The organism is Pseudomonas sp. WC1, from assembly GCF_050586565.1.
Lineage (GTDB): Bacteria > Pseudomonadota > Gammaproteobacteria > Pseudomonadales > Pseudomonadaceae > Aquipseudomonas.
Map to the genome: position 1 here is coordinate 1 of NZ_JBOBDQ010000038.1, position 54,127 is coordinate 54,127.

At 61.7% G+C, this 54,127-nt stretch carries 59 protein-coding genes and 1 tRNA gene; 25 read left to right on the forward strand and 35 right to left on the reverse strand.

What is annotated here, in order from left to right; all coding sequences use genetic code 11:
* Positions 1–183: 183 nt before the first annotated feature.
* From ACQ4OD_RS17210 to ACQ4OD_RS17230, 5 genes are all read right to left on the reverse strand, one after another.
* On the reverse strand, positions 184–957 hold the full coding sequence (locus ACQ4OD_RS17210) for a TSUP family transporter (protein ID WP_102685482.1): 774 nt from the start codon (positions 955–957) through the stop codon (positions 184–186).
* Positions 958–1,128: 171 nt separating this feature from the next.
* On the reverse strand, positions 1,129–2,481 hold the full coding sequence (locus ACQ4OD_RS17215; protein WP_430944645.1) for a glutamine synthetase family protein: 1,353 nt from the start codon (positions 2,479–2,481) through the stop codon (positions 1,129–1,131).
* A gap of 10 nt (positions 2,482–2,491) precedes the next feature.
* The gene (locus ACQ4OD_RS17220) at positions 2,492–3,043 is read right to left on the reverse strand and encodes a helix-turn-helix domain-containing protein (RefSeq protein ID WP_277503436.1); all 552 of its coding nucleotides are present in this window, start codon (positions 3,041–3,043) and stop codon (positions 2,492–2,494) included.
* Positions 3,036–4,325: an NAD(P)/FAD-dependent oxidoreductase gene (locus ACQ4OD_RS17225; RefSeq protein WP_139671883.1), complete on the reverse strand. Its 1,290-nt coding sequence runs from the start codon at positions 4,323–4,325 to the stop codon at positions 3,036–3,038. The genes ACQ4OD_RS17220 and ACQ4OD_RS17225 overlap by 8 nt, the downstream gene beginning before the upstream one ends.
* A gap of 91 nt (positions 4,326–4,416) precedes the next feature.
* Complete coding sequence (locus tag ACQ4OD_RS17230; RefSeq protein ID WP_139671880.1) at positions 4,417–6,363, reverse strand: DNA topoisomerase III; 1,947 nt, start codon at positions 6,361–6,363, stop codon at positions 4,417–4,419.
* A gap of 237 nt (positions 6,364–6,600) precedes the next feature.
* Here ACQ4OD_RS17230 and ACQ4OD_RS17235 point away from each other — a divergent pair, with 237 nt between their 5' ends.
* A complete protein-coding gene (locus tag ACQ4OD_RS17235) occupies positions 6,601–8,451 on the forward strand; it encodes a polyurethane esterase (protein WP_430944646.1) in 1,851 nt (616 codons plus the stop codon).
* A gap of 201 nt (positions 8,452–8,652) precedes the next feature.
* On the opposite strand, the gene ACQ4OD_RS17240 is transcribed toward ACQ4OD_RS17235, so the two are convergent.
* The 7 genes from ACQ4OD_RS17240 to ACQ4OD_RS17270 all read right to left on the reverse strand — a co-directional run bounded on the left by ACQ4OD_RS17240 (position 8,653) and on the right by ACQ4OD_RS17270 (position 16,476).
* Positions 8,653–9,087 (reverse strand): GNAT family N-acetyltransferase, encoded by a 435-nt coding sequence (locus ACQ4OD_RS17240; RefSeq protein WP_102682656.1) that lies wholly within the window; start codon positions 9,085–9,087, stop codon positions 8,653–8,655.
* Positions 9,080–10,246, reverse strand: coding sequence for a cupin domain-containing protein (locus ACQ4OD_RS17245; protein WP_102682655.1), 1,167 nt, complete (start codon positions 10,244–10,246; stop codon positions 9,080–9,082). Before ACQ4OD_RS17245 ends, ACQ4OD_RS17240 begins: the two co-directional genes overlap by 8 nt.
* 81 nt (positions 10,247–10,327) lie before the next feature.
* Entirely contained in the window at positions 10,328–11,698 is a 1,371-nt protein-coding gene (gene purB, locus ACQ4OD_RS17250; RefSeq protein WP_046856178.1) for an adenylosuccinate lyase, read from the reverse strand.
* A 152-nt stretch (positions 11,699–11,850) separates the two neighbouring features.
* The gene (hflD, locus tag ACQ4OD_RS17255) at positions 11,851–12,477 is read right to left on the reverse strand and encodes a high frequency lysogenization protein HflD (protein WP_102682654.1); all 627 of its coding nucleotides are present in this window, start codon (positions 12,475–12,477) and stop codon (positions 11,851–11,853) included.
* The gene (gene mnmA / locus ACQ4OD_RS17260) at positions 12,474–13,598 is read right to left on the reverse strand and encodes a tRNA 2-thiouridine(34) synthase MnmA (protein WP_102682653.1); all 1,125 of its coding nucleotides are present in this window, start codon (positions 13,596–13,598) and stop codon (positions 12,474–12,476) included. The genes hflD and mnmA overlap by 4 nt, the downstream gene beginning before the upstream one ends.
* A gap of 51 nt (positions 13,599–13,649) precedes the next feature.
* Entirely contained in the window at positions 13,650–14,090 is a 441-nt protein-coding gene (locus ACQ4OD_RS17265) for an NUDIX hydrolase (RefSeq protein WP_102682652.1), read from the reverse strand.
* Positions 14,091–14,250: 160 nt separating this feature from the next.
* The gene (locus ACQ4OD_RS17270) at positions 14,251–16,476 is read right to left on the reverse strand and encodes an NADP-dependent isocitrate dehydrogenase (RefSeq protein ID WP_046856175.1); all 2,226 of its coding nucleotides are present in this window, start codon (positions 16,474–16,476) and stop codon (positions 14,251–14,253) included.
* A gap of 450 nt (positions 16,477–16,926) precedes the next feature.
* Here ACQ4OD_RS17270 and icd point away from each other — a divergent pair, with 450 nt between their 5' ends.
* On the forward strand, positions 16,927–18,183 hold the full coding sequence (gene icd / locus ACQ4OD_RS17275) for an NADP-dependent isocitrate dehydrogenase (RefSeq protein WP_102682649.1): 1,257 nt from the start codon (positions 16,927–16,929) through the stop codon (positions 18,181–18,183).
* A gap of 77 nt (positions 18,184–18,260) precedes the next feature.
* On the opposite strand, the gene cspD is transcribed toward icd, so the two are convergent.
* Positions 18,261–18,515, reverse strand: coding sequence for a cold shock domain-containing protein CspD (cspD, locus tag ACQ4OD_RS17280; RefSeq protein WP_102682648.1), 255 nt, complete (start codon positions 18,513–18,515; stop codon positions 18,261–18,263).
* A 231-nt stretch (positions 18,516–18,746) separates the two neighbouring features.
* On the opposite strand from cspD, the gene clpS reads away from it, so the two are divergent.
* Positions 18,747–19,121, forward strand: coding sequence for an ATP-dependent Clp protease adapter ClpS (clpS, locus tag ACQ4OD_RS17285; protein WP_023630410.1), 375 nt, complete (start codon positions 18,747–18,749; stop codon positions 19,119–19,121).
* Positions 19,122–19,151: 30 nt separating this feature from the next.
* The gene (clpA, locus tag ACQ4OD_RS17290; protein WP_038705843.1) at positions 19,152–21,422 is read left to right on the forward strand and encodes an ATP-dependent Clp protease ATP-binding subunit ClpA; all 2,271 of its coding nucleotides are present in this window, start codon (positions 19,152–19,154) and stop codon (positions 21,420–21,422) included.
* Between the two features lie 144 nt (positions 21,423–21,566).
* Here the strand turns inward: clpA and infA are convergent, their stop codons facing one another.
* The 3 genes from infA to aat all read right to left on the reverse strand — a co-directional run bounded on the left by infA (position 21,567) and on the right by aat (position 23,334).
* Positions 21,567–21,785: a translation initiation factor IF-1 gene (gene infA, locus ACQ4OD_RS17295; protein ID WP_002553999.1), complete on the reverse strand. Its 219-nt coding sequence runs from the start codon at positions 21,783–21,785 to the stop codon at positions 21,567–21,569.
* 103 nt (positions 21,786–21,888) lie between these two features.
* Positions 21,889–22,596, reverse strand: a complete 708-nt coding sequence (locus ACQ4OD_RS17300) for an arginyltransferase (RefSeq protein ID WP_102682647.1) — start codon at positions 22,594–22,596, stop codon at positions 21,889–21,891.
* Between the two features lie 57 nt (positions 22,597–22,653).
* Positions 22,654–23,334 carry a leucyl/phenylalanyl-tRNA--protein transferase gene (aat, locus tag ACQ4OD_RS17305; protein WP_110698418.1) on the reverse strand — a complete coding sequence of 227 codons (681 nt, stop codon included), beginning with the start codon at positions 23,332–23,334 and terminating at the stop codon, positions 22,654–22,656.
* A gap of 379 nt (positions 23,335–23,713) precedes the next feature.
* On the opposite strand from aat, the gene ACQ4OD_RS17310 reads away from it, so the two are divergent.
* From ACQ4OD_RS17310 to cysG, 6 genes are all read left to right on the forward strand, one after another.
* The gene (locus tag ACQ4OD_RS17310) at positions 23,714–26,191 is read left to right on the forward strand and encodes a DNA translocase FtsK (protein WP_139671871.1); all 2,478 of its coding nucleotides are present in this window, start codon (positions 23,714–23,716) and stop codon (positions 26,189–26,191) included.
* A gap of 62 nt (positions 26,192–26,253) precedes the next feature.
* Positions 26,254–26,877 carry an outer membrane lipoprotein chaperone LolA gene (gene lolA / locus ACQ4OD_RS17315; RefSeq protein ID WP_102682644.1) on the forward strand — a complete coding sequence of 208 codons (624 nt, stop codon included), beginning with the start codon at positions 26,254–26,256 and terminating at the stop codon, positions 26,875–26,877.
* 12 nt (positions 26,878–26,889) lie between these two features.
* Positions 26,890–28,215 carry a replication-associated recombination protein A gene (locus ACQ4OD_RS17320; protein WP_430944647.1) on the forward strand — a complete coding sequence of 442 codons (1,326 nt, stop codon included), beginning with the start codon at positions 26,890–26,892 and terminating at the stop codon, positions 28,213–28,215.
* Entirely contained in the window at positions 28,212–28,586 is a 375-nt protein-coding gene (gene crcB / locus ACQ4OD_RS17325) for a fluoride efflux transporter CrcB (protein WP_102682642.1), read from the forward strand. The genes ACQ4OD_RS17320 and crcB overlap by 4 nt, the downstream gene beginning before the upstream one ends.
* Positions 28,587–28,616: 30 nt before the next feature.
* Positions 28,617–29,897: a serine--tRNA ligase gene (gene serS / locus ACQ4OD_RS17330; protein ID WP_102682641.1), complete on the forward strand. Its 1,281-nt coding sequence runs from the start codon at positions 28,617–28,619 to the stop codon at positions 29,895–29,897.
* Complete coding sequence (gene cysG / locus ACQ4OD_RS17335; protein WP_430944648.1) at positions 29,898–31,289, forward strand: siroheme synthase CysG; 1,392 nt, start codon at positions 29,898–29,900, stop codon at positions 31,287–31,289.
* A gap of 131 nt (positions 31,290–31,420) precedes the next feature.
* Here cysG and ACQ4OD_RS17340 read toward each other — a convergent pair whose 3' ends face one another.
* The 8 genes from ACQ4OD_RS17340 to ACQ4OD_RS17375 all read right to left on the reverse strand — a co-directional run bounded on the left by ACQ4OD_RS17340 (position 31,421) and on the right by ACQ4OD_RS17375 (position 37,221).
* Positions 31,421–32,380 carry a glutathione S-transferase family protein gene (locus ACQ4OD_RS17340; RefSeq protein WP_139671863.1) on the reverse strand — a complete coding sequence of 320 codons (960 nt, stop codon included), beginning with the start codon at positions 32,378–32,380 and terminating at the stop codon, positions 31,421–31,423.
* A 97-nt stretch (positions 32,381–32,477) separates the two neighbouring features.
* Entirely contained in the window at positions 32,478–33,494 is a 1,017-nt protein-coding gene (locus ACQ4OD_RS17345; RefSeq protein ID WP_430944649.1) for a glycosyl transferase family protein, read from the reverse strand.
* Entirely contained in the window at positions 33,491–33,826 is a 336-nt protein-coding gene (locus tag ACQ4OD_RS17350) for a TusE/DsrC/DsvC family sulfur relay protein (RefSeq protein WP_139671853.1), read from the reverse strand. Before ACQ4OD_RS17350 ends, ACQ4OD_RS17345 begins: the two co-directional genes overlap by 4 nt.
* Positions 33,823–34,119 carry a sulfurtransferase complex subunit TusB gene (tusB, locus tag ACQ4OD_RS17355; protein WP_139671850.1) on the reverse strand — a complete coding sequence of 99 codons (297 nt, stop codon included), beginning with the start codon at positions 34,117–34,119 and terminating at the stop codon, positions 33,823–33,825. Before tusB ends, ACQ4OD_RS17350 begins: the two co-directional genes overlap by 4 nt.
* Positions 34,119–34,478, reverse strand: coding sequence for a sulfurtransferase complex subunit TusC (tusC, locus tag ACQ4OD_RS17360; protein ID WP_430944650.1), 360 nt, complete (start codon positions 34,476–34,478; stop codon positions 34,119–34,121). The genes tusB and tusC overlap by 1 nt, the downstream gene beginning before the upstream one ends.
* A 1-nt stretch (position 34,479) precedes the next feature.
* Positions 34,480–34,872, reverse strand: coding sequence for a sulfurtransferase complex subunit TusD (gene tusD / locus ACQ4OD_RS17365; protein ID WP_023632843.1), 393 nt, complete (start codon positions 34,870–34,872; stop codon positions 34,480–34,482).
* Positions 34,873–34,957: 85 nt separating this feature from the next.
* A complete protein-coding gene (locus tag ACQ4OD_RS17370) occupies positions 34,958–36,337 on the reverse strand; it encodes a nucleobase:cation symporter-2 family protein (RefSeq protein WP_430944651.1) in 1,380 nt (459 codons plus the stop codon).
* A gap of 212 nt (positions 36,338–36,549) precedes the next feature.
* Positions 36,550–37,221: a Bax inhibitor-1/YccA family protein gene (locus tag ACQ4OD_RS17375; protein WP_028692373.1), complete on the reverse strand. Its 672-nt coding sequence runs from the start codon at positions 37,219–37,221 to the stop codon at positions 36,550–36,552.
* A gap of 146 nt (positions 37,222–37,367) precedes the next feature.
* Between ACQ4OD_RS17375 and ACQ4OD_RS17380 the strand changes: the two genes are divergently transcribed.
* Both ACQ4OD_RS17380 and ACQ4OD_RS17385 read left to right on the forward strand, forming a co-directional pair.
* Positions 37,368–37,455: transfer RNA gene (locus ACQ4OD_RS17380), tRNA-Ser, on the forward strand.
* Positions 37,456–37,720: 265 nt separating this feature from the next.
* Positions 37,721–39,931 (forward strand): hypothetical protein, encoded by a 2,211-nt coding sequence (locus ACQ4OD_RS17385; protein WP_430944652.1) that lies wholly within the window; start codon positions 37,721–37,723, stop codon positions 39,929–39,931.
* Positions 39,932–40,125: 194 nt separating this feature from the next.
* Here the strand turns inward: ACQ4OD_RS17385 and ACQ4OD_RS17390 are convergent, their stop codons facing one another.
* The 3 genes from ACQ4OD_RS17390 to ACQ4OD_RS17400 are packed head-to-tail and all read right to left on the reverse strand — an operon-like array spanning position 40,126 to position 41,846.
* Positions 40,126–41,187 carry a tyrosine-type recombinase/integrase gene (locus ACQ4OD_RS17390; RefSeq protein WP_430944653.1) on the reverse strand — a complete coding sequence of 354 codons (1,062 nt, stop codon included), beginning with the start codon at positions 41,185–41,187 and terminating at the stop codon, positions 40,126–40,128.
* A 1-nt stretch (position 41,188) separates the two neighbouring features.
* Positions 41,189–41,431 (reverse strand): DUF4224 domain-containing protein, encoded by a 243-nt coding sequence (locus ACQ4OD_RS17395; protein ID WP_088852954.1) that lies wholly within the window; start codon positions 41,429–41,431, stop codon positions 41,189–41,191.
* 37 nt (positions 41,432–41,468) lie between these two features.
* Positions 41,469–41,846: a hypothetical protein gene (locus ACQ4OD_RS17400; RefSeq protein ID WP_430944654.1), complete on the reverse strand. Its 378-nt coding sequence runs from the start codon at positions 41,844–41,846 to the stop codon at positions 41,469–41,471.
* 149 nt (positions 41,847–41,995) lie between these two features.
* Here ACQ4OD_RS17400 and ACQ4OD_RS17405 point away from each other — a divergent pair, with 149 nt between their 5' ends.
* Positions 41,996–42,241 carry a hypothetical protein gene (locus tag ACQ4OD_RS17405; protein WP_430944655.1) on the forward strand — a complete coding sequence of 82 codons (246 nt, stop codon included), beginning with the start codon at positions 41,996–41,998 and terminating at the stop codon, positions 42,239–42,241.
* An 846-nt stretch (positions 42,242–43,087) separates the two neighbouring features.
* On the opposite strand, the gene ACQ4OD_RS17410 is transcribed toward ACQ4OD_RS17405, so the two are convergent.
* Positions 43,088–43,645 carry a DUF1003 domain-containing protein gene (locus ACQ4OD_RS17410; RefSeq protein WP_139671839.1) on the reverse strand — a complete coding sequence of 186 codons (558 nt, stop codon included), beginning with the start codon at positions 43,643–43,645 and terminating at the stop codon, positions 43,088–43,090.
* A 158-nt stretch (positions 43,646–43,803) separates the two neighbouring features.
* On the opposite strand from ACQ4OD_RS17410, the gene ACQ4OD_RS17415 reads away from it, so the two are divergent.
* Positions 43,804–44,100 carry a hypothetical protein gene (locus ACQ4OD_RS17415; protein ID WP_139671836.1) on the forward strand — a complete coding sequence of 99 codons (297 nt, stop codon included), beginning with the start codon at positions 43,804–43,806 and terminating at the stop codon, positions 44,098–44,100.
* Positions 44,101–44,124: 24 nt separating this feature from the next.
* On the opposite strand, the gene ACQ4OD_RS17420 is transcribed toward ACQ4OD_RS17415, so the two are convergent.
* Complete coding sequence (locus ACQ4OD_RS17420; RefSeq protein WP_430944656.1) at positions 44,125–44,835, reverse strand: hypothetical protein; 711 nt, start codon at positions 44,833–44,835, stop codon at positions 44,125–44,127.
* A gap of 370 nt (positions 44,836–45,205) precedes the next feature.
* Here ACQ4OD_RS17420 and ACQ4OD_RS17425 point away from each other — a divergent pair, with 370 nt between their 5' ends.
* Positions 45,206–45,406, forward strand: a complete 201-nt coding sequence (locus ACQ4OD_RS17425) for a hypothetical protein (protein WP_430944657.1) — start codon at positions 45,206–45,208, stop codon at positions 45,404–45,406.
* Here ACQ4OD_RS17425 and ACQ4OD_RS17430 read toward each other — a convergent pair whose 3' ends face one another.
* The 6 genes from ACQ4OD_RS17430 to ACQ4OD_RS17455 all read right to left on the reverse strand — a co-directional run bounded on the left by ACQ4OD_RS17430 (position 45,407) and on the right by ACQ4OD_RS17455 (position 48,279).
* A complete protein-coding gene (locus ACQ4OD_RS17430; RefSeq protein WP_430944658.1) occupies positions 45,407–45,712 on the reverse strand; it encodes a hypothetical protein in 306 nt (101 codons plus the stop codon).
* 18 nt (positions 45,713–45,730) lie between these two features.
* The gene (locus ACQ4OD_RS17435) at positions 45,731–46,003 is read right to left on the reverse strand and encodes a hypothetical protein (RefSeq protein ID WP_430944659.1); all 273 of its coding nucleotides are present in this window, start codon (positions 46,001–46,003) and stop codon (positions 45,731–45,733) included.
* 21 nt (positions 46,004–46,024) lie between these two features.
* Positions 46,025–46,408, reverse strand: a complete 384-nt coding sequence (locus ACQ4OD_RS17440; protein ID WP_288522442.1) for a helix-turn-helix domain-containing protein — start codon at positions 46,406–46,408, stop codon at positions 46,025–46,027.
* A 385-nt stretch (positions 46,409–46,793) separates the two neighbouring features.
* On the reverse strand, positions 46,794–47,075 hold the full coding sequence (locus ACQ4OD_RS17445; RefSeq protein WP_430944660.1) for a hypothetical protein: 282 nt from the start codon (positions 47,073–47,075) through the stop codon (positions 46,794–46,796).
* Between the two features lie 22 nt (positions 47,076–47,097).
* Positions 47,098–47,262, reverse strand: a complete 165-nt coding sequence (locus ACQ4OD_RS17450; RefSeq protein WP_430944661.1) for a hypothetical protein — start codon at positions 47,260–47,262, stop codon at positions 47,098–47,100.
* A gap of 318 nt (positions 47,263–47,580) precedes the next feature.
* Positions 47,581–48,279, reverse strand: coding sequence for a S24 family peptidase (locus ACQ4OD_RS17455; protein WP_104445283.1), 699 nt, complete (start codon positions 48,277–48,279; stop codon positions 47,581–47,583).
* Positions 48,280–48,873: 594 nt separating this feature from the next.
* Between ACQ4OD_RS17455 and ACQ4OD_RS17460 the strand changes: the two genes are divergently transcribed.
* From ACQ4OD_RS17460 to ACQ4OD_RS17505, 10 genes are all read left to right on the forward strand, one after another.
* Entirely contained in the window at positions 48,874–49,602 is a 729-nt protein-coding gene (locus ACQ4OD_RS17460) for a helix-turn-helix domain-containing protein (protein ID WP_430944669.1), read from the forward strand.
* Positions 49,599–50,282, forward strand: coding sequence for a replication protein P (locus ACQ4OD_RS17465; protein WP_430944662.1), 684 nt, complete (start codon positions 49,599–49,601; stop codon positions 50,280–50,282). Before ACQ4OD_RS17460 ends, ACQ4OD_RS17465 begins: the two co-directional genes overlap by 4 nt.
* On the forward strand, positions 50,279–50,491 hold the full coding sequence (locus ACQ4OD_RS17470) for a hypothetical protein (RefSeq protein WP_430944663.1): 213 nt from the start codon (positions 50,279–50,281) through the stop codon (positions 50,489–50,491). The genes ACQ4OD_RS17465 and ACQ4OD_RS17470 overlap by 4 nt, the downstream gene beginning before the upstream one ends.
* A complete protein-coding gene (locus tag ACQ4OD_RS17475) occupies positions 50,473–50,769 on the forward strand; it encodes a DUF1364 domain-containing protein (RefSeq protein WP_430944664.1) in 297 nt (98 codons plus the stop codon). Before ACQ4OD_RS17470 ends, ACQ4OD_RS17475 begins: the two co-directional genes overlap by 19 nt.
* Positions 50,766–52,067: a tyrosine-type recombinase/integrase gene (locus ACQ4OD_RS17480; protein ID WP_430944665.1), complete on the forward strand. Its 1,302-nt coding sequence runs from the start codon at positions 50,766–50,768 to the stop codon at positions 52,065–52,067. Before ACQ4OD_RS17475 ends, ACQ4OD_RS17480 begins: the two co-directional genes overlap by 4 nt.
* Complete coding sequence (locus ACQ4OD_RS17485; protein ID WP_430944666.1) at positions 52,064–52,381, forward strand: hypothetical protein; 318 nt, start codon at positions 52,064–52,066, stop codon at positions 52,379–52,381. Before ACQ4OD_RS17480 ends, ACQ4OD_RS17485 begins: the two co-directional genes overlap by 4 nt.
* Before the next feature lie 3 nt (positions 52,382–52,384).
* Entirely contained in the window at positions 52,385–52,768 is a 384-nt protein-coding gene (locus ACQ4OD_RS17490; RefSeq protein WP_280092689.1) for an antiterminator Q family protein, read from the forward strand.
* A 181-nt stretch (positions 52,769–52,949) separates the two neighbouring features.
* Positions 52,950–53,315 carry a hypothetical protein gene (locus tag ACQ4OD_RS17495; RefSeq protein WP_430944667.1) on the forward strand — a complete coding sequence of 122 codons (366 nt, stop codon included), beginning with the start codon at positions 52,950–52,952 and terminating at the stop codon, positions 53,313–53,315.
* Between the two features lie 135 nt (positions 53,316–53,450).
* Positions 53,451–53,774 carry a phage holin, lambda family gene (locus tag ACQ4OD_RS17500; protein ID WP_217847495.1) on the forward strand — a complete coding sequence of 108 codons (324 nt, stop codon included), beginning with the start codon at positions 53,451–53,453 and terminating at the stop codon, positions 53,772–53,774.
* A 39-nt stretch (positions 53,775–53,813) separates the two neighbouring features.
* On the forward strand, positions 53,814–54,127 hold a 314-nt coding region (locus ACQ4OD_RS17505; RefSeq protein ID WP_430944668.1), incomplete at its 3' end, for an HNH endonuclease.

Consider the following 54,127-nt stretch of genomic DNA (forward strand, 5'->3'; position numbering starts at 1 on the left):
GAGCGCAGCGCAGGGGCCGTATGAATGGAGCCAGCGGTTTTTGCCTACTTTTGCCCAAGAGCAAAAGTAGGTCGCCGTAAAGGCGAAAAGGTGACTAGATGTCGACATATTTCAAGAATATGTATGCAAAATCAAAACAATCGAGCCAGAGCCAGAGCCAAATCCAGAGCCAAATCCAGATCCCTACCCAAACCAATGCTGCCAAGCCAACCGAACAGTCAACGCCAGCACCACAGTAATAAACACCGGCCGAATGAACTTGCTGCCCCCGCTGATCGCCGTACGCGCCCCGAAAAACGCCCCGACCATCACCGACACCCCCATGCACAACCCAACGATGTAATCCACCTGCCCGGAAATGACAAACACCGTCAGCGCCGCAATGTTGCTGACAAAGTTCATGCTGCGCGCCACACCACTGGCCCGAACCAGGTCGATGGGATAGAGCAGCAACGTGCTCACGGTCCAGAAGGCACCGGTACCCGGCCCGGCAACGCCGTCGTAGAAGCCCAGGGTGAAGCCCTGCGGAAACTGCCACTTCCTTTTGATCGGCGCATCGGCGTCCACCGGCGCCTTCGGTGTACCGCCGAACAGCAGGTAGACGCCACAAGCGAACACGATCACCGGGAGCATCTTGTTCAACCACTCGGCCGGCATGTAGTGAGCCACCACCGCACCGATCAACGCGCCCACCAGGGTGCCGAGAATCGCCAGGCGCCACTGCGCCGGATGGAACAGCTTGCGCCGGTAGTAGGTGATACTGGCCGTGGCCGCGCCGAAGGTCGAGCTGAGCTTGTTGGTGCCCAGCACCAGGTGCGGTGGCATGCCGGCGGTGAGCAGCGCCGGGGTGGTCAGCAGGCCGCCGCCGCCGGCGATGGCATCGATGAAGCCTGCGACGAAGGCGACCAGGGCGAGAATCAGCAGCGTGAGCGGTTCTACGGTGAGTTCGAAAGGCATGAGGGCACGGGCAGGCTGGACGGGAGGGTGCGGCAAAAGGCCGCGCTAGAGGTGGTGCATGGTAATGCCCTGTGGTCGGTGTTACCAGTTTTGGCCTCATCGCCGGCAAGCCGGCTCCCACAGGGATCGCGGTCCATCTGTGGGGCTTGGCAATGATGAGTCCGGTGAAGCTTACAGGAACCAGCGATATTCCCGCGCACTGACCTCATTGAGAAACGCCAGATGGTCCTGGCGCTTGTTCTCGCAATAGACCATCACGAACTCCGCGCCCAATCCCTCGTTGACCGCCGGATGCCCACGCATCGCTGCCACCGCGCCGAGCATGTCCTTGGGAAAATCGATCCCGCTGCCACGGTCCTCGTTCAGCGGCGCAATGGGTTCCTGCGCGGCATCCAGCCCGTGCTCCATGCCGCACAGGATCGCCGCCAGCACCAGGTACGGATTGGCATCCGCCCCGGCCAGCCGGTGCTCGATCCGCAGGTTGCGCGCATCCGACTCGGGGATACGGATACAGGCATCGCGATCCTCGAAGCCCCAGCTGGCGCGGCTGGCGGCGTTGACCATGGCCCCGTAGCGGCGAAACGCATTGTGGTTGGCGGCGAAGATCGGCATGCAATGCGGCAGCAGCGCCAGGCAACCGGCCACGGCGTGGCGCAGCGGCCGCTGGTTATCGGCGGACAACAGGTTGTTGCCCGCCGGGTCGTACAGGCTGACATGCACATGCATGCCGCTGCCCGGCGCGTGCAGATAGGGTTTGCTCATGAATGAGGCGCGCAGCCCGTGCTTGCGCGCCACGCCCTGGGTGCTGCGGCAGAACAGTGCCGCCCAGTCGGCGGCGCGCAGGCCATCGTCGCAATGGCCGAAGTTGATCTCGAACTGGCCGGGACCCAGTTCGGCGGTAATGACGTTGGCGTCCACCCCCTGGATGTTGGCAGTCTCGACCATTTCGCGCAGCACATCGGCAAAGCGCGACAGGCGCTCGATATGCATGTTCGGCTGGTCGTCGGCATCGCCACTGACCGGGTCGCGGGGGAACTGCGGCAAGCCCTCTTTCAACGCTTGGTCGAACAGGTAGAACTCCAGTTCGAACGCCACCACCGGGCGGATGCCTCGACGTTCGAGGCGTTGCAGGACGCGGGCCAGCACCTCGCGGGGTTCGAACTCGATGGGCGCCGCAGTGCCGTCCGAGGTGATCAGCATCTGCCCCAGCGGCTCTCGCTCCCAGGTCACCGGCTTGAGCGTACCGGGGACCAGGCGGCGCGGGGCGTCCGGGTCGCCGTCGTTGAAGCAGTAGTCGCCGATCGGGAACAGCCCGCCCTGCACGCCGAGCAGTACGCAGTTCTGCGGCAGCTTGAGCGGGCTGCCGGCGGCGACTTTTTCCAGCATGTCGATGGGATAGCGCTTGCCGTAGAAATGCCCGGGGATGTCCAGGCTGATCAGGTCGACGTAGCGCACGTCGGGGTGTCGGGTGCGCAAGGCGCGTACTTCGCTGAGCAGATCGGGGAAGCCTGTTGTACTTGTCATTGGCATGCTCTCAACGGAAGACCCAGAGAACCCGGGTCGTTCGGGCGGTCAGGTTGGCGTAGCGGAACTGGCTGTGGGGTGGCAGCTGGAAGCTGTCGTTGGGGATCAGGGTGACGGCGCCGTCCTGGCCTTCGAGCCACAAGGTCAGCTCGCCCTCAAGGACGAAACCCCCTTGTTCCGAGCTGTCGTCCAGATGCCCCTCGCCACTGCTGGCGCCGGGCGCCAGGTGGCTTTCGAGCATGGCGAAGCGGCCACTTAGCGTCGGCGAGACCAGCACGTCGGTGATCCCGGCGGCGTAGTACAGGGTGCGCCGCTCGCCGGGGCGGGTCACCCAGTCGATCTCGCGGGGCGGCACGGCCTGGTAGAAATAGGTGGTAGGCACGTGCAGCGCTTCGCTGATGGCAGTCAGGTCAGCCACCGTGGGCCGCGACAGGCCGCGTTCGACCTGGGAGAGGAAGCCCAGCGAGCGGTTGACCCGAGTTGCCAGCTCGTCAAGGGTCAGGCCGCGGTGCTTGCGCAGGTCGCGCACCTGACGGGCGAGGGCGTGGGTATCGTCAGACATGATCGCGCATCCTGTACCAGGCCTTCGCAGCCGCTTCCAGCGGCGCGGCCAGCAGGTCGCCGCCTGGGAAACGGCCATTGTCGATGGCCTGGTACAGCTTCAGCAGCTCGTCGTCACCGAGGATTGCGTCGCTGACCGCGCGTGCACCAGCCAGGGTCGGCAGTACGCCGTGGCCGGAAAAACCCTGCAGCCAGTAACGTTGGCCTTGGCGACCGATATCCGGCGTGCGCTGGATGCTGCAATCGATGTGGCCGCCCCAGGCATGCTCGATGGCTACCCCTCGCAATTGTGGGAACACCCGCTCCAGGTACGGCCGGGTGGCGCCGGCGACGTCCTTGGGGATACCACCGAGGTACGTGCAGCCACCGCCGAACAGCAGACGGTGGTCGGGGGTGAGGCGGAAATAGTCGGGGACGAACTGGTTGTCGATCACGCAGCTGTTGCGCGGCAGCAGCGAGGCGGCGAAGTCGGCGTCCAGCGGCGCCGTGGCCACCTGGTAGGAGCCCACCGGCAGCAGGCGACGCGAGAGCGCGCGGTCGAGGCGGTCGATGTAGGCGTTGCAGGCGAGCACCATTACGCGGCTGCGCACCTCGCCCTGATCGGTGCGGGCGACGAAGCCGCCGGCGTGTTCCTGGTAATCGATCACCTGGCTCTGCTCGTAGATCCGCCCGCCGTTCGCTTCGATCACGCCGGCCAGGCCCTGGGCCAGCTTCAGCGGGTTGAGGTGGGCGCCATTGGGATCGTACAGCGCGGCCTGGTAGCGGGGGCTGTCGATCCACTCGGGCAGTTCCTCGCGGCCGATCAGGCGCAGGCAGTCGTAGTCGAACTTCTCCTGTGCTTCACGCCGGGCCTCCTCCAGCAGTTTTACGCGGCGCGGCAACACGGCGGTCCACAGGCTTCCCAGGCGATAATCGACGTCGAAGCCATGGCGCTGGGGCAGTTCGTGCAGCTCGCGGGCAGCCCAGCACATGCTGTCCCAGAGGCGCCGGCTGCGCTCCAGGCCCAGGGCTCGCTCCAACGGGGGCATGTCGCACGACCAGCCCGGCAGTGCCTGGCCACCGTTGCGGCCCGAGGCGGCCCAGGCCACCCGGCTGGCTTCCAGCAGGGTGACGCGCTGGCCGGCCAATGCCAGGCGCAAGGCCGTATGCAGGCCGCTGAAGCCGGCACCGACGATCAGGACGTCGGTGTCGTGGGCGCCCTGTAGGGTGGGGCGCAAGGGGATAGTGGCGGGGTAGGTGCGGGCGTAGTAGCTGGCGACGTGCTGGGCGGATTGCTTGAACATGTCGGGGCCTCGTGAAATTTTTTCTGATTATTTTCATGAAAAAATAGCAGAGGATTTTCATGGCGCCAGTCGGGGATGCCCTCGCGAGGCGTTAGGTCGCCGCCTTGCGGCGCGTCTGCCTGGGTTTGCTGGCTGCGGCTTTGCCCTTGGCCGCGCTTTTACGCTTCTTTTTCCATGGCGTCGCAGCCTTGCCCGCCGCCGGCCCGCTGATGGTCAGGCGCATGCCGCTGCAACGTTGCACCAGCTTGCCCATCCACGCCGATTGCCGGGCGACGAACTCCTCCAGGCTCATTTCCCCGCTCTGCACCATGTCCAGCGCCTGTTCCCAGATCGCCGTGGTGCCGGGGTCGGCGATGGCCCGGGGCACGGCGTCGATCAGGCTGAAGGCGGCGGGTGTGGCCGCGAGGGCCTTGCCGTTCTTGACCAGGTAGCCACGGTCGAGCAAGCCCTGGATGATGCTGGCGCGAGTCGCCTCGGTTCCGATGCCGGTGGTTTCCTTGAGCTTCTGCTTGAGCCTGGGGTCGTCCACCAGCTTGGCGACGTTTTTCATCGCCTTGATCAGGTCGCCTTCGGTGAAAGGCTTGGGTGGCTGGGTCCACAGGTCTTTCAGTTGCAGGTCCCGCACGGTGCAGTCCTGGCCTTCGCGCAACGCCGGCAGCACCTGGGCCGGTGGCGCCTCGCGACCCTTGGCCGGAGTCAATGCCTCGGGCAGCGCACGGCGCCAGCCGGGCTCAACAATCTGCTTGCCCACCGCGCGTAGCGCATGGCCGGCACAATCGAACTCGGCCTGGGTGCGGTCGTACTCGTGGTTGGGCAGGAACTGCGCCAGGTAGCGGGCGCGGATCAGGGTATACACCGCCTTGTACTTGGGTGGCAGGCGCGCCGGGTCACTGGCGGCGGCGGTGGGGATGATGCCGTGGTGGGCGCTGACCTTCTGGTCGTTCCACGCCCGCGAACGGCGCTGTGGGTCCAGGTAATCCCGCAGTGGCGCGAGGCTGCTGTCGGCGCGATGCAAGGCTGCGAGTATGGCAGGTGCCTCGCCATGCTGGCTGAGGGGCAGATAACCGCTGTCGCTGCGCGGGTAGGTGATGAGCTTGTGGGTCTCGTACAGGGCTTGGGCGATATCCAGGGTTTCCTGGGCGCCGAGGCCGAGCTTCTTCGAGCACACCTCCTGCAGGGTGCCGAGGTCGAAGGGCAGCGGCGCGGCCTCGCGAACCCGTTCGGTGGCGATCTTCAGCACCCGGGCGCTACCTGCGGCCTGCATGTCGGCCGCGGCTTGTTGCGCCATGTCCTGCTTCAGGCAGCGGCCCTGATCGTCGCAGGCGTCCTCGGGGGCGCGCCACTGGGCGTTGAACACGGCGCCCGCGCTTTCCAGTTGCACGTCGATGGCCCAGAACGGCATGGGCACGAAGTCGGCGATGCTGCGGTCGCGGTCCACCACCAGGCGCAGTGTCGGGGTCTGCACCCGGCCCACTGGCAGTACGCCCTGGTAGCCGGACTGGCGGCCGAGCAGGGTGAACAGGCGGCTCATGTTCATGCCGATCAGCCAGTCGGCCCGCGAGCGGCCCAGGGCAGAATGGTAGAGGCTGAAGGTCTCCTGGCCGGGCAGCAGGCGCCCGAGCGCCTTGCGGATCGAGGCATCGTCCAGCGCCGACAGCCACAGGCGCTGGATCGGCCCGCCGTAACGGCAGTGCTCGACCAGTTCGCGGGCAATCATCTCGCCCTCGCGGTCGGCATCGGTGGCGATCACCAGTTCCCGGGCTTCGCCCAGCAGACGCTTGACTGCCTTGTACTGGCTGGCGGTCTTGGGCTTGACGGTCATCTTCCACTTTTGCGGGATGATCGGCAGGTCTTCGAGGGTCCAGCGTTTGTAGCGCTCGTCGTAGCTGTCCGGCGGGGCGGTCTCCAGCAGGTGGCCGATGCACCAGGTCACGCAGACATCGGTGCCCTGCCAGCAGCCATCGCCGCGGCGCTGGGCGCCGAGGACCTTGGCGATGTCTTTTGCCTGGGAGGGTTTTTCGCAGAGAAAGAGGCGCATGGCCGAAAACGCTTCATCGTGAAAGTTGGCCCCTAGGATGCGCAAGCCAGGGCGCGCAGGCAAGTTTTATCTGTATGCATGTACAGGTTTTTTGCCCGCATCTTTGGCAGGGACGCCATCCCTTCGGGTTGGACGAGGTGGCAAATGCGTGCCAGCTTTGCCTTTCGCCCGTCAGTCGTGTCACCGGACGATGTCGCTGGGGTGTCCTTCCTACAAGAACAACAGGGATGTAAACCAATGCCCGTATTCGATTACCGACAGCTCGACAGCACTGCCTCCTCTGCGCTTTACAAGGACGCCATGGCGCTGGCCACCTACGCCTACCATGGCATCGACGATGGCTTCGGCGCCGGCTACCAGAAGTACGGCTTCGGTCTAGGTCTGCCGGCCACGCTGGTCAAGGCACTGATCGGCGGTACCGACAGCCAGGGTGTGATCCCCGGCATCCCCTGGAACCCGGACGCCGAAGCCAGGGCCCTGGCCCAGGTGAAGGCCGCCGGCTGGTCGCCGATCAGCGCCGCGCAACTGGGCTACCAGGGCAAGGCCGACGCCCGCGGCACCTTCCATGGCGAAGCGCAGGGTTACACCTCGGCGCAGGTGGAGATCCTCGGCCGCTACGACAGCGCAGGCCAGCTCACCGGCATCGGCATCGGCTTCCGTGGTACCAGCGGGCCGCGTGAGAACCTGCTGGGCGACACCATCGGTGACGCCATCAACGACCTGCTGGCGGCGATCGGCCCGGCCGGCTATGCCCGTGATTACGCCGGTAACGCATTCGGGCAACTGCTCGCCGATGTGGCGGCCTTTGCCAAGGCCAATGGCCTGAGCGGCGCGGACATCACCGTCAGCGGCCACAGCCTTGGTGGCCTGGCGGTCAACAGCCTGGCCGACCTGAGCGGTTCGCGCTGGGGCGGTTTCTACCAGGATGCACGCTACGTCGCCTTCGCCTCACCGACCCAGGCTGCCGACGCCAACAAGGTGCTCAATATCGGCTACGAGAACGACCCGGTGTTCCGCGCGCTCGATGGCACCTCGGCGACCTGGGGCACCCTGGGCGTGCACGACGGCGCCAAGGCCTCGGCCACCAACAACATCGTCAACTTCAATGACCACTACGCGTCCGACGCCTGGAACCTGCTGCCGTTCTCAATCGGCAACATCGCCACCTGGCTGTCGCACCTGCCGACGGCCTACACCGATGGCCTTGGGCGTGTGCTGGATTCGTCCTTCTATCAGTGGACCAGCCGCGACTCGACCATCCTGGTCAGCAACCTGTCGGACGTGACCCGTGGCTCGACCTGGGTCGAGGACCTCAACCGCAATGCGGAGCCGCACAAGGGCAGCACGTTCATTATCGGCTCGGACAAGGACGACCTGATCCATGGCGGGCGCGGCAACGACTACCTCGAAGGCCGTGCCGGCAACGATACCTTCCGTGATGACGGCGGTTTCAACCTGATCGACGGTGGCGCCGGCCATGACACCCTGAAGCTGCAGGATGCCTTGGCCAACCTGAGCATCGCCCGGGATGGCGAAGGCACGCTGTACGTGCGCGACGCCGAGGGCGGCATCAGCCTGGTGCGCAATGTCGAAAACCTGGTGAGCAAGGAGTCGAGCCTGCTGATCTTCAGCAAGGAAGTCAGTCACGGGGTGGCGGTGCAGGGGCTGTTCGAAAGCGGCAAGATCGCCCCCTACGCGTCCTCGCTCAACGGCACTCAGGCAGGCGACCAGCTGGTGGCGGGCAACCAGGGGCAGTGGCTGTTCGGTCTGGGCGGTGACGACCGGCTGCAGGGTGGCGCCGGCAATGACGTGCTGGTCGGTGGCACGGGCAACGATGTGCTGATGGGCGGCGGGGGGCGCGACACCTTCCTGTTCAGCGGCCATTTCGGCCAGGACCGGGTGCTGGACTTCTCCGGCCAGGATCGACTGGTGTTCATTGGCGTGGACGGCGGCACCGCCGCGCCGGACTGGCGTGCCCATGCCAGCCAGGTGGGGGATGACCTGGTGCTGAAGTTCGGCGGGGACAGCGTGACGCTGGTGGGGATTGCGGGGCAGGGCGTTGGGGATGGGCAGATCGTGATTGCCTGATCCTGGGGCTGCTGTTCGTCGGCACGACAAGCTGGCTCCCTCAGGCAAAGCGCTGTTCGTGGGAGCAATTGTCTTGTGCTGTTTGTAAGGGCCTCATCGCTGGCAAGCCAGCTCCCACAGGGACGGCGCTTGGCTTGAGAGCGGCGCGGTCGGTGTGGGAGCCGGCTTGCCGGCGATGGCTGGCGCTAGCCGGCCCGTTGCTCAGGCGATCTCGCGCGAATCCCGAACCATGTCCACATGCGGGATGCCGGCCTCGAGGAATTCCTCGCTGACCACGCGGAACCCCAGACGCTCGTAGAACGGCGTTGCATGCACCTGGGCGCTGAGCATCTGCTGGCTGAGGTCACGGTTCTGCGCCTCGATGATCACCGCACGCATGAGCGCATCGCCCACGTGCAAGCCACGCCAGTCCTTGAGCACCGAAACCCGGCCGATGGTGCCGTCGGGCAGCAGGCGGGCGGTACCGATCGGGTAGTCGCCCTCCATGGCCAGGAAGTGCACGGCGGTTGGGTCTTCGGCGTCGAACTCCAGCTCTGGCGGCACGTGCTGCTCGGCAACGAACACGGCGCTGCGGATGCGGTGGATGTCGGCATTGTCCTTGTACCAGTCGGCCAGTCGAACACTGATCTTATTCATCGGCAAATCCCAGGCTGCCTTGCATGACCAGCTGTTGTACCAGCATCAGGCCGTCTTCGTCCTGCAGCCACTGCCCCAGGTTTTCGCTGTGCAGGGCGTCGGCGGAGCAGATCAGCTTCAGCAGTTCGCGCAGTTTGCCTGGCAGCGGGCAGCTGCGACCGCTGGCGAACAGCAGCAGGTCGTCACCGAACTCCGACCAGGCCAGGCGTGCACTCGGGTTGCGAATCAGGATGGCGCCCTGGCCGAGATAGTCGAGCAGCTCCTGTTCGCTGAGCTCTTCGCCCACCACCTGCTCAGGATAGCGAGGCTCGGTCATGAACTGGCCGAACCAGGTCAGCAGCAGGTCCTTGTCGGACATATGCTTGTCGATCAGCGCCTTGAGGCGGTCGAGGGCATCGTGCTGGATCTGGTGCGGGTCGCTGACCGGCTGGGCATCGGCATCGCTGTAGCGCTCTTCATCCGGCAGGAACTGGCCGAGGAAGTCGGTGAAGTGGGTCAGCACTTCGGCGGCGCTCGGGGCGCGGAAACCGACCGAGTAAGTCAGGCACTCACTCTCGGCGACGCCGTAGTGGGCCAGGCGCGGCGGCAGGTAGAGCATGTCGCCGGGTTCGAGGGTCCACTCGTCGCTCTGCTCGAAATCAGCGAGGATGCGCAGGTCTGCGTGGTCGATCAGCGCGCTGTCGCTGTTGCACATCTGCCCGACTTTCCAGTTGCGCGTGCCGTCGCCTTGCAGCAGGAACACATCGTAGTTGTCGAAGTGCGGGCCGACGCTGCCGCCGGGCGCGGCATAGCTGATCATCACGTCGTCGATGCGCCAGCTCGGCAGGAAGCGGAACTCTTCCAGCAGCTCGGCCACTTCCGGCACGAATTGGTCCACGGCCTGCACCAACAGGGTCCAGTCACGCTCGGGCAGGTCGCTGAAAGCGTCCTCGGCGAACGGGCCGCGGCGCAGCTCCCACGGGCGCTCGCCGTGCTCGAGCACCAGACGCGACTCGACTTCTTCTTCCAGGGCCAGGCCGGCCAGCTCGTCGGCGTCGATGGGGCTGACGAAGTCAGGGAAGGCCTGACGTACCAGCAGCGGCTTCTTCTGCCAGTAGTCGCGCAGGAATTCACGGGCCGTGAGGCCGCCCAGCAGTTGCAGTGGAGTATCAGAATTCATGTTCAACCTATTGAAAAAACGTAATTTTCGTACGGGAATAAAAACGCCCGGCCAGGCCGGGCGTTGCACGCGACGGTCAGCTTAGATGCGTTTGGCCTGGGCCACCGCGTTGCCGATGTAGGTCGCCGGGGTCAGCTGCTTGAGCTCGGCCTTGGCTTCGGCCGGCATGTCCAGGCCGTCGATGAAGGTCAGCAGCGCGTCAGGGGTGATGCCCTTGCCACGGGTCAGCTCCTTGAGCTTCTCGTAGGGGTTCTCGATATTGAAGCGGCGCATCACGGTCTGGATCGGCTCGGCCAGGACTTCCCAGCAGGCGTCCAGGTCAGCGGCGATACGGGCTTCGTTGACTTCCAGCTTGCCGATGCCCTTGAGGCTGGCCTCGTAGGCGATGACGCTGTGGGCGAAGCCCACGCCCAGGTTGCGCAGCACGGTAGAGTCGGTCAGGTCACGCTGCCAGCGCGAGATCGGCAGCTTGCTGGCCAGGTGCTGGAACAGCGCATTGGCGATACCCAGGTTGCCTTCGGAGTTCTCGAAGTCGATCGGGTTGACCTTGTGCGGCATGGTCGAGGAGCCGATTTCGCCGGCAACGGTCTTCTGCTTGAAGTAGCCCAGCGAGATGTAGCCCCAGACGTCGCGGTCGAAGTCGATGAGGATGGTGTTGAAGCGGGCGATGGCGTCGAACAGCTCGGCAATGTAGTCGTGCGGCTCGATCTGGGTGGTGTAGGGGTTGAACACCAGGCCCAGCTCGTCTTCGATGAAGGCGCGGGCGTTGGCTTCCCAGTCGATCTGCGAGTAGGCCGACAGGTGGGCGTTGTAGTTGCCCACGGCGCCGTTGATCTTGCCCAGCAGCGGCACGGCGGCCACTTGCGCGATCTGGCGCTCCAGGCGGTAGACGACGTTGGCCAGTTCCTTGCCCAGGGTGGTCGGCGAGGCTGGCTGGCCATGGGTGCGCGAGAGCATCGGCACGGCGGCGTGGGTGTGGGCCAGGGTGCGGATCGCTTCGGCGATCTGACGCATCAGCGGCAGCAGCACTTCGTCACGGCCGGCGCGCAGCATCAGGGCGTGGGACAGGTTGTTGATGTCCTCGCTGGTGCAGGCGAAGTGGATGAACTCGCTGACCTTGGCCAACTCAGGCAACTGCGCGGCCTGCTCCTTGAGCAGGTACTCGATGGCCTTGACGTCGTGGTTGGTGGTGCGCTCGATTTCCTTGACGCGTTCGGCGTGCTCGAGCTTGAAGTCGGTGGCCAGGCTGTCCAGCACGGCGTTGGCTTCGGCGGAGAACGCCGGCACTTCGCCGATCTGCGGGTGGGCGGCCAGGCGCTGCAGCCAGCGCACTTCGACCAGGGCGCGGAAACGGATCAGGCCGAATTCGCTGAAAATGGGGCGCAGGGCCTGGGTTTTGCCGGCATAACGGCCGTCTACAGGGGAAACCGCAGTGAGCGAGGAGAGCTGCATGGGGTGTTCTCGGACAGTCAGGCTTTTGGAAGGGCGCATATCATACATGAAAAACGCGCCCGGGTCGGGTGGCTGACCAAAGGTCGGGCCATTTCGAAGCGTGTGGTGGCTGGCGCGGGAGCGGCGGCGCACCGACGCTCCCGCGGTTCATTTCAATCGGCGGTACGCATCATGCCGTACAGCTCGTTGAGCAGCTTGCGCCGGCTGAACACCAGCTGCCAGCGATGTCCGCCCAGCTGGCGCCACAGGCGTGCGGCGCGGATGCCGGCCAGCAGCAGGGCACGGATCTTCGAGGCGTTGCTGGCCTGCTGCAGGAAGCGCATGTCGCCGTGCACCTGGATACGTTGGCGCAGGGTGCTCAGGGTGTCCTGGTACAAGGCGCCGCTGGAGGCGATGACGTTTTCATGAACCAGGCCGAAATGCTCGGCCTGGGACTGGATCTGCGGCAGGCGGTTGCCGATTGTGTCGAGCAGGTCGCCACGCTTGTTCAGTTGGCGCTCAAGGCCCAGCATCGACAGGGCGTAGCGCAGCGGCTCGCGTTGCAGGCTGCTGGGGTCGCGCTCCAGGGCGCCGACCAGTGCCCGGTAACCGTCGCGCAGGTTGAGGTCGTCGCCGCCGAACACTTCCAGGGTGTCCTTGGGGTCGACCACCAGCAGGCTGCCGAGCATGCAGCCGATATTGGCTTCGCTGGCCTGGCCGGTGCGGGCGATACGGTCCACCAACACGGCGGCCTGGAACACGCCGCCCAGGGCAATCAGTTGCTCCTGGAGGTTGTTCATGGGCGCGGGCTCCATGGCTCGGCGATTTCGATCACGCCGCCGCCCAGGCATACCTCGCCGTCGTAGAACACCACCGACTGGCCCGGGGTGACAGCGCGCTGCGGCTCGTCGAACACTGCGCGGTAGCCGCTGGCGGTCTGCTCCAGCGTGCACTGCTGGTCGCCCTGGCGGTAGCGCACCTTGGCGGTGAGCTTGCGCGGGCTGGACAGGTCGATCGGGTTTACCCAGAAAATTTCCGAGGCCAGCAGGGCGCGGGAGAACAGCCACGGATGCTCGTTGCCCTGGCCGACCACCAGCACATTGCGCGTGAGGTCTTTTTCCAGCACGTACCACGGCTCGTCGCTGGCGTCCTTCAGGCCGCCGATGCCCAGGCCCTGGCGCTGGCCGATGGTGTGGTACATCAGGCCGTGGTGCTGGCCGATCACTTCACCCTCGGTGGTCTGGATCTCGCCCGGCTGGGCCGGCAGGTACTGCTTGAGGAAGTCGCTGAAACGGCGCTCGCCGATGAAGCAGATACCGGTGGAGTCCTTCTTCTTGGCCGTGGCCAGGCCGTGTTTCTCGGCGATGGCGCGTACCTCGGGTTTCTCCAGTTCGCCTACCGGGAACAGGGTGCGGGCGATTTCCTTGCCGCCGACGGCGTGCAGGAAGTAGCTCTGGTCCTTGTTCGGGTCCAGGCCCTTGAGCAGCTCGGTCAGCTCGCCAGTGTCGCGGCGGCGCACATAGTGGCCGGTGGCGATCAGGTCGGCGCCCAGGGATAGGGCGTAGTCGAGGAAGGCCTTGAACTTGATTTCGCGGTTGCAGAGGATGTCCGGGTTCGGCGTGCGGCCGGCTTTGTACTCCTCGAGGAAGTGCTCGAACACGTTGTCCCAGTACTCGGCGGCGAAGTTGGCGGTGTGCAGCTTGATGCCGATGCGGTCGCACACGGCCTGGGCGTCGGCCAGGTCTTCGCGGGCGGTGCAGTATTCGGTGCCGTCGTCCTCTTCCCAGTTCTTCATGAACAGACCTTCCACCTGGTAGCCCTGCTCCATGAGCAGAAGGGCGGAGACGGAAGAGTCCACGCCGCCGGACATGCCGACGATGACGCGGGTCTTGGCGGGGTCTTTGAGTGCTGGGCTGGTCATGGCTACCGATGTGTATCAGAGGGGAAAAACGCCGATTCTATCAAACCGGCGTCAGTCGCGCAGCAGGTCAAGGCTGTGCAGCGGGCCTTTGAGGTAGTCGTCGAGGCAGCGCGGCACCAGCTCGCTGCGCCAGCGCGACGGCTCGGCCAGCAGTTCGTCGCGGGTCAGCCATGCGGCGCGGACGATGTCGCTGTCCAGTGCGCGGCCTTGGTGGTGGCGCACGGGGCGGGCGGCGAAGCAGATGCGCTGGTAGGTGACGCCGTTGCTGGGGGCGGTATATAGGTAGATGCCGACCACGCCGGTGAGCTCGACTTCCCAGGCGGTTTCCTCGAGGGTTTCGCGCAGGGCGGCCTGGGTGATGGTTTCATTGGCTTCGAGGTGGCCGGCGGGCTGGTTGAAGACATGCCGGCCGGCCTTGAACTCCTCGACGAAGAGGAACTTGCCCTCGTGTTCGACGACGGTGGCGACAGTGATGTGGGGTTGCCAAGACACGGTCGATTCTCTCCCTAAGTAGCAAGTTTCAAGCTGCAAACCACAAGTAGAAGCAGTACGCGGACCGCTTTGGCTTATGCCTTGCAGCTTGAAACTTGCGGCTGAAAAAGCACAAACCCCGGTGCGTGGCCGGGGTTTGTGCTGTTACTTCAAGCGAACCTTACAGTGCTGCAATGGCGCTGTTCAGGGTCTGGCTTGGGCGCATCACCTTGGCGGTCAGCTCGGCATCCGGGGCGTAGTAGCCACCGATGTCGGCCGGCTTGCCCTGGACAGCGTTGAGCTCGGCGACGATGGTCGCTTCGTTCTCGCTCAGGGTCTTGGCCAGCGGGGCGAAGCGCGCCTGCAGGGCGGCGTCATCGGACTGGGCGGCCAGTGCTTCTGCCCAGTACAGGGTCAGGTAGAAGTGGCTGCCACGGTTGTCGATACCGCCAACCTTGCGCGAAGGCGACTTGTTGGTGTCGAGGAACTTGCCGGTGGCCTGGTCCAGGGTGTTGGCCAGGACCTTGGCGCGCGGGTTGTCGTAGGTGTTGCCCAGGTGCTCCAGGGAAGCGGCCAGGGCCAGGAATTCACCCAGCGAGTCCCAACGCAGGAAGTTCTCTTCAACCAGCTGCTGCACGTGCTTCGGTGCCGAACCACCGGCGCCGGTCTCGAACAGGCCACCGCCGTTCATCAGCGGCACGATCGACAGCATCTTGGCGCTGGTGCCCAGCTCCATGATCGGGAACAGGTCGGTCAGGTAGTCGCGCAGCACGTTGCCGGTCACCGAGATGGTGTCCTTGCCTTCGCGGATGCGGGCCAGGGAGAACTTGATGGCGTCGACCGGGGCCAGGATGCGGATATCCAGGCCGGCGGTGTCGTGGTCCTTCAGGTACTGCTGCACCTTCTCGATCATCACGCCGTCGTGGGCGCGGGCCGGGTCCAGCCAGAACACCGCCGGGGTGTTGCTCAGGCGGGCACGGTTGACGGCCAGCTTGACCCAGTCCTGGATCGGCGCGTCCTTGGTCTGGCACATGCGGAAGATGTCACCGGCTTCGACGTTCTGCTCCAGGACGACCTTGCCCTTGCCGTCGACCACGCGCACGACGCCGTCGGCCTTGATCTGGAAGGTCTTGTCGTGGGAGCCGTACTCTTCGGCTTTCTGCGCCATCAGGCCAACGTTCGGCACGCTGCCCATGGTGGTCGGGTCGAAGGCGCCGTTGGCCTTGCAGTCTTCGATGGTAGCCTGGTAGATGCCGGCGTAGCAGCGGTCCGGGATCACGGCCTTGGCGTCCTGCAGCTCACCTGCGGTGTTCCACATCTTGCCCGAGTCGCGGATCATCGCCGGCATCGAGGCGTCGACGATGACGTCGCTCGGTACGTGCAGGTTGGTGATGCCCTTGTCCGAGTTGACCATGGCCAGGGCCGGGCGAACGGCGTACAGGGCCTGGATATCGGCTTCGATCTCGGCTTGCTTTTCAGCAGGCAGGTCCTTGATGCGGGCGTACAGGTCGCCGATGCCGTTGTTGGCGTTGAAGCCCACTTCGGCCAGCGCGGCGGCGTGCTTGGCGAGCACGTCGTTGTAGAACTCTTCGACGATCACGCCGAACATGATCGGGTCGGAAACCTTCATCATGGTGGCTTTCAGGTGCACCGACAGCAGCACGCCGGAGGCCTTGGCATCGGCGATCTGCTCGGCGATGAAGGCTTTGAGGGCCTTGCGGCTCATGGTCGCGCAGTCGATCACTTCGGCGGCTTTGACGGCGGTCTTTTCTTTCAGCACGGTGGTGCTGCCGTCCTTGCCGACCAGCTCGATGCGCAGGCTGTCGTCAGCCTCGATCAGCGCGGCCTTCTCGCTGCCGTAGAAGTCGCCCTGGGTCATGTGGGCAACGTGCGACTTGGAGTCGGCGGCCCAGGCGCCCATCTTGTGTGGGTGCTTGCGGGCGTAGTTCTTGACCGACAGCGGCGCGCGGCGGTCGGAGTTGCCTTCGCGCAGGACCGGGTTCACGGCGCTGCCCTTGATGCGGTCGTAGCGGGCGCGCGATTCTTTCTCTTCGGCGCTGGCCGGCTCGTCGGCGTAGTCGGGGATGTTGAAGCCCTTGGCTTGCAGCTCCTTGATCGCGGCCTTCAGCTGTGGAACCGAAGCGGAAATATTCGGCAGCTTGATGATGTTGGCTTCAGGGGTGGTGGCCAGCTGGCCCAGTTCCGCCAGGTGATCGCCTACCTGCTTCTCGGCGCCCAGTTGCTCCGGGAAGGCGGCGAGGATACGGCCGGCCAGGGAGATGTCGCGGGTTTCGACGGCGATGTCGGCGGAGGCAGTGAAGGCCTCGACGATCGGCAGCAGCGAGTAGGTGGCGAGGGCGGGGGCTTCGTCGGTGAAGGTGTAGATGATCTTGGAACGGGTGGGCATGCGGGTTAACTCTCTATGTGCTGAGCGTACTCGAGTCTCGAGGTGCGCAGGGTAGGCGCTTCGCCCTGGCGACGCCATGAGCGGAAAGTCGAGAGGCTGCGAGCGGTGATGGTGGATGCATCAGTCGAGCGTCAAGTGCTGGGCCGCGGTAACGACCCAGGCTTTGTGGCCATTCATGACCAAGGGCGAGCCGCATTTTCCTAGGGTTCGCCCCGATGACCCTATGGTCGCGCCGGAGTATATCAAACCCTTTGGGCTAATCAGCAAGGCGAAGTGGTATCAGCGCATTTATAAGACCAAAGACGTAGGGGCAATGTGGCGTGTTGCCGCAGGCATTTGCCAGCTGTTTGCCGGTGTTGGCGGGCTCCTGCCTTGCAGGTCGGCGGATGTGGTTTAGGCTCAGTGGATCGCACGATTTCCAATCACCCAGGAAAAGCGGAGTAGTGCAGCATGGGATACCAGAAAATCAAGGTTCCGACCGATGGTGCCAAGATCACCGTCAATGCAGACCATTCGCTCAATGTTCCCGACAACCCCATCATTCCCTACATCGAAGGCGACGGCATCGGCGTGGACGTCTCGCCGGTGATGATCAAGGTGGTGGATGCCGCTGTGGAGAAGGCCTATGGCGGCAAGCGCAAGATCGCCTGGATGGAGGTGTACGCTGGCGAGAAGGCCACCCAGGTCTATGACCAGGACACCTGGCTGCCCCAGGAAACCCTGGATGCGGTGAAAGACTATGTGGTGTCGATCAAGGGGCCGCTGACCACGCCGGTCGGTGGCGGCATCCGTTCGTTGAACGTGGCGTTGCGCCAGCAACTCGACCTGTATGTGTGCCTGCGTCCGGTGGTGTGGTTCCAGGGCGTGCCGAGCCCGGTGAAAAAGCCAGGCGACGTCGACATGGTGATCTTCCGCGAGAACTCCGAGGACATCTATGCCGGCATCGAGTGGAAGGCCGGCTCGCCCGAGGCGAACAAAGTGATCAAGTTTCTCAAGGAGGAGATGGGCGTCACCAAGATCCGCTTCGACCAGGACTGCGGCATCGGCGTCAAGCCGGTATCGAAGGAAGGCACCAAGCGCCTGGTGCGCAAGGCCCTGCAATATGTCGTGGATAACGACCGCAAGTCGCTGACCCTGGTGCACAAGGGCAACATCATGAAGTTCACCGAAGGTGCCTTCAAGGACTGGGGCTATGAGGTGGCCCGCGACGAGTTCGGCGCCGAACTGCTCGATGGCGGTCCGTGGATGAAGTTCAAGAACCCGCGCACCGGCCGCGAGGTGATCGTCAAGGATGCCATCGCCGACGCCATGCTCCAGCAGATCCTGCTGCGCCCGGCCGAGTACGATGTAATCGCCACGCTCAACCTCAATGGTGACTACCTGTCCGACGCCCTGGCGGCGGAAGTGGGCGGTATCGGCATCGCGCCGGGGGCCAACCTGTCGGACACCGTGGCCATGTTCGAGGCCACTCACGGTACCGCGCCGAAGTACGCAGGCAAGGATCAGGTCAACCCAGGGTCGGTGATCCTGTCGGCCGAGATGATGCTGCGGCACATGGGCTGGACCGAGGCGGCGGACCTGATCATCAAGGGCACCAATGGCGCCATTGCGGCCAAGACCGTGACCTACGACTTCGAGCGCCTGATGGATGGCGCGACCCTGGTCGGCAGCTCGGGCTTTGGCGAGGCGTTGATCAAGCACATGTAAGCGTGGCAAAAAAACCGGTCGCCTCTTTAATTAAAGGGGCGACCGGTTTTTTCGTTTGCCGGCAGACAGGCCAGAGGTCAGGCTTCGACGGTGCTGCCTGGGTTCGTGGCGCTGGCCTGGACGTTGCTGGTGGCGCTTCTGATGTCGGTCGCATGCAGCCCTTTGGGGCCCTGGATGATCTCGAAGTTCACGGTTTGGCCGGCTTTCAGCGTCTTGTAACCGTCCATCTGGATCGCTGAATAGTGGGCGAACAGATCATCGGTCTTACCGTCCTCGTTGATGAATCCGTAGCCCTTGGCATTGTTGAACCACTTGACTTTACCGCTTGCCATCCCTATGTCCCTCTGCAAAGGACTCCATCACTGGAGTATCATCCACTTCATCCGCATACGAACCTTGCGAGAAAATCTGGTTGACTGCGCGGATCTTTATCGACCACGGTGGGTTCTTATTGGTTGTAACACCGTTTTGCCGATAGTCAAGGTCAGCCGGCGCCCGCGCCGGGAGGGGCCTGCGCAGTCAACCCACAACCTTAACCTGTCGATCATGATGAAATTCTTTCCATGCATGTACTCAGTGAGATTCGACTAACATTCAATCAGGATCGCCCGCAGTCGCATGAGGACGGGCATGAGGACGATGGCGCGGGCCTTGCCGTCCAGGAGGCCAAGCCGATCCTGCAGGCGCCACCGATGTACAAGGTGGTTTTGTTCAACGATGACTACACGCCAATGGATTTCGTCGTCGAAGTGCTCGAGACGTTCTTCAATCTGAACCGCGAGCTGGCGACCAAGATCATGCTGACCGTCCATACCGAAGGGCGGGCAGTGTGCGGATTGTTTACCCGTGACATCGCCGAGACAAAGGCCATGCAGGTCAACCAATACGCCAGGGAAAGCCAGCATCCGCTACTCTGTGAAATCGAGAAGGACGGTTAATCGCCGACCACTTGGGTATGAGGTGAAGCTATGTTAAACCGCGAGCTCGAAGTCACCCTCAATCTGGCCTTCAAGGAGGCCCGTTCGAAACGTCATGAGTTCATGACCGTCGAACACCTGCTGCTGGCACTCCTTGACAATGAGGCTGCCGCGACCGTTCTGCGCGCCTGTGGCGCCAATCTCGACAAGCTCAAGCACGACCTGCAGGAGTTCATCGATTCCACCACCCCGCTGATCCCCGTGCATGACGAGGACCGCGAGACGCAACCGACGCTGGGTTTCCAGCGCGTGCTGCAGCGTGCCGTGTTCCACGTGCAGAGCTCCGGCAAGCGCGAAGTGACCGGCGCCAACGTGCTGGTGGCGATCTTCAGCGAACAGGAAAGCCAGGCGGTGTTCCTGCTCAAGCAGCAGAGCGTGGCGCGTATCGACGTCGTCAACTACATCGCCCATGGCATCAGCAAGGTGCCGGGCCATGGGCCGAACACCGACAGCGACCAGGACATGCAGGATGAGGAGGGCGGCGAGGCTTCCTCTTCCAGCAACCCGCTGGACGCTTACGCCAGCAACCTCAACGAACTGGCCCGTGCCGGTCGTATCGATCCGCTGGTTGGTCGTGAGCAGGAGGTCGAGCGCGTCGCGCAGATCCTTGCCCGTCGGCGCAAGAACAACCCGTTGCTGGTCGGCGAGGCCGGCGTGGGCAAGACTGCCATCGCCGAAGGCCTGGCCAAGCGCATCGTCGATGGTCAGGTGCCCGACCTGCTGGCCCAGAGCGTCGTCTATTCCCTGGACCTCGGCGCGCTGCTGGCCGGCACCAAGTACCGTGGCGACTTCGAGAAGCGCTTCAAGGCGCTGCTCGGCGAGCTGCGCAAACGCCCGCAGGCGATCCTGTTCATCGACGAGATTCACACCATCATCGGCGCCGGTGCGGCTTCGGGTGGCGTGATGGATGCGTCCAACCTGCTCAAGCCGCTGTTGTCGTCTGGTGAGATCCGCTGCATCGGCTCAACCACGTTCCAGGAGTTCCGCGGCATCTTCGAGAAGGATCGTGCGCTGGCGCGTCGCTTCCAGAAGGTCGATGTCACCGAGCCGTCGGTGGAAGACACCGTGGGCATCCTGCGTGGCCTGAAAGGGCGCTTTGAAAGCCACCACAACATCGAGTACAGCGACGAGGCCCTGCGCGCCGCCGCCGAACTGGCGTCGCGCTACATCAATGACCGGCACATGCCGGACAAGGCCATCGACGTGATCGACGAGGCCGGCGCCTACCAGCGCCTGCAGCCTGAAGCCAATCGCGTCAAGCGTATCGACGTGCCGCAGGTCGAGGACATCGTCGCCAAGATCGCGCGGATCCCGCCGAAGCACGTCACCAGCTCCGACAAGGAGCTGCTGCGCAACCTCGAACGCGATCTGAAACTGACCGTGTTCGGCCAGGATGCGGCGATCGACTCGCTGGCCACCGCCATCAAGCTGTCCCGTGCCGGGCTCAAGGCGCCGGACAAGCCGGTGGGCTCGTTCCTGTTCGCCGGCCCCACCGGCGTGGGCAAGACCGAGGCGGCTCGCCAGCTGGCCAAGGCCTTGGGTGTCGAGTTGGTGCGCTTCGACATGTCCGAGTACATGGAGCGGCACACCGTGTCGCGGTTGATCGGTGCGCCGCCCGGCTACGTTGGGTTCGACCAGGGTGGCCTGCTGACCGAGGCCATCACCAAGCAGCCGCACTGCGTGTTGCTGCTCGATGAAATCGAGAAGGCTCATCCGGAAGTCTTCAACCTGCTGCTGCAGGTGATGGACCACGGTACCCTGACCGACAACAACGGGCGCAAGGCGGATTTTCGCAACGTGATCCTGATCATGACCACCAACGCTGGTGCCGAAACCGCCGCGCGCGCCTCGATCGGCTTCACCCACCAGGACCACTCCTCCGACGCCATGGAGGTCATCCGCAAGAGCTTCACGCCGGAGTTCCGCAACCGCCTGGACACCATCATCCAGTTCGGCCGCCTGTCCCACGAGACGATCAAGAGCATCGTCGACAAGTTCCTTATCGAACTGCAGGCGCAGCTGGAAGACAAGCGTGTGCTGCTGGAGGTCACCGACGCCGCGCGCGGCTGGCTGGCGGCCTCGGGCTACGACGTGCAGATGGGTGCGCGGCCAATGGCGCGGCTGATCCAGGACAAGATCAAGCGGCCGTTGGCCGAAGAGATCCTGTTCGGTGAGCTGGCCGAGCATGGCGGTGTGGTGCACATCGACCTGCGCGATGATGAGCTGGTGTTCGATTACGAGACCACGGCTGAGGTTGCGTAAGGCTGGGGCCGCTTTGCGGCCCATCGCGGCTAAAGCCGCTCCTACAGGGATACGTGGTGCCTGTAGGAGCGGCTTTAGCCGCGATGCGTTTCACCAGGCACAAAAAAGCCCGGCACAATGGCCGGGCTTTTTCATGGCTTGAGCTTAGCGCGCACGGTAGGTGATGCGGCCCTTGCTCAGGTCGTACGGCGTCAGTTCGACGCGGACCTTGTCGCCAGTGAGAATACGGATGTAGTTCTTGCGCATCTTGCCAGAGATGTGCGCGGTAACGACGTGCCCGTTTTCCAACTCCACGCGGAACATGGTGTTGGGCAGGGTGTCGACGACAGTGCCTTCCATTTCGAAGCTGTCTTCTTTCGACATGCAGTAAAGCCCTCGGTATCCAGTGATGGCCCGACGCGCAACTGCACCGGGCAAAAAAGTGGCGTGGATTATGCCCGAAAATTGTGTTTCAAGCCAATGCCTTTCAGTTGAGGGTGACCCAGCGCTGGTTGATCAGCAATTCGATGGGGCGGTACTGGGTCTTGTAGTTCATCTTCTTGCAGTTCTTGATCCAGTAGCCGAGGTAAACGGCCTCGAGGTTCTGGCGCAAGGCTTCGGTGATCTGCCAGAGGATCGCGTAGCGGCCAAGGCTGCGGCGCTCTTCTTCGGGCTCGTAGAAGGTGTAGACCGCCGACAGGCCGTTGGGCAGCAGGTCGCACACCGCCACGGCCAGCAGCCGGCCTTCCAGGCGGAACTCGTAGAACCAGCAGAACGGCAGGTCGCGCACCAGGAAGGTGGAGAACTGATCGCGGCTCGGCGGGTACATGTCGCCGTCGGCGTGACGCTGTTCGATATAGCGCCGGTACAGGTCGAAGTACTCTTCCTTGTACGCCGGGCGGGCGGCGCTGACGGTCAAGTCGGCGTTGCGCTTGAGGATGCGCCGCTGCTGGCGGTTGGGAATGAACCGCGCGGCGGGGATGCGCGCCGGCACGCAGGCGTTGCACTGCTGGCAATGCGGGCGATAGAGGTGGTCACCGCTGCGACGAAAGCCCATTTCCGACAGGTCGGCGTAGACGTGCACATCCATCGGCTGGCTGGGGTCGAGAAACAGTGTGGTCGCCTGCTCATCCGGCAGGTAGCTGCAGGAGTGGGGTTGAGTGGCATAGAACTTCAACCGCGCCAGCTCTGTCATGATCAACCCCTTAGGTGAGACGTTGTATCTAAGTGTAAGCCAGCTCCGGGAACTCGCCTAGGCAACCCAGCTGGCCGCACTGGGCTGGTCCAGATGGCGCGCCAGGTAATCGGCGAAGCTGGCCCGGCTGATGGCGCGGGCACCCAGGCTGTGCAGATGGTCGGTCGGCATCTGGCAGTCGATCAGCACGAAGCCTGCCTGCTTCAGGTGCTCGACCAGTGTCACGAATCCCACCTTGGAGGCATTGTCGGCGCGGCTGAACATCGATTCGCCAAAGAACAGCTGGCCCATGGCCAGGCCATACAGGCCGCCGACCAGTTCACCCTCCCGGCGTACTTCGACCGAATGGGCGATGCCGCGGCGGTGCAGCTCGCAGTAGGCGGCGCGCATGGTGTCGGTGATCCAGGTGCCATCGGCGTAATCCCGGGGCGCGGCGCAGGCGGCAATCACCGCCGGGAAGTCGCTGTCGAAGCTCACCTGGTAGCGGCCTTGGCGGATCAGCTTGGCCAGCGAGCGTGAGACATGCAGTTCGTCCGGAAGCAGCACGGTACGCGGGTCGGGCGACCACCAGAGGATCGGCTGGCCGTCCTGATACCAGGGGAAGCAGCCGTGGCGGTAGGCTGCGACCAGGCGATCCGGGGTTAGGTCGCCGCCGGCGGCAAGCAGGCCGTTGGGGTCGTGCAGGGCCTTTTCCAGAGGCGGGAAGGTCAGTGAGTCGCGGGTCAGCCAGGTGAGCATGGTGTTCTTGGGCGGCGGGGGAGGGGAGAGCGCCCAGCATGGCGTGGCTAGTGGATGAGGTCAACGACCGTCATCCCGGGGCATGCCCAGCGACGGGGCTGCCCAGGCAAAATCGACTGCCGATAATTCACGCATTCGCACCGCCATCGGCACCATCTGGCACATTTGCTGTCACACCTGTGCAAAAACACAGCATAAGCCTTTGTCACAAAAGAAAATGCATGCTCAAATTGCATCCATATGAAAGTCGCCCCGTTCACGCGCCATACAGCGTGCCGCCATGGCGGCGGGTGGGCAGTAATGTTAAAAGTAGTGGTTCATTGGCCGGTGACCGGCCAATCACTACTGGACGCGCAGCACGCGCAGGAATAGACGCGTTTTGAAGAAATCCACCGCAACTCCAGCCCCCTTGCCAGTGCCCCTGTGGCGGCAGCAGCTGCACTACCGCCTGAAGGAAGGTGCGCTGATTGCCGTTGGCGCCCTGTGCCTGTACCTGTGGATGGCACTGGTCACCTACGACACCGCCGACCCGGGCTTCAGCCATACCAGCAACGCCGAGCAGGTACAGAACGCCGCTGGCCGTGCCGGGGCCTATTTCGCCGACATCCTGTTCATGGTGCTCGGCTACTTCGCCTACATCTTCCCGCTGCTGCTGGCAATCAAGACCTGGCAGATCTTCCGCGAGCGGCATCAGCCCTGGCAGTGGAGCGGCTGGCTGTTCTCCTGGCGTCTGATCGGCCTGGTGTTCCTGGTGCTGTCGGGCGCGGCGCTGGCGCATATCCACTTCCATCCCTCGGCGAACATCCCGTTCTCCGCTGGCGGCGCACTGGGCGAAAGCCTGGGCGATCTGGCGCGCAACCTGTTGAACGTGCAGGGCAGCACGCTGATGTTCATTGCCCTGTTCCTGTTCGGCCTGACGGTGTTCACCGACCTGTCCTGGTTCAAAGTGATGGACCTGACGGGCAAGATTACCCTTGACCTGTTCGAACTGGTGCAAGGCGCAGCCAGCCGCTGGTGGGAAGCACGCAACGAGCGCAAGCGCCTGGAAGCCCAGCTGCGTGAAGTCGACGACCCGGTCTTTGACCTGGGCGGCAAAGGCGACAGGCGCGAGCCGGCCAAGGCGCAGCTGCGCGAGCGCGCCGAGCCTGTGATGACGCGCGACGAGCCGCCGGCCCGCCCAGTGGTGCCGCGCGAAGTGGCCGTGGCCCGCGAATCGGTCGTGCCGCGCGAAACCGTGGTAGCTCGCACCCAGCCCGCCGCCCCGGTGATCATCCCGCCGACCGCGGACAAGGCGCCGGAACCGAGCAAGCGGGTCATGAAGGAAAAACAGGCGCCGCTGTTCATCGACAGCGCGGTGGAAGGTACCTTGCCGTCCATTTCCATCCTTGACCCGGCCGAGCAGAAGAAGATCGAGTACTCGCCTGAGTCCCTGGCCGGTGTCGGTCAGTTGCTGGAGATCAAGCTCAAGGAATTCGGCGTGGAAGTCGCGGTGGACTCGATCCATCCGGGGCCGGTGATCACCCGTTACGAAATCCAGCCGGCCGCCGGCGTGAAGGTCAGCCGCATCGCCAACCTGGCCAAGGACCTGGCGCGTTCGCTGGCGGTGACCAGCGTGCGCGTGGTCGAGGTGATCCCCGGCAAGACCACCGTGGGCATCGAGATCCCCAACGAGAACCGCCAGATGGTGCGCTTCTCCGAGGTGTTGTCGTCGCCGCAATTCGACGAGAACAAGTCGCCGGTTACCCTGGCCCTGGGCCATGACATCGGCGGCAAGCCGGTGATCACCGACCTGGCCAAGATGCCCCACCTGCTGGTGGCCGGTACCACCGGCTCCGGTAAGTCGGTGGGTGTGAACGCGATGATCCTGTCGATCCTGTTCAAGTCCGGCCCGGAAGACGCGCGGCTGATCATGATCGACCCGAAGATGCTCGAACTGTCGATCTACGAAGGCATCCCGCACCTGCTGTGCCCGGTGGTCACCGACATGAAGGATGCCGCCAACGCCCTGCGCTGGAGCGTCGCCGAGATGGAGCGGCGCTACAAGCTGATGGCGGCCATGGGCGTGCGCAACCTGGCGGGATTCAACCGCAAGATCAAGGATGCCCAGGAAGCCGGCGAAGTCATCCACGACCCGCTGTACCGTCGCGAGAGCATGGACGACGAGCCGCCGACGCTGAAGACCCTGCCGACCATCGTGGTGGTGGTCGACGAATTCGCCGACATGATGATGATCGTCGGCAAGAAGGTCGAGGAACTGATCGCGCGTATCGCCCAGAAGGCCCGTGCCGCCGGCATCCATCTGATCCTCGCCACCCAGCGCCCGTCGGTGGACGTAATCACCGGCCTGATCAAGGCCAACATCCCGACCCGCATGGCGTTCCAGGTGTCGAGCAAGATCGACTCGCGGACCATCATCGACCAGGGCGGCGCCGAACAGTTGCTCGGCCACGGTGACATGCTCTACATGCCGCCGGGCACCAGCCTGCCGATCCGCGTGCATGGCGCCTTCGTCTCCGACGACGAAGTGCACCGCACCGTCGAAGCGTGGAAGCTGCGTGGCGCGCCGGACTACAACGACGACATCCTCAATGGTGTCGAAGAGGCCGGCAGCGGCTTCGACGGCGGCGGTGGTGGCGGCGATGGCGAAGACTCGGAAAGCGATGCCCTGTACGACGAAGCGGTGCAGTTCGTGCTGGAAAGCCGCCGGGCATCGATCTCGGCGGTACAGCGCAAGCTCAAGATCGGCTACAACCGCGCCGCGCGCATGATCGAGGCGATGGAGATGGCCGGTGTGGTTACCCCCATGAACAGCAACGGCTCGCGGGAAGTGATTGCTCCGGGCGGCCCACGCGATTGATGAACAACCTGTCGGGCGCCATAGACGGCGCCCGGCCCCTTCACTGTGCAATGAGGATTTCCATGCGCGCGATTCGCATGCTGTTGGTTTCTGCCCTGGCCACGGCCAGCCTGTCGGCCCACGCCGGCGAACAGGACGTCCAGCGCCTGACGCAATTGCTGGAGAAGTCGCAGACCATCGAAGCCAATTTCTCCCAGTTGACCCTGGATGCTGGTGGCACCAGTCTGCAGGAGACCAGCGGCAAGATGACCGTCAAGCGTCCGGGCCTGTTCTACTGGCATACCGACGCGCCCCAGGAGCAAGTGGTGGTGTCCGACGGCAAGAACGTCACCCTGTGGGACCCGGACCTGGAGCAGGCCACCGTCAAGAAGCTCGATGTGCGCCTGAACCAGACGCCGGCGCTGCTGCTGTCCGGTGACGTCTCGAAGATCAGTCAGAGCTTCGACATCACCTCCAAGGAGCAGGGCGAGGTCATGGACTTCACCTTGAAACCCAAGACCAAGGACACCCTGTTCGACTCGCTGCGCGTGTCGTTCCGCCGGGGGTTGATCAATGATATGCAGCTGATCGACAGCGTCGGCCAGCGCACCAACATCCTGTTCAATGGCGTCAAGGCCAACCAGGCGGTGCCGGACAGCAAGTTCAAGTTCGACATCCCCAAAGGCGCGGACGTCATCAAGGAGTAAGCGGAGCCTGTGATGGACCTGTTTCGAAGCGAACCCGTCGCCCAGCCCCTGGCCGCCCGCCTGCGCCCGTCGAACCTGGACGAGTATGTCGGCCAGGAGCACCTGCTGGCGCGCGGCAAGCCGCTGCGCGAGGCGCTGGAGCAGGGTGCGCTGCACTCGATGATCTTCTGGGGCCCGCCCGGGGTGGGCAAGACCACCCTGGCGCGGCTGCTGGCGCAGTTTTGCGACGCCCACTTCGAAACGGTCTCGGCGGTGCTGGCTGGGGTCAAGGAGATCCGCCAAGCCGTCGAGGTGGCCAAGCAGCAGGCCGGCCAGTATGGTCGGCGCACCATCCTGTTCGTCGATGAAGTGCATCGTTTCAACAAGTCGCAACAGGACGCTTTCCTGCCCTACGTGGAGGACGGCACGCTGATCTTCATCGGCGCGACTACCGAAAACCCGTCCTTCGAACTGAACAACGCGCTGCTGTCGCGGGCGCGGGTCTATGTACTCAAGAGCCTGGATGAGGCCGCGCTGCGCAAACTGGTCGATCGCGCCCTGAGCGAGGAGCGCGGCCTGGGCAAGCGCAACCTGCGGGTGGGTGACGAAGCCTTCAAGATGCTCATGGCCGCCGCCGACGGCGATGGCCGGCGCATGCTCAACTTCCTCGAGAACGCCTCGGACCTGGCTGAAGATGGCGGCGAGATCGACGTCGAGCTGCTGCAGAGCCTGCTCGGTGACAGCCGCCGCCGCTTCGACAAGGGCGGCGAGGCGTTCTATGACCAGATATCGGCGCTGCATAAGTCGGTGCGTGGTTCCAACCCTGACGGTGCGCTGTACTGGTATGCACGTATGCTCGATGGTGGTTGCGACCCGTTGTACATCGCCCGGCGTGTGGTGCGCATGGCCAGCGAGGACATCGGCAACGCCGATCCCCGTGCCCTGAGCCTGTGCCTGGCAGCCTGGGACGTGCAGGAGCGCCTGGGCAGCCCCGAAGGCGAGCTGGCGGTGGCCCAGGCCATCACCTACATCGCCTGCGCGCCGAAGAGCAATGCCGTGTACATGGGCTTCAAGGCGGCAATGCGCGAGGCAGCCGAGCACGGTTCGCTGGAGGTGCCGCTGCACCTGCGCAACGCGCCAACCAAGCTGATGAAGCAACTGGGCTATGGTGAGGAGTACCGCTACGCTCATGACGAGCCGGACGCCTATGCCGCCGGTGAGGACTATTTTCCCGAGCAGCTCGAACCGCGCCAGTACTATCAGCCAGTGCCCCGCGGGCTGGAACTGAAAATCGGCGAGAAGCTCAAGCACCTGGCCGAACTCGATCGCGCCAGCCAGCGCCAGCGGAGAAAACCGTGATTGCACTGATTGCCGCAGTCAGCGCCGGCGGCATCGCCGGCACGCTGTTGCGCTTCGCCACCGCCAACTGGGTCGCGGCCCACTGGCCACGGCACTTCTATGCCGGTACGCTGGCGGTCAATCTGGTCGGCTGCCTGCTGATCGGCCTGTTGTACGGGCTGTTCCTGCACAAGCCGCTGGTGCCGGTCGAGCTGCGCGCCGGGCTGATCGTCGGCTTTCTCGGCGGCCTGACCACCTTTTCCTCCTTCTCGCTCGATACCGTGCGCCTGATGGAAAGCGGGCAGGTCCCGCTGGCCTTGGGCTATACCATTATCAGCGTGGTGGGCGGCCTGCTCGCGACCTGGGCCGGCCTGTCCCTGACCCGATTCTGAACCAACACCTACTTATAACGAGAGAACGATATGCTCGATTCCAAACTGTTACGCGGCCAACTTCAGGAAGTGGCTGACCGCCTGGCCTCCCGTGGCTTCAGCCTGGATGTCGCGCGCATCGAATCGCTGGAAGAGCGCCGCAAGGCGGTGCAGACCCGCACCGAGCAACTGCAGGCTGAGCGTAACGCCCGCTCCAAGTCCATCGGCCAGGCCAAGGCCAAGGGTGAGGACATCGCCCCGCTGATGGCCGACGTCGAGCGCATGGCCAACGAGCTGGCCGCCGGCAAGACCGAGCTGGACGGTATCCAGGCGGAACTGGACGGCATCCTGCTGACCATCCCCAACCTGCCCGACGCCAGCGTGCCGGTCGGCGCCAGCGAAGACGACAACGTCGAAGTGCGCCGCTGGGGCACGCCGAAGGCCTTCGATTTCGAGATCAAGGACCACGTCGCCCTGGGCGAGGTCAGCGGTGGCCTGGACTTCGAGGCCGCGGCCAAGCTGTCCGGCGCCCGCTTTGCCGTGCTGCGTGGCCCGGTGGCCCGCCTGCACCGCGCCCTGGCGCAGTTCATGATCAACCTGCACACCGGCGAGCACGGCTACGAGGAGCACTACACCCCGTACCTGGTGCAGGCCCCGGCCCTTCAGGGCACCGGCCAGCTGCCGAAGTTCGAGGAAGACCTGTTCAAGATCACCCGCGAAGGCGAGGCCGATTTCTACCTGATCCCGACCGCCGAAGTGTCGCTGACCAACCTGGTGGCGGGTGAAATCCTCGACGCCAAGCAGCTGCCGCTGAAGCTGGTCGCCCACACCCCGTGCTTCCGCAGCGAGGCCGGCGCCTCGGGTCGTGATACCCGCGGCATGATCCGCCAGCACCAGTTCGACAAGGTCGAGATGGTCCAGGTAGTCGAACCCGCGAAATCCATGGAAGCCCTGGAAGGCCTGACCGCCAACGCCGAGCGCGTGCTCCAGTTGCTGGAACTGCCGTACCGCGTACTGGCGCTGTGCACCGGCGACATGGGCTTCGGCGCGGTGAAGACCTACGACCTGGAAGTCTGGGTGCCAAGCCAGGACAAGTACCGCGAAATCAGCTCCTGCTCCAACTGCGGTGACTTCCAGGCACGTCGCATGCAAGCCCGCTGGCGCAACCCGGAAACCGGCAAGCCGGAGCTGGTGCACACCCTCAACGGGTCGGGCCTGGCCGTTGGCCGTACCTTGGTCGCCGTGCTGGAGAACTACCAGCAGGCTGACGGTTCGATCCGTGTGCCTGAAGTGCTCAAGCCGTACATGGGTGGCGTCGAGGTCATTCGCTGAATGGACTACCTGCCGCTGTTCCACAAGCTGCAGGGTGGCCGTGTGCTGGTCGTCGGCGGCGGCGAGATCGCCTTGCGCAAGGCGCGCTTGCTGGCCGACGCCGGCGCCGCGCTGCGGGTGGTGGCGCCTGAGGTCGACGGCCAGCTCGCCACGCTGACCCGTGAGGGCGGGGGCGAGGTCCTGGTGCGTGGCTACCAGGCCTCGGACCTGGACGGCTGCCGGCTGGTGATCGCGGCGACCGACGACTCGGCGCTCAACGCCCAGGTCTCGACCGAGGCCCAGGCGCGCAGCCTGCCGGTCAACGTGGTGGACGCTCCGGCCCTGTGCACGGTGATCTTCCCGGCCATCGTCGACCGTTCACCGTTGGTGGTGGCGGTCTCCAGCGGCGGCGACGCTCCGGTGCTGGCGCGGCTGATCCGCGCCAAGCTGGAAGCCTGGATTCCATCCGCCTATGGCGAACTTGCCGGCCTGGCCGCACGCTTCCGTGAGCGGGTCAAGGCCTTGTACCCGGATGTCAACCAGCGTCGCGGCTTCTGGGAAACCGTGTTCCAGGGCCCGATCGCCGAACGTCAGCTGGCCGGGCAGGGCGCCGAGGCCGAGCGCCTGTTGCAGGCGATGGTCGATGGCGCGCCGGTGCAGCAGGGCGGCGAGGTGTACCTGGTGGGCGCGGGGCCGGGCGATCCGGACCTGCTGACCTTCCGCGCCCTGCGCCTGATGCAGCAAGCCGATGTGGTGCTTTACGACCGTCTGGTGGCCCCGGCCATCATCGAGATGTGCCGGCGTGACGCCGAACGCATCTATGTCGGCAAGCGCCGCGCCGATCATGCCGTGCCGCAGGATAAGATCAACCGCCTGCTGGTCGACCTGGCTCGCCAGGGCAAGCGCGTGCTACGGCTCAAAGGTGGCGATCCGTTCATCTTTGGCCGGGGAGGCGAGGAGATCGAAGAGCTGGCCGACGAGGGTATTCCGTTCCAGGTGGTACCGGGCATCACGGCAGCCAGTGGTTGTTCGGCCTATGGCGGGATTCCGCTGACCCACCGGGACTATGCCCAGTCGGTGCGCTTCGTTACTGGCCACCTGAAGGATGGCACCAGCAACCTGCCCTGGAATGACCTGGTGGCTCCGGCCCAGACCTTGGTGTTCTATATGGGCCTGGTCGGCTTGCCGACCATCTGCGCCGAGTTGATCCGCCATGGCCGTGCGGCGAGTACGCCGGCCGCGCTGGTGCAGCAGGGGACCACTCGCAACCAGCGGGTGTTCACCGGCACCCTGGCCGACCTGCCGGCGCTGGTGGCACGCCACGAAGTGCATGCGCCGACCCTGGTGATCGTCGGGGAAGTGGTGCAGTTGCGCGAGAAACTGGCGTGGTTCGAAGGCTCGCAAGACGTCTGAAATGACTGGGGCCGCCTTGCGGCCCATCGCCACGATAAGCCGGCTCGCATAGGATCATACAAACCCCTGTGGGAGCCGGCTTGTCGTGGCGACGAACCGCGGCGATGGGCTGCAAAGCAGCCCCAGCTTTATCAAGCCTTCCAGATCCCTTTGCCCATTAACCGCTCCCGATCATGCGGCAAGCCGAAATCCTGCAGCGGCCCCTTGGGGACGATCCCGTTCGGGTTGATGGTCTTGTGGCTCATGTAATAGTGCTTCTGGATGTGCTCCATGTTCACTGTGTCCGCCACGCCCGGCCATTGATACAGCTCACGCAGCCAGTTGGACAGGTTCGGGTAGTCGCTCAAGCGGCGCAGGTTGCACTTGAAGTGACCGTGGTACACCGCGTCGAAACGCACCAGCGTGGTGAACAGACGCACATCGGCTTCGGTCAGGTACTCACCGGCCAGGTAACGCTGGCGGCCCAGTAGCGCCTCTAAGCGGTCCAGTTCGTTGAAGACATCGTCGAAGGCGGCCTCGTAAGCCTCTTGCGCGGTGGCAAAGCCTGCGCGGTACACGCCGTTGTTCACGGCCGGGTAGATACGTTCGTTGAGCGCATCGATGGTCGCGCGCAGCGGCTCGGGGTACAGGTCCAGGGTGTTGTCGGTCAGTTCGTTGAACGCGCTGTTGAAGATGCGGATGATCTCGGCCGACTCATTGTTGACGATGCGCTTCTCCTGCTTGTCCCACAGCACCGGCACGGTCACGCGCCCGGTGTAATGCGGGTCGTCCTGGGTGTAGCGCTGGTGCAGGTATTGCAATGCGTCCAGATGATCACCGCTGGAGCCCTGCTGCTGGTCGAAGGTCCAGCCGTGCTCGCCCATCAGCCAACTGACCACAGAGACACCGATCAGCGGTTCCAGGCCCTTGATGGCGCGGAAAATCAGGGTGCGATGCGCCCAGGGGCAGGCCAGCGACACATACAGATGATAGCGGCCGGCCTCGGCGGCGGGCAGTTGATTGCGGCGCTGGGCGTTCTCGCGCTTGAACGCGCCATCCTGGCTGGTCTGGTACCACTGGTCATGCCAATGGCCGTCGATCAAAAGGCCCATTGCAAAGCTCCTCGGAACAAAGTCGTTTGTCGTTGGAGCTCAGTCTAGTGAAAAGCGTTCGAATAAATAGCGCAAAGACCGCGTCGTATCTATCGGCTTAATCGATGCTTCTACGGTTGCCCCAGTAGTCGCGAGCGCAGCTGAACGCCTGCTCGCGGCCCTGGCCCAGCCCGCGCAGGGCGAGGGCCATAGTGGCGACCACGGCCAGCTCGCCATAGCTGTCCTGTGCCTCGCCACGCCATACCGCCAGCAGGTGCTCGGGCTGCAGGCTGGCTGGCTTCACATGGCGCTGAGGGCTGAGGGCCGGCCACTCCTCGTCCCAGGCCTCGCCGGACGAAGTGCCATACAGGTGGCTGATGACATCCGGGTTGACCTCGATCTCGCCACCGTCGCCCTTGATCACCACGGCGTGGTCGCCGAGCAGGCGGCTGGCCTCGCGGTGCACCGCCTGGTAGCCAGGGTGGAAGATGCTCTGTAGGCCGCAGCGGGCGCCGAGAGGGTTGAGCACCCGGGCGAGGGAGTGGATGGGCGAGCGCAGGCCCAGGGTGTTGCGCAGGTCGATCATGCGTTGAAGCTGCGGCGCCCAGTCCTGCAGCGGGAAGAAGGCCAGCCGATGGCTGGACAGGGCTTGCTCCACGGCCGTCCAGTTGCGACACAGCGGAATGCCCAGCAGGTCGAGCAGTTGCTCGGTGTACAGCCTGCCCGCCGTATGGGCACCGCCGCCGTGCATCAAGATACGCACGCCGTTGCCCGCCAGGCACTTGGCCGCCAGCAGGTACCACGGCAGGTGGCGCTTCTTGCCGGCGTAGCTGGGCCAGTCGAGGTCGACGGCGATGCGGGGGGCGTGCAGGTGGGTGCGCAGGGCCTCGGTGAAGCCGGCCAGCTCCTCGGCGCTTTCTTCCTTGTGCCGCAGCAGCATCAGGAAGGCGCCCAGCTGGGTGTCCTCGACCTTGCCCTCGAGCAGCAGGGTCATCGCGGCGCGGGCTTCCTCGCGGGTCAGGCCGCGGGCGCCACGCTTGCCCTTGCCGAGGATGCGCACGAACTCGGCGAAAGGGTGTTCGGCCGGGGTTTGCAGGGTTAGTGGGCGTGCTTCGTTCAGCAGGGACTCGGTCATATGCAATTAGTCGGCTTGGGCAGGCCCGCCAGTTTGGCGGCGAGTTTGGCGGGGGTGCCGTTGAACAGGCGATTGAGGTGCGGGCTGTTGCCTTTCTCGGCGCCGAGCTTGAGCGCGGTGTACTTGATCAGCGGGCGCGTGGCCGGCGACAGCTGGTACTCCTGGTAGAACTGGCGCAGCAGCTCGAGGATTTCCCAGTGGTCTGCGGTCAGGGCGATGCTTTCGCGCGTGGCTAGGGCTTCGGCGACTTCGGGGGACCAGTCCTGCAGCTCGACCAGAAAGCCGTCCTTGTCCAGGGCGATGCTGCGCTCGCCGACAGTCAGGGTGCTCATAGCCAGCTGTTGACCTTGTCGTGGTGCAGGGTGAGCTCGACAAAGGCTGGGTAGTCCACTGCCTTGGCCAATTGGCTGTCGAGGGCGCGGGCCCGCAGGTCTTCGGCGAGGGCGAACAGGCGCTCGCCGAGATTGGCGGCCTGCAGGGCAGCGAAGGGCTCGGTGCCGGCCTTGAGCGCGTAGGTGGCGTCACCGCACAGCAGCAGCGCGTCCTGCGGGCCAAGTAGACGCAGGCAACTGGCCAGGCGCTCGTCACCGAAGGGCGAATGGGCGATTACGTGCAGGGTCGTCATCAGAGCGTCACCACCTGGTCGAAACGGGCAATCAGTGCGGTCAGTGCGGCGTTGTCGAGCACTTCCACCGGCAGTGACAGGGCATCGTTGTCCAGCCCTCGGCGGGCGAGGCTGTGGCCACAGGCGAACAATTCCTCCACACCGAACATCGGCAGGGCCTGGAGGTTGGCGGCCAGGTTCTTCTGTTGCACGGCGTCTGGCTGCTGTGCGGCGGCGAGCTGGAACACGCCGTCATCGAGGAACAGCACGCCCAGCGGCAAATCGAAGGCGCCGCCGGCCAGGGCGATATCCAGGGCTTCGCGAGCGGACGGGCCGCTCCATGGCGCCTGGCGGCTGATGATCAGCAAGGACTTGGCCATTTCAATCACCTCCGAAGCAGACCAGGCGGTCGGCCAGTTGCGCGGCTTCGTGCAGCTGGCCCAGGCCGGACAGCTCCCACGGCATCGGCAGGTTCACCGCCGGGCGCTGGTAACGGTTGGCCTCGGTGTCGTCGAGCACACCCCGGCGCAGGGCGGCGGCAATGCACACCACGGCGTCGAGCCGGTGATCGCTGACGAAAGCGCGCCACTGCGCGGCCACGTCCAGCTCATCCTGGGGCGCGACGATATTGGCCGAGGCACTGTGCACCCCGTCTTGGTAGAAGAACAGCCGGGCAATTTCATGCCCGCCGGCCAGCACCGCCTCGGCAAAGCGCAAGGCGCGGCGGGAGGAGGGCGCATGGGCCGGGGAAAAGACCGCAATGGCGAATTTCATGTAAGGCTCGAGCAAATGAATGCGGCCATGATAAAGCAAAAAGCCCGTGCGGGTGGGCACGGGCTTCTGCTCTGGCTGGCGGGGCTCAGGCCTGGTCTTTGCTTTCCGGCAGGAACCAGTTGAGCACCAGGGCACAGATGCCGCCGGTGGCGACACCCGACTCCAGTACGTTGCGCAGCGCCGACGGCATGTGCGCGAGGAACTCCGGCACTTGGGCCACGCCCAGGCCCAGCGACAGCGACACGGCGATGATCAGCAGGGCGCGGCGGTCGAGGCGGGTGCTGGCGAGGATATTGATACCCGAGGCCGCGACGGCGCCGAACATCACCATGGCCGCGCCGCCGAGCACTGGCTCCGGCACTGCCTGGATCACCCCGGCAACCGACGGGAACAGGCCCAGCAGGACCAGCATGGCGGCGATCCAGATACCGATATGGCGGCTGGCAATGCCGGTCAGCTGAATCACGCCGTTGTTCTGGGCGAAAATCGAGCTGGGGAAGGTGTTGAACAGGCCCGCCAGCAGCGAGTTGGCACCGTTGACCAGCACCCCGCCCTTGATCCGCTGCATCCACACCGGGCCTTCGACCGGCTGGCGTGAAACCTTGCTGGTCGCAGTCACGTCACCGATGGCCTCCAGCGAGGTGACTAGGTAGATCACCAGCATCGGGATGAACAGCGACCAGGAGAAGCCCAGGCCGAAGTGCAACGGCGTCGGCACCTGGAACAGTGCGGCCTGGTGCATGCCAGTGAAGTCCAGGCGGCCCAGGTAGCCGGCCAGGGCGTAGCCCACAGCCAGGGCGATGACGATGGCGCAGCTGCGCATCCATACCACCGGGACACGGTTGAGGATGACGATGATCGCCAGCACCACGCCCGACAGCAGCAGGTTCTCGCCATCGGCGAAGGTGCCGTTGGCCATGGCGCCGAAGCCGCCGCCCATGCTGATCAGGCCGACCTTGATCAAGGTCAGGCCGATCATCAGCACGACGATGCCGGTCACCAGAGGGGTAATCAGGCGCTTGACGAAGGGCAGGATGCGCGACACGCCCATTTCCACGAACGAACCGGCGATGACCACGCCGAAGATCGCCGCCATCACGCCCTCGACTGGCGTGCCCTGCTTGACCATCAGCGCGCCGCCGGCGATCAGCGGGCCGACGAAGTTGAAGCTGGTGCCTTGCACGATCAACAGCCCGGCGCCGAACGGCCCAAAGCGCTTGCACTGGACAAAGGTGGCGATGCCCGAGATCACCAGCGACATCGACACGATCAGGTTGGTATCACGCGCCGACACGCCCAGCGCCTGGCAGATTAGCAGGCCTGGCGTGACGATCGGCACGATGATTGCCAACAAATGCTGCAGTGCTGCCAGCAGGCCGATCAGCAAGCGAGGCTTGTCCTCGAGGCCTAGGACCAGTTCATTGGCAGGCGCCGCCGAGCCTGGGCCGTGTTCGTGTGAACTCATGGGAAAATGCCGCCCCGGAAGAAAAAAGGAGCGCATTCTACGGGCAGAACGGCCATTGCGGTAGAGGCAAGCACGATGGGTGCACAATCGCGGAGGAAGGTGCTAATAAGCTGACTTTTAAGTCAATGTTTGTGAGGTTCCTGGCGCTGTTCAACGGGCATGAAAAAGCCCGCCGAAGCGGGCTTTTCCTGAAGCGCTGGCAACCGATTCGATCAGTCGTCGCGGCCCATGATGCCGAACAGCTGCAGCAGGCTGACGAACAGGTTGTAGATCGACACGTACAGGCTGATGGTAGCCATGATGTAGTTGCGCTCGCCGCCATGGATGATGGCGCTGGTCTGGAACAGGATGCAGACCGACGAGAACAGCACGAAGCCAGCGCTGATCGCCAGTTGCAGGCCGCTGATCTGGAAGAAGAAGCTGGCCACCACGGCACCCAGCAGGACGAAGAAGCCGGCGGTGATGAAGCCGCTGAGGAAGCTCATGTCCTTGCGGGTGATCAGCACGTAGGCCGACAGGCCGCCGAACACCAGGGCGGTCATGGCGAAGGCCGAGCTGACCACTTCGGCGCCACCGGCCATGCCCAGGTAGCGGTTGAGGATCGGGCCGAGGATGAAGCCCATGAAGCCGGTGAGGGCGAAGGTAGAAACCAGGCCCCAGGCCGAGTCACGCAGCTTGTTGGTGAGGAAGAACAAACCGTAGAAGCCGATCAGCACCACGAAGATGTTCGGGTAGCCGACACGCATCTGCTGGGCGACGAAGGCCATGATGCCGCTGAAGGCGAGGGTGAGGGCCAGCAGGCTGTACGTGTTGCGCAGGACCTTGCTGACCTCCTGCTGCTCGACCTGCTGGCCGTGTTGGACGGCGTAATCCTGTTCGCGCATGGCGCACTCCTTTGGGGTGAGACCGCGGTCCGGGACCTGCGGTAATGGAACGTATGGTGCAGAGCATATCAGAGCTGTCGCAAGCCGCGACACAGAGAGTTTGACAGCTTGTTACATTAAGGTATTATTGCCGCCGCAAAACAGCTGGAAGCGTGGCCGAGTGGTTTAAGGCAACGGTCTTGAAAACCGTCGATGGGCAACTATCCTAGAGTTCGAATCTCTACGCTTCCGCCATATCCAAAGCCCTGATTTTTCAGGGCTTTTTGCGTTTTTGGGCGCAGAAAAACCACCTATGGGAACACCCTTGGGAATGGTTTGATTTGTCAGCGCTGGCAATACTCTCGATTTTGCATCTGACCATAGCCCTTCTCCGTACTTTCGCGTGTCCGCGCTCCTAAGGCCGATTCTACTCGCAGGGTAACGTCAACCATTGATGGCCTTACGATATTAGTTTAGCTTCTGGGCTACCTGAGACCGTCGAACAAAGGGAGATCGACAGATGGATTGGCAGGCACTGGAAAAAAAAGTTCGCTGGCTAGCATCTTCCAAATGGGGAAGAACTGCTGGGCCAAAAATGATCAATGGGATTCATTTTGATTGCGTGCTTGAGATTAATGATCGCCATTGGGTTTTGATTGAGGTTACGAAATCTAATACTCTTTCGAAGTTGCGCGAAGATCTCGCGAAATTCGTTTTAGCTGCTCCTGTTTTGTTGCAGGATCGTATTTATACCGAGTGTTTTTTTATAAGTGCTGATCGGCTGTCTGATGAGCTCAGGCATACGGCTGATAGTAACTATGTAACCGCCTTCACTCCGCAGGAGTTTGAAGGTTATGTGTTTAACTACCAGAGTTATGCTCACTACCGTATAAACAAGGGGTTTGGTAGTGCGGTAGATCCAAAGACTGGTGAGCCAGATCAGCGAAAATATACGTCAGTTACATATCGGTTGGATAAAGATAATTCGCAGATTGGTCTGAAAGACATTGCGGGCATGCTATCCCAAGGGCGGTCTATAATATTGCTGGGTGATTATGGTACCGGCAAGAGTAGATTGGTGAAAGAGCTATTTGAACAGTATAGAGAGAGCTTCAGTAATCAGCTTAGATACATGATCGCAATCGATTTGCGGCATTGTTGGGGAGTAAAGCGCGGTGCAGAGATGGTGCGGCGCCATTTTGACGATCTGGGGATCTCCCAAATGGGGGACGATTTTCTCAAGTTATCCCCTAATGGGAAGATAACTTGGTTGTTTGACGGGTTTGATGAGCTAGGGATAAATAGCTGGTCTTCTGATCAGTCGAAAATCGAAGAATTACGAATGGAAGCACTCGCTCCGTTTCGTGAGTTATCGTCAAGTCGTGGAAGTAATTTTGTCGTTTCGGGTAGGCCGCATTATTTCAATTCTGACAAGGAAATGCTTGCCTGTTTGGGCGTAAGGAAAGAAGAAGTTGTAGTTGTTCATTGCAAGGAAGAATTTACCGAAAACGAGATGAGGAGTTTTTTTGGGGACTCTACTTGGGTGTTCCCAAGTTGGTTGCCAAAACGTCCTTTGATGGCGAGTATATTAGGGGATTCAGGTCAGCGCCAAGATTTTATGGAGAATGAGAGCGATTCTGAGTATAAGTTTTGGTCTATTTTCTTTGAATATTTGTCTGTTAGGGAAGTTGGGATTCAAAGAAGTCTTGATAGCCAGGTTTGGTCAAAAATCTTAACCCAACTGGGGCGAATAGCTAGAACTAAAGCTAATGATTATGGTCCCCTTACGCAGCAGGAAATATCTGATAGTTATAGGCTGGTGGTTGGCAGAGAGCCAGATGCCAACTCGCAACAGGTGTTACAGAGACTTCCTTGTTTAGGTAGGTACGAGGCAGAATCTGATAATCGAGTTTTTGTGGATCCATATATTCTTAATGGGATCAAGGGGGAGGATATATATAACATTGTGGCTGAAGGTGAGCGGGTCACTGATGGCAGCTGGAAGCACCCAACCAATGAATTTGGTATTCGTATTGCTTATAACAAGTTCCTATCTACGCAAAGTGCGTCACTCATTCTTCCTTATCTTCGCATGAGAGCGAAGGCTAATTCGAGCGGAATATTGAATGGTGATATACTGGCGCTTCTACTCGCATCTGAGCATGAGGGGCCAATCAATTGCGTCATTGATAACGCTCACATTGTTGATTTGAATTTGGCTGAGCGCACTATCGGTAGCTTAACGGTCAGAGATTCGTTAATTGACAATCTTCACGTGGGTGGGGAGAGTTTTACAAATGTATCCTTCGAAGGATGTATTATTAAGCGGGTTCATGGGATAGGAAATATTAGCCAAGCTTCAACCTGGTTGCATGAAAGTAATGATATTGATCAGTTTGACGAGCTTACTAACTCAAGCTCAATTCTTCATGCTAATCTGAAGCCTGGTCAAAAAATCCTGCTCATCATCATTCAGAGGCTGTTCTTTCAGCCCGGGTCAGGTAGGAAGGAAAGAGCTCTGTTCAGGGGGCTGGGCGAGTTTAAAAGCGATAAGATAATCAGGGCTTTGTTGAGAGAAATGCTTCACGATGATCTTATTGAAGAAAAGCAAGGTGATGAGGGTGCGCTTTATATACCTAATCGAAAGCACTCGCGACGCATGGCTGAGATAAAGAATTCTCAATTATCGTCGAATGATCCTTTGTGGCTAACTGCGTCATCATTTGACTGATCTGGTAGGCCGAAACCTCAAGCTCCGGCGCAGGCAAGAATGCTAAGAGGTGAATTAGCACACTTCCCATTGTGCAATTGCAAGCTCGTCTGCCCGGTGCTTCAATAATTTTTATTTGCTAGGCTATATATCGATATCGCTCTATTTTGGCGTTCGATTTCTAGGCCTAGAGCATTTGTCTATTGAGGTGGTGTTTATTTAGTGGGTTTCGCAAGGGCGCCAATTCGGCGATAAACTCGTTCAGTAATGTCGCTTTTAGTATGTCCGAGTAATACGCTGGCATGGTCAATATCGATAATTTCTGAGGCCGCTTTGGGGCGAATGTCGCGGAACTGGAACTGGCCGATCCGTCCTGCCAGCAACTGGTCACCGGCTGTGACTGTTTCCTTTACCGCTTCATACCTAGCGTCATCCCAACGATGACGAAGCATGGATGCACTGACCCGTTTCCCTGTCTCAGTCAGCAGCAGGTACGGTGACCCGTGTGCTGCGTTGCGCTCCATTATCTTCTTGATTAGGGCGCCCAAGCTGCTTTCCACGCCATCCACTTCCAGCATGATCCGCAGCTTCTTGTTGGTCTTCTTTTGCTTCACGACGAGAGCATTGCCCTCGATGTCGTCCCGCCTCATCAGCAGTACGTCCGCTGGGCGCTGGCCTGTCAGATACGCCAGGTCCATGGCGTCCTTCAGCTCACCTACTGCTTTTGCATAAACCGCATTCCAGATCGCATCGTTCGCGTAGAAATCCCGCGGCACTTCCTTGTTCTTACGCACGCCCTGGCACGGGTTTTCCTTTGTCGTCAGGCCCCATTCTCGGGCGATGTTGAAGATATGCGATAGGGTGGCGATTTCACGATTCGCCCTGACTTGTGCTGTCCTGGCGTCGCGATATTTCGCGACATGAGCCGGCGTGATGCCGTCGATGGGGGCTTTTTCGAAGTAGTTGCGCAACTGACGTATCTCCGCCAGGTTGTCCTTCTGTGTGCGTGGTGCCTTCTTCGGGATGATGTCGCGCTCGTAGCGGTCGAAGATCGCGCCCATGGTTACCAAATCTCTAGGCTTCTGTTTCGCTTCGAGCTCAGCCCACTTCAATCGGGCCAGGTTCAAATCGGTGCCCAGCGGTATGGGCTTGCCCGACTTGTCCAGGTAGAAGTAGCTGATCCATTCCTTGCCAGGGTTTTTCTTGCTCTTACTAGTGCGCTTACGCCGGTACATGCCGGGCGGCAGGTCACGGTTCTCAGTCTTCCTTGGGCGCATTTCACCTCACCTTCGAAATATCAGGTGTCCACGCAGGGACTACAGGTGGTGGTGACGCCGTTGGCATTACTCCAAGGCTCATGCCCAGTTTCATACGAACGTAATGGCGGCCAACCAGTGGGCGCCCGCTGCGGGTTTCAACGAATACCCAGCCACGTTCCTCTAGCCAGCGACGCTGATATCCCCTGGCCTTATAGCCAGTCAGCTCGGCTAGCTCTTCGTCCGAAAGAATCTCGGTTTGCATGTGATGGTCTCCACGCCGCCGGTGGCGGCAGGTTGTGTCAGGCCGTAGCCTGGGCGATGGTCTGCTCGAAGCGCGACGCCAGTTCGGCGTTTACCTCGGCCTTGGCCAGGCTGTCGGTGGTGGCCTTGGCGCGGTGCAGGGTTTCGTACTTGCGCAGCTGGGCGGCCGCCTCAACCAAGTCGGCCAGGAGGTTCGGTGCCTGGGCGATCAGCCGGGCATTCGCTCTGCGCACATCCAAGGCGAGCTCAACAAGCCCAACCTCGGTGAATGTCATTGCATCGCCACAGTCGGCGATCATCCAACCGTCAGTTGGGAGTGCTTTCACGCCGTCGCCGCTGTCGGCACCCAGGCCGGTGAAAACCTCGGTCTCGTTCAGGGCTTCCCAGGGGCCTGGGGTGTGCTTGTATTTCGTCATGGCAATAGCTCTCCATGCCCGCGCATATCGGCAGGCTTGAATTGTTGAGGGGAGGGAGAAAAGCGCGATGCTTCGTTGTCAACATGGCGTAGTGCCACTCATCCTTGATGTGGTGGTCACTTTTTGCGTTACGCGTTTAGGGGCTAAAAATGCCTAATTCAGATCAAAAATACCGTGCGTACCAGCTGCTACGACAGCTGGACACCGCAACATCTTCAATCATGAATCAAGTCGCTTACGGCCAGATCGGCGGCCCCCTGTGGGGGGAGGCCCTGCTGGTCCAGCAGAAGGCGTTTGACGACTGGGCAGATTATGCGAAGACGCTGGCCACGCTTGATATTCTGGCATGCAGTGCTCCGCCATCCGGGGATCACAAAGACCAAAGCGAGGCTTAAGCCATGCTTGGCCAAGTCGTTACCTCTGAATATCGGTGACCTAGGTGATGAGATGCATCACCTCTAGGGGGCTGCTGGACTGCTCCTAGCCATGCAAATTTAGAGCTCATATCCATCATTCCAGAACGCGGAGCTTGCCGCTGCCTCGGGTTCGTTCGGGCGAGCTGGCGCTCGTTGCCGGCCTGCAGCTGGCTGTCTGGGATGCAGCTGATGCCGATCTGTCTGCCGCTGGCGTGCACAGCCAGGATGTCGAAGCCTGCAGCCTCGGGGTAGCAAGTCCAATCGGCCTGCTTATTCATCGACTGGATGAAGGCCGCACACAGCTCGACCTCCGTCTTGATCGGTGTCCTTTCGAGCATGACGATTCCTTGGCCGCCATATCGCGGCAGTGAATAGAGGCTAAGGCGAGTTTGTCGATAGCGAAACGGTCCAGGCCAACCGTCCAGTGGTGCTGTGCGCTAATGATTTGTGTGCCTTACTAAGTTCTCAATAGTAAAGGACAACCAGAATGAGAGCTCGAGGCCCCACGTACTGGTGCTGGGCAAACTCAGCGCTACATTCTCGATGTCATGCCGAGGCCTATGCCGACGGCGTAAGCATTGACGTTGAGGTCCGGCTCTCCACCAAGGGCGTTACGCAACTGTTCATCGGTGTTTACGCCTCGGAGGGCATACCATTGCTGGAGGAGGTTTACGATACTCGCTCTGAAGAGACGATGACCCAGGCACTTGCCTGGGGAGTGTTTCGTGCCCGAACTACAGCCGCTCTGCGCTCCCCGCTTGTGTGCCGCCTACGGGACCAGCGATAGAAGAGAGATAGGTTGCTGCGAAAAGAGTATGTATGTACTCATTCTCGGGATGTTCTTCCTGATGAAGCAAGTAAGTGTGAGTGGATCTGTAAAGTAAGGACTTCGATTCGCTCACTCATCTGCTTTGTTACCTCCGTGAGGTGTGTATTTTGCTCCAACAACTGCAGAAGCTGCTTGCTGTGTAGCTCTGCGTCCTGCTGCCGTCTTTGATTGTCCATGGCAATCGCCTCTCGATGTCTTGCATCTGCATCGGAAGTTGCTTTGTCACGGTCGGCTTGGCGAGTTTGCGCCAGAAGAATTAGAGGTGCCGCGTAGGCCGCCTGCAGACTGAACGCTAGATTCAATAGAATGAAGGGGTAGGGATCGAACGCTGACAGCCCCGATAAGCTGATCCCCATCCAAATAAGAACAACTAGTGACTGGGACCCCAGAAAAAATGGTGTACCAAAGAAACGGGCGAAAGCTTCGGCTTTTCGGGCAAATGCATCGTTACCAAAGGGGTGGTGCATATGTTCATGGGCGCGATGAAACCTGAGATGGTCGACGTCTTCAGGAGTTTCATGAGGTTTAGACTGCTCAGAGGTTAACGGGTCCATCTGCTGGCTCCGCGGTGGTTTCTCATGTCCAGTTTAGACTAGCCCGCCAGCGCTCCCCGCAGACGCAGCCGTCATCGTTGAATAGGGGAAGGCGCTGGCGGGCAGCGTCGAATTGAGCTATTGCTTCGAGTTCTGTCAGTCCATTCAAGGAGTGTGAGATGAAGCGATTAGTGTTGGGGGCATTGTTGGTGGTGTCTGGCGCGGCCCAGGCTGGTATTCCGCTGGTGAACGCCACATGCCCAGGAAACATCGAAGTGCATGCCGACAAGGGCGGTCCGATCTACATCAATGGCAAGGAAGGGAAGCTGAAGAAGTTCAACGACAACTACTTCGAAGCCAAGGGCAGCGACGTGACCATCTCGCTGTCGATCAACCCGGACGGCTCGCCAGATGTGTCGTATACCGGTAAGAACCGAGCCAATGGGGTCTGCCAGGTAAAAGGGGCAGACTCCTAAAGCGCTGCTGGCAGCGTAGTAGGGTCAGTCGTAGGCTTCTTCGCTGTAGCGGATGTCGCCGACGTACACCTGCTCGTATTCCACCTTGGTGCCACCCGTGTAGAGGTTCTGCACCAGGGCCTCGGCACCGTAGGCGCTGCCAAGAATCAGCGACTTCTTCATGTCGGTCTCGCCAACACGCAGGGAGTAACATTCACCTTCACCGGTGAACGCCATCTGCACCTGGCAGGAATACTTGTCCACCCCTTCGTTGGCATCAGCATAGAGGTGCCAGTATTCGGAAGTGGACGAGTAGCCCGTGCCTTTCTCGACAATGAAAGTCGGCGCCTCGCTGCCGTGCTTGTCACGAAGGTGGCTGTCTTCGAAGGCCCTGGTCAGTTGGTCGATCTGTTCCGAGAGTTTGATGCGAGCTGGCAGTGGCTCAAGCACCTTGGCGAGCTTTTCCGTAATGGTCTGGCGTAGCGCCTGTTCCTGGTAGTCATTGATCATCGCGGAGACGGTCTTGAGCACCAGATCCCCGTAGCGGCCCAGGCCCGTAATCTTCGTAGGCATGGCGCCCGCCAGGCTCTCTTCCAGCAGCTTCTTGAACGGCGAGTTCCAGTTGAATTGCTCTTGGATCGCGCTTGTGACCGCGCTTTCAACGTTCTTGTCGATGATGGGCTGCAGCTTTTCCGGGCTCAGGGCGGCGGCTACCGAATCGGCTACGATCCCTTCGATGTTGATGTCGAGTTGCATGGTGCGTCTCCAAGGCATGCGCCGCCCTCCGTGCTGGTGGCGGCATGGTGGCAATTTGGGGTGGGATGGGGTAAGAAGACGGTTCGATTAACTTCTCATGCGAGACAGGGATGACAATCCACGTAGAAGAGCAGGAGCTTCAAGGGCTCGACCTTTCGGTATTCCATGAAATTCGTCTGATCAGCTATCCAGAAGATAGCGTTGGCATTCTCACGCTCTCGTGGCCATCGCCCGGGAACCTCGAGCGGAACATGCTTCGCGTCTTGGTACGTAAGCCGGAGGATCCTGAAACACTTTCTCGGTTCGCAAGCCTTATCGTTTCGCTAAGAAAGAAAGGTCGACTCTGAGAACACATCAAAAGGAGTGGTAAATGAGCCAGCAACAAGCGCAATTGGATGCTCTTGAGCACCTGCTTATGGCAATACTGAAAACAAGCAAGTCGACATTTCCAACGCATCTAATGTTTGAAACTGCAAGCTCCAGTATTGCAGGTAGCGATGGGCCGCCCGGCACGGATGAAAAGACTGCTGCCCGCAAGTACCTTGAGCACCTGAAGCTGCAGGTGAAGTAATCAGCCATCAGCGGTGATCCGGAGCGCCTCGCGCGCCCGGAAATTCTCAAGCTTCCGCGCCACAGTCGGTGACACCGTGATTTCGTGGCGCGGAGGCGTGAGCAGCGGCAGCGCGCCGCCCGGGCCCAGCCCATGTAGATGATGAATCATCAGCTTCATTGCCTCGCCCTGTTCCTCGATTCCGGCCCACTCCATCAGTTCCAGCAGGGCCTGTTTAGTCCCTGGTCGAACCTTCAAGCGCAGATCTTCTTTCTGGTGCCTTGCTGACTTCTCGCGCCGGCGCCGGTCGCGTTCTGCCTGGTCCATCGCCGTATGGCACCTCTGTTAACCAGCAGGGTGAGAAATGCTGGTTCGCTTGCCTGCTTCCATTGCCTCAATAAGGCGCATGGCCGCACGGTGGCTAAAGCAGAATCTCTTGGTCTTGCCGGTGGCAATTTCGATGATGTGCCAGGCCTTGCCCTTGGCGACTGCCTGGAACAAAGATTCGGGAACTGGGGCAGGGCGGCCAATCAACTCATAGAACTCGGCAGTAGCCATGAGGGAGCGTGCACGCAGGGCGGCCAGGCCGTCCACGCGCTGTTGCATGGTGTGGTGCATGGGATGATCCTCTGATGGGATTCAGGCGTAGTGTTCGAAGGCCTCGGCCTTGCGCACGATTCGAATCTGGGCAGTACGACGCTCGGGCGCTCTACGGTCGCGGCGTAACGGGTCGCTGTCATCGATGACCGCATGCATAGCGATAAGGCCGGCGAGTGCGATACATAGTGGGCTGATGATCTGCCGTCGCATTGCTTCAGCCACGGCGGCTGCTCGACGCGCTACGCCGAGCTTGAACATGGCGTTCTCGATGCGGTTGGCCACTGTGCCCGGAGTGATCTGCATCTGCTGGGCGATCTGTTTGGCGGTCATGCCCTGGGCGACGCCAAGCAGCGCCTCCAGCTCGCGGGGAGCCAGCCCTTTGCCAAGGTGGCCTGTCCATGTGCCGCAGGTGATCGTTTCCATGAGTGGTCCTTGATGGGCTGTATTGGAGAGCCTATCCCGCCTGTCTCCCTGAACATGTTGATGTAGGGTCGGGAAGGGCTCTCCGATGCAGCCTGGTGCTGGGGAAGACCAGGTGATCGGGCCAGTCTGTTCCTGGCAGTCAAGGGAAGGGAGCCGGTCAGCCCCGGCTGCTCACCACTGCCCAGGTGACGGGCTTTGCGGTAGGCTGAGCGCTCTCACACAACACAGCCTGCAAAGGAGGGCGAATCGCATATGCGTAGATACAAACTGGAGTATCTGTACGACTCTGATGACTCTTGTCCGGAGTACTACGAGAGTGATGAGGACATCAAAGTGGGAGATGCCATTTACGTTGAAAACGGCATGTGGCATGGCATCACGGACATTAGGATCGTTCAGAAAGATATTCAGCTAACTCTTTCGCAATCTGAGCAGTCCGCTGCGGATGCAAAGCTTGTAATGAAGCAGCTATTGAGTTACTGAGCACCACCGTTGCGTATTTGAGGCAGCGCTGTTTATCGATTTCCAGGCTGGGATGCATTAGCGAAAGCTTTGTTCTCAGCCCTGGGCTGCCTTGGCAGGCCAAGGTCATCAGTGCAGCTTCGATTCTTCCCTCTAGCGAAGGTGCCGGAATAGAGAAACTGCTTAACGACTTTCGGTCATTCATTCTTCACCCCACTCATAGCAGCCTAACGCAATGCTTCGAGACCGAAGTGGACTTCAGCTTGTTTTGCCGTCAGCCATGCCTTCGCAGTTTTCAGGCGATTTTCAAGTTCTTCTACTACCATGACGGCTTTCTGTTCGTCAGCGCAGCTATTGCGCAAACTGGTCATCAATGCGTTATCGGTACTCATAGGGCCTCTCATAAGATGATTTCCTATCTGGCCCTCAACGTCGAAGGCCAGTCAGTGAAATCTAATGAATCCTCCAGCCGCGGCGCTTGCCCGCTGGAAAACTGATTTGGCGCTTTACGCTGCACGCCCAGGGCAGTTGCCACCCCTCTGAACAGTTGAGGCCTGTCCATCGCTGCCTTCGTTGCTGGCCGATGTCGATCCGGCGATGAAGTAAAGTTACCTTTGGGTAACATATTTGGTCAATACCTATAGGTAATCTTTTTTGAGGCGGGCGAAAAAAAGCCCGCGATGGCGGGCTTCGATTGGGGTAGGGGTAGGCTAAAGAAGCACTGAGTACCAGAACACTCGGCCAATCACTAGGATCTGCTTGGAGACAAGCTCTTCCGCCGAATACTCCTCATCTGGGTGTTCGTCGCGGTTATAGCTACGTAGGCGTACCCCACCACCTGGCAGGCGGTATAGCGTTTTCACGCGCAATTGGCCGCCGTGATTTATGGCGTACATCTTGCCGTCTACCACTGCGGTTCTGCCTTGATCTACTCCTACGGTGCTCCCATCTGGAAGGACTGGCTCCATGCTGTTCCCGCTTACGGTCACGCATACGGCATCGCTCGGCTGAACGCCTTGCCGGCGGAGGGTTAGCTTGCCGAAGCGAAGCTTACGGCCGCTAGCCTGTTCCACTGCAGTGCGGCCCCGGCCTGCGGAAAGCTCTACTTCCTTGAGAAACGGCACATAGACCTCGTCGTCAGCCAGCGGCGTGTTGTCGTCCCAGACGTCAAATGAGCCGACGACCTCGGCATTCGCCTGAATTTCTGTCACGCCTTTAGCAGATAGCCCTGGTTGATCCATCGCATAGCGAGGGAGGCCGAGGGTTTCCTCGATCTCGCGGGCAAGGTCTTCCCCGATCTTCTTTGCGCCTGCGCTATCAGGGCGTGCGAGGCACCGGGAAATGTAGTTCGCACTTTTCCCTAGGGCGTCAGCGATACGGGCCTGCTTGCCTTCGAAGCGCGAGTTCATGAGGAGCCGCAAATTATCGCGGCGGGTATCTGAGATTTCCATTGAGCAATGATCTGAAAACGTTACCAAAAGGTAAATTCCCTGTAGGTATTGTTTAATCATTACCTGTCGGTAATAATTTGGCGGACCATGATGGAGGCCCGGACATGCGGACCAGAAACAACGGGCTGCTGGAGTGGCTCAAAACGGCGACTGATGACCAGATCGCACAAACGGGAACGTCTCGGGCATACCTGAGGCTGGTTGCTTATGGACATAAGTCCGCTTCAGCAGAGATGTCTGCTAAGACCGAGCTAGCTAGTGCTGGAGCGGTGACTAGGCGGCAGCTCCGCCCCAGTGATTGGCATGTGATTTGGCCTGAGCTGATGGCCTGACACGGGAATTTTGCATTGTCGGGTCATGAGCCACTAGATGACCAATACACCTGCTGATTCATCCAGTACTCGAATCGCAGGCATAAAAAAACCGGGTGGCAGCCCGGCTTTCTCTACTACTTCAAACGGGACTAATTATGCATCTCTCCCATGATGCGCGCAATGCTGCGCCTGTCGCTCTATGTCTATCGCAATGGTGGCAAGCGTGAGCGTACAAGCTATGACCTGGGCACTCGCCATTCCCAAAGCTGCACTTGAGAATCCTGCAGCCCGTCATGTCCTGCTCTGCCTCGCCAACTACGCAGGCAGCGATGGAAGAGGGGCTTTCCCTTCTACCGGGACTCTCTCTGACGACACCGGCCTTTCTGAGCGAACAGTGCGGTTGAAGCTAGATGAGCTCGCCCAGGCCGGTTGGATCGCTGAGGGCAACCAGGCAATTGCTGCCGCCCATATCGATCGCCGCGACCGTCGCCCCGTCGTTTACGACCTACTGATTAAGCGGGGTGCATCTGCTGCACCTCGTCCTGAACGGGGTGCAGGAAACCGCACGGGGTGCAGCTCACAGCAGAACGGGGTGCAGCTCACGACCGAACGGGGTGCAGGAGCTGCACCCAATCCGTCATTGAACCAATCTACTCTCTCTCAGCGCGAGCCGTTCGCAATGTCCCTTGACTGGGAACCGAATCCGGAACTGCTTAAAGCCTATGCCCGGCGTGCAGGCCTGACCCTAGATCAATTCAACGCGGTTGCCATTTCCGGCTTTGTGCTCCACCACGATGCCAAGGGCCTGGTCCAAACCGAAAAGCAGTGGCTGGCCGCCCTGGTCAGTTGGGTGAAGTCCGATCTCGCCCGTGCTGCGCGCTCGCCCGTTGCTCGCACCGGCGGATCGCAGCGCTCCAGCTTCGATGACGATGACACATCGTGGATCGGGGAAGGGGTCGGTCAATGAATCAGGTTGCAACCGTGGCCCATGGCTTGTGGGCAAAGGTCCAGGCTGGCCAATACGTCCCCTCGGATTATTCGCTGCCTGCCGACGTGAAGGCCGAGCTCAATCGCAAAACTGCGGCGGTGATCAACGACCTGTTCCGCGATCTGCGCACGATCTGCAGCGCCTGGAAGCAGGCATGGCCGGATGAAGCGACGTACAAGGCGGCCAAGCAGCAGTGGCTAACCGCGTTTCTCGAGGCTGGCATCAACACCCCGGAGCAACTGCAGTTCGGTTTGATGCGCTGCCGGCAATCCGGCCGCGAATTCATCCCGGCGCCCGGGAAGTTTATCGAGTGGTGCCAGCCTTCGCCGGAAATGCTGGGTCTTCCCCCGCTGGCTGTTGCCTTCCGTGAGGCTTGCCGTAACGCGCATCCCGCCATGGCAGGGAAGGGCAAGTGGACCCATGACGCGGTCTGGCACGCCGCCAAGGAAAGTGGTTTCGAGAACCTGAACAAGCTGGCTACCGATGTGAGCGCCAAGCTTTTCGAGCGCAACTACACGATTGCCGTTCGGCGCCTGGTCGCAGGTGAGCCGCTCCAGAGAATGCCGCTGGCTCTCCCTGCGGAGGTGCCAGGCCAGCGCACGCCAAAAGTGGGGAATGAAGCCCTGGCGGCGATCCGATCCAGGATGCTCGGCCGATGATCGAGCTTCCCGCACCTGACCTCACCGAATACCGATACGCGCTGTACTGCCGCTCCGACCTGCTCGGGCTCTCCAGTACCTCGCATCCACCCATTGCGCTCTACCGCGACGAAGACGCGGCCATCGTTCATGGCCAACTCATGTGGCCGAGCGCTTACACCGTCATTGACCTTCATGGAGACGACAGCCCATGCGGCAATCGAAACTGACCAAGGCTGCACGCGGCCGGGAGTGCCAAGTGCGCATCCCTGAGGTGTGCAACGGCAATCCAGAAACTACGGTGCTTGCGCATTACCGTATGGCGGGCACCTGCGGCGTGGGCTTTAAGCCACACGACATGCAGGGCGCTTGGGCGTGCAGCGCCTGCCATGATGTCTGTGATGGCCGTCGCCGCGATATCGACCGCGATACAGCGCGGCAGTACCACGCCGAGGGAGTGATGCGCACCCAAGCCGCCTTGCTCCATGAGGGGGTGCTGATCGCATGAGCGCGACCCGGGAAGTGAAGTTCAGCGAGGCCGAAGTTCGCCGGCAGGCTGCCGACAAGGCCGTACGCGACCTGCGCGACCCTCGTCACCCTGGCCTGTACCTGCGGTTCTGGATCACTCGCGAACGTGGCACGTGGCACCTGGTGCGCGGTAGGAAGTGGGTGCCGGTCGCACGTTGGCCCGACTTGGGCGTTGCAGCGGTGATTGCCGAACTGCCCGCGCTGCGTCGGCGCCTGCTGCGAGATCCGGCAACCGCGCCCGTGGCGTCCGGCATGGGTACCGTGGGCCAACTGCTGGACTGGTACGGCGACCGGATGGCCCGTGATCGCTCGTTGTCGGCGAAGCGCAAGGCAGGCGCACGGTCTGCAATCGCTCAGCACCTGAAACCGCGACTGGCGGATCTGGCCCTTACGGACGTGAGTGCCGACTCTCTCGACAAGCAACTGATGTGGCCGGCTCAGGCCGATGTGTCGCTTTCGTATCTGCGGCAGATGTTCGCCCTGTTGCTGACCGCCTTCCGCCAGGCCTTGAAGCTGGGCCTGATCGACGGGAACCCCATGGCTGGGATGCGCTTCAATGACTTCACCAAGGCCAAGATCCTGCCGAAGGCGGCGCGCCTGCGTGACGTGCAGCTACCCGAGCTGATGCAGCAACTGGCTCACGCCTTCGATGCGACCCCTGGCGATGCGCTGTTGGCCCTGATGATGCTGGCCCACGGCACCCGAATCGGCGAGACCCGCATGGCGCGGTGGGCTGATGTCTCGTTGGCGGCGGCCGAGTGGTTCATTCCAGCGGCGAGCACCAAGACTCGCACCGAGCACCGCTTGCCTCTGACCGCCCAACTGCAAGCACTGCTGACCCGGTACAGGGCGATTCAGCAGGCTCAGGGTTACCAGGGTGCCTTCCTGTTCCCGAATCGACGCGGGCTGCCGCTCAGCGAGACGCAGGCCAGTGCCGTCTTCACCCGGTTGGGGCAGGGCGCCTGGACCAGTCACGACCTACGCAAGGTGTCCCGCAGCACATGGACCGACCTCGGCATCGACGGCCACATCGGCGAGATGCTGCTGAATCACTCGCTGGGCAAGATCGCCAGCACCTACATCCACACCCAGGCCATGCAGCAGCGCCGGGCAGCCCTGGAGAAGTGGCACGCCTGGTTAGACGGCATTGGCTTCGGTGCCATTCACGGCCTTACAGAGGCCTTATCCGAGATTTCTCATAACGGCGCGCAGCCCGCTAATGGCGTGGCTTCGAGCGACCTTACCGAATTTGTTACTAGCGAGGATTCGAAAGCATGAAAAAGAGCCACGGACCGGCACTGAAGAAGCCGGCGATTGAGCTGGCTCAATGCCCGGAGTGCTTCGGGAAAGCACTTATCAAGGGCTTGTTTTATGAGCTGTCGTGCGAACGCTGCAATGCCTCGGGCTGGGTAACAGCTGCAACTGGCGAGGCCCTGGCCCAAGATGATCTGGTGACCCAGCTCAGCATGAGGCTGCAGGCCGCGACACGGCAGATCGAGCAATTGAAGATGCTCCGGGCGACTGGCCCGGAAGCGTTGTATCAGGAAGGCAACCGGCTGGGCGCCGGCGGCACCAACTACACCGGGGACTGAAGGATGAACACAAGAAAGCCGCTGCACCGCCCATTAGGCGATACCGAGTACATGTTGGAACAGTGGGGCTGGTGGCGGATGGATGGAATGGGGGTTCCGGGCTATACGTCGCCTGCTTTCGCGCTGATGCGCGATCATCTTCCATCGGCCTCTAAGCCGTATGCGCTTATCGATGAGCTTGCCATGGCCGTAGATGGAGCCGTGGCCAGGCTCTGCCGGCGTGACCAGATGATGGGCGACATGATTTGGTTGTATTACGGTGCGAAATGGCCCGCGGTGCGGGTAGGGCGCCACTATGGTGTCAGTGAAATGAAGGCGCGAGAGCTGATCAAGGCCGGTGTGGCCTGGGTTGACTGTGTCCTGGAAGACCTTAGAGATGCCGCTTAACAAAAGGAGTTGTCCATATGGAATAGCTCTGTTTTCATAGCAGCGTGTCCGGCTTGCAAGCAACGCGACACAGTGGGAGCCCTGGCCATTCGCCGGGGCTTTTTTCGTGATGGCTATTGGCTTGCACGGCATGAGCTGACTGAATAGAGTAGCGACCCATTTAACGTTTGAGAGGGATCTTATGCGGTCGCTGTTTGAAAAGACGTTCGGCGGATTAACCCGTAGCTGCTACATTCGCCATGCTTTCTTTGGTGCCCTTGTTGCCATGTTCCTTGCCGTACTGGTAGCTAACACTCCACACGGAATTTTGGGTAAGCCAGGCTTCATCCCGTTTGTTGTCATCAATACATTGCTGTACCCCTACGCAAGATTCGTTTACGAAGGCGTGATCGAGTACATAGTTGGCCGTAACGTCTTCGCTGGACCTGCATTGCCGATGATGGCGGTGAAGTGCTTTACAATCGCGATGTGCTGGACATTCTCTCTATTCATCGCACCCATCGGTCTGGCCTATCTGTACTGGTATCACAGCCGTGCCACTCGCTGATAACTAACAAAACTGGGGCATCAACAGATTCGCGCCCCATGCAATAGGGATACTTGAACTAGTCCCTACCTACCCCGAAGGCTCGCCACATAGGCGGGCCTTTTTCATTTGCACTCCCAATCGGGAGGAATCGAGATGGCCCATATGCCTGAGAAAGACCCTGGCCTCTGGGCCGCGGTACTCGCTTGGCTGGCAGCCCACCAGCCACAACTCTCCACGGGTGGCATAGCCGCTGCCGTGGCGATGTTTCGAGTCATTTATGGAGGCGGCCGAGGTCGCAAGGTCCTACTTGAAGGGGCCATTTGCGGGCTGATTGCAGTGAGCCTGCTCCCTGTACTGGAGTACTTCGCGCTCCCTGCCAATCTATCCGTCTTCGCAGGCTGCATGGTTGGCTTCATGGGAGTGGACAAGCTTCGTGAGTATTCCGACCGCTTCATGGGAAAGAAGGTGGAGGGCTGATCTATGCCGCCCAAGGCTAAGCGCCCTTGTCGAGTACCTATGTGTCCCGGCAAGACAAGTGACAGCCATGGTTACTGCAGCGCGCATGCCTCGCTCGCGATTGGTTGGAGCAACCCGCGCCGTGGCACTGCTGAGCAGCGGGGCTATGACTGGGCATGGCGCAAGCTTGCCAAGGCAGTACTAAAACGTGATCGCTATCTGTGCCAGTGCCAAGACTGCAATGGTCGACGACTACCGGCAACAGAGGTTGACCACCGCATACCGAAGTTTGAAGGGGGAACGAATGACCCATCCAACCTGTTTGCCATTAATGAAAACTGCCACAAGTTCAAAACGGCGGCAGAGTCGGCACG

Bases quoted from the DNA above. Each gene is read 5' to 3' on its own strand.
- ACQ4OD_RS17210 (WP_102685482.1), bottom strand. From the start codon at position 957: ATGCCTTTCGAACTCACCGTAGAACCGCTCACGCTGCTGATTCTCGCC.
- ACQ4OD_RS17215 (WP_430944645.1), bottom strand. From the start codon at position 2,481: ATGACAAGTACAACAGGCTTCCCCGATCTGCTCAGCGAAGTACGCGCC.
- ACQ4OD_RS17220 (WP_277503436.1), bottom strand. From the start codon at position 3,043: ATGTCTGACGATACCCACGCCCTCGCCCGTCAGGTGCGCGACCTGCGC.
- ACQ4OD_RS17225 (WP_139671883.1), bottom strand. From the start codon at position 4,325: ATGTTCAAGCAATCCGCCCAGCACGTCGCCAGCTACTACGCCCGCACC.
- ACQ4OD_RS17230 (WP_139671880.1), bottom strand. From the start codon at position 6,363: ATGCGCCTCTTTCTCTGCGAAAAACCCTCCCAGGCAAAAGACATCGCC.
- ACQ4OD_RS17235 (WP_430944646.1), top strand. From the start codon at position 6,601: ATGCCCGTATTCGATTACCGACAGCTCGACAGCACTGCCTCCTCTGCG.
- ACQ4OD_RS17240 (WP_102682656.1), bottom strand. From the start codon at position 9,087: ATGAATAAGATCAGTGTTCGACTGGCCGACTGGTACAAGGACAATGCC.
- ACQ4OD_RS17245 (WP_102682655.1), bottom strand. From the start codon at position 10,246: ATGAATTCTGATACTCCACTGCAACTGCTGGGCGGCCTCACGGCCCGT.
- purB (WP_046856178.1), bottom strand. From the start codon at position 11,698: ATGCAGCTCTCCTCGCTCACTGCGGTTTCCCCTGTAGACGGCCGTTAT.
- hflD (WP_102682654.1), bottom strand. From the start codon at position 12,477: ATGAACAACCTCCAGGAGCAACTGATTGCCCTGGGCGGCGTGTTCCAG.
- mnmA (WP_102682653.1), bottom strand. From the start codon at position 13,598: ATGACCAGCCCAGCACTCAAAGACCCCGCCAAGACCCGCGTCATCGTC.
- ACQ4OD_RS17270 (WP_046856175.1), bottom strand. From the start codon at position 16,476: ATGCCCACCCGTTCCAAGATCATCTACACCTTCACCGACGAAGCCCCC.
- icd (WP_102682649.1), top strand. From the start codon at position 16,927: ATGGGATACCAGAAAATCAAGGTTCCGACCGATGGTGCCAAGATCACC.
- cspD (WP_102682648.1), bottom strand. From the start codon at position 18,515: ATGGCAAGCGGTAAAGTCAAGTGGTTCAACAATGCCAAGGGCTACGGA.
- clpS (WP_023630410.1), top strand. From the start codon at position 18,747: ATGCATGTACTCAGTGAGATTCGACTAACATTCAATCAGGATCGCCCG.
- clpA (WP_038705843.1), top strand. From the start codon at position 19,152: ATGTTAAACCGCGAGCTCGAAGTCACCCTCAATCTGGCCTTCAAGGAG.
- infA (WP_002553999.1), bottom strand. From the start codon at position 21,785: ATGTCGAAAGAAGACAGCTTCGAAATGGAAGGCACTGTCGTCGACACC.
- ACQ4OD_RS17300 (WP_102682647.1), bottom strand. From the start codon at position 22,596: ATGACAGAGCTGGCGCGGTTGAAGTTCTATGCCACTCAACCCCACTCC.
- aat (WP_110698418.1), bottom strand. From the start codon at position 23,334: ATGCTCACCTGGCTGACCCGCGACTCACTGACCTTCCCGCCTCTGGAA.
- lolA (WP_102682644.1), top strand. From the start codon at position 26,254: ATGCGCGCGATTCGCATGCTGTTGGTTTCTGCCCTGGCCACGGCCAGC.
- ACQ4OD_RS17320 (WP_430944647.1), top strand. From the start codon at position 26,890: ATGGACCTGTTTCGAAGCGAACCCGTCGCCCAGCCCCTGGCCGCCCGC.
- serS (WP_102682641.1), top strand. From the start codon at position 28,617: ATGCTCGATTCCAAACTGTTACGCGGCCAACTTCAGGAAGTGGCTGAC.
- cysG (WP_430944648.1), top strand. From the start codon at position 29,898: ATGGACTACCTGCCGCTGTTCCACAAGCTGCAGGGTGGCCGTGTGCTG.
- ACQ4OD_RS17340 (WP_139671863.1), bottom strand. From the start codon at position 32,380: ATGGGCCTTTTGATCGACGGCCATTGGCATGACCAGTGGTACCAGACC.
- ACQ4OD_RS17345 (WP_430944649.1), bottom strand. From the start codon at position 33,494: ATGACCGAGTCCCTGCTGAACGAAGCACGCCCACTAACCCTGCAAACC.
- ACQ4OD_RS17350 (WP_139671853.1), bottom strand. From the start codon at position 33,826: ATGAGCACCCTGACTGTCGGCGAGCGCAGCATCGCCCTGGACAAGGAC.
- tusB (WP_139671850.1), bottom strand. From the start codon at position 34,119: ATGACGACCCTGCACGTAATCGCCCATTCGCCCTTCGGTGACGAGCGC.
- tusC (WP_430944650.1), bottom strand. From the start codon at position 34,478: ATGGCCAAGTCCTTGCTGATCATCAGCCGCCAGGCGCCATGGAGCGGC.
- tusD (WP_023632843.1), bottom strand. From the start codon at position 34,872: ATGAAATTCGCCATTGCGGTCTTTTCCCCGGCCCATGCGCCCTCCTCC.
- ACQ4OD_RS17370 (WP_430944651.1), bottom strand. From the start codon at position 36,337: ATGAGTTCACACGAACACGGCCCAGGCTCGGCGGCGCCTGCCAATGAA.
- ACQ4OD_RS17375 (WP_028692373.1), bottom strand. From the start codon at position 37,221: ATGCGCGAACAGGATTACGCCGTCCAACACGGCCAGCAGGTCGAGCAG.
- ACQ4OD_RS17385 (WP_430944652.1), top strand. From the start codon at position 37,721: ATGGATTGGCAGGCACTGGAAAAAAAAGTTCGCTGGCTAGCATCTTCC.
- ACQ4OD_RS17390 (WP_430944653.1), bottom strand. From the start codon at position 41,187: ATGCGCCCAAGGAAGACTGAGAACCGTGACCTGCCGCCCGGCATGTAC.
- ACQ4OD_RS17395 (WP_088852954.1), bottom strand. From the start codon at position 41,431: ATGCAAACCGAGATTCTTTCGGACGAAGAGCTAGCCGAGCTGACTGGC.
- ACQ4OD_RS17400 (WP_430944654.1), bottom strand. From the start codon at position 41,846: ATGACGAAATACAAGCACACCCCAGGCCCCTGGGAAGCCCTGAACGAG.
- ACQ4OD_RS17405 (WP_430944655.1), top strand. From the start codon at position 41,996: ATGCCTAATTCAGATCAAAAATACCGTGCGTACCAGCTGCTACGACAG.
- ACQ4OD_RS17410 (WP_139671839.1), bottom strand. From the start codon at position 43,645: ATGGACCCGTTAACCTCTGAGCAGTCTAAACCTCATGAAACTCCTGAA.
- ACQ4OD_RS17415 (WP_139671836.1), top strand. From the start codon at position 43,804: ATGAAGCGATTAGTGTTGGGGGCATTGTTGGTGGTGTCTGGCGCGGCC.
- ACQ4OD_RS17420 (WP_430944656.1), bottom strand. From the start codon at position 44,835: ATGCAACTCGACATCAACATCGAAGGGATCGTAGCCGATTCGGTAGCC.
- ACQ4OD_RS17425 (WP_430944657.1), top strand. From the start codon at position 45,206: ATGAGCCAGCAACAAGCGCAATTGGATGCTCTTGAGCACCTGCTTATG.
- ACQ4OD_RS17430 (WP_430944658.1), bottom strand. From the start codon at position 45,712: ATGGACCAGGCAGAACGCGACCGGCGCCGGCGCGAGAAGTCAGCAAGG.
- ACQ4OD_RS17435 (WP_430944659.1), bottom strand. From the start codon at position 46,003: ATGCACCACACCATGCAACAGCGCGTGGACGGCCTGGCCGCCCTGCGT.
- ACQ4OD_RS17440 (WP_288522442.1), bottom strand. From the start codon at position 46,408: ATGGAAACGATCACCTGCGGCACATGGACAGGCCACCTTGGCAAAGGG.
- ACQ4OD_RS17445 (WP_430944660.1), bottom strand. From the start codon at position 47,075: ATGAATGACCGAAAGTCGTTAAGCAGTTTCTCTATTCCGGCACCTTCG.
- ACQ4OD_RS17450 (WP_430944661.1), bottom strand. From the start codon at position 47,262: ATGAGTACCGATAACGCATTGATGACCAGTTTGCGCAATAGCTGCGCT.
- ACQ4OD_RS17455 (WP_104445283.1), bottom strand. From the start codon at position 48,279: ATGAACTCGCGCTTCGAAGGCAAGCAGGCCCGTATCGCTGACGCCCTA.
- ACQ4OD_RS17460 (WP_430944669.1), top strand. From the start codon at position 48,874: ATGACCTGGGCACTCGCCATTCCCAAAGCTGCACTTGAGAATCCTGCA.
- ACQ4OD_RS17465 (WP_430944662.1), top strand. From the start codon at position 49,599: ATGAATCAGGTTGCAACCGTGGCCCATGGCTTGTGGGCAAAGGTCCAG.
- ACQ4OD_RS17470 (WP_430944663.1), top strand. From the start codon at position 50,279: ATGATCGAGCTTCCCGCACCTGACCTCACCGAATACCGATACGCGCTG.
- ACQ4OD_RS17475 (WP_430944664.1), top strand. From the start codon at position 50,473: ATGCGGCAATCGAAACTGACCAAGGCTGCACGCGGCCGGGAGTGCCAA.
- ACQ4OD_RS17480 (WP_430944665.1), top strand. From the start codon at position 50,766: ATGAGCGCGACCCGGGAAGTGAAGTTCAGCGAGGCCGAAGTTCGCCGG.
- ACQ4OD_RS17485 (WP_430944666.1), top strand. From the start codon at position 52,064: ATGAAAAAGAGCCACGGACCGGCACTGAAGAAGCCGGCGATTGAGCTG.
- ACQ4OD_RS17490 (WP_280092689.1), top strand. From the start codon at position 52,385: ATGAACACAAGAAAGCCGCTGCACCGCCCATTAGGCGATACCGAGTAC.
- ACQ4OD_RS17495 (WP_430944667.1), top strand. From the start codon at position 52,950: ATGCGGTCGCTGTTTGAAAAGACGTTCGGCGGATTAACCCGTAGCTGC.
- ACQ4OD_RS17500 (WP_217847495.1), top strand. From the start codon at position 53,451: ATGGCCCATATGCCTGAGAAAGACCCTGGCCTCTGGGCCGCGGTACTC.